The 57,671-nt window shown below is 41.2% G+C and carries 49 protein-coding genes and 1 pseudogene (2 of these 50 cut by a window edge); 39 read left to right on the top strand and 11 right to left on the bottom strand.

What is annotated here, in order from left to right:
• The 4 genes from rseP to tnpA form a co-directional block, all read left to right on the top strand.
• Positions 1–720, top strand: partial view of an RIP metalloprotease RseP gene (rseP, locus tag CHF41_RS01695; RefSeq protein WP_119875743.1) — the 3' portion only. Its footprint begins 540 nt before the window's first position; the window shows 720 of its 1,260 coding nt (coding positions 541–1,260); its start codon lies beyond the left edge, outside the window; its stop codon occupies positions 718–720.
• Between the two features lie 29 nt (positions 721–749).
• Positions 750–2,606 carry a proline--tRNA ligase gene (locus CHF41_RS01700; RefSeq protein ID WP_119875744.1) on the top strand — a complete coding sequence of 619 codons (1,857 nt, stop codon included), beginning with the start codon at positions 750–752 and terminating at the stop codon, positions 2,604–2,606.
• A gap of 815 nt (positions 2,607–3,421) precedes the next feature.
• Positions 3,422–5,722, top strand: a complete 2,301-nt coding sequence (locus CHF41_RS01705) for a SpaA isopeptide-forming pilin-related protein (protein ID WP_162911905.1) — start codon at positions 3,422–3,424, stop codon at positions 5,720–5,722.
• Between the two features lie 182 nt (positions 5,723–5,904).
• Complete coding sequence (gene tnpA, locus CHF41_RS01715) at positions 5,905–6,378, top strand: IS200/IS605 family transposase (protein ID WP_119875747.1); 474 nt, start codon at positions 5,905–5,907, stop codon at positions 6,376–6,378.
• Between the two features lie 176 nt (positions 6,379–6,554).
• Here the strand turns inward: tnpA and dhaM are convergent, their stop codons facing one another.
• Genes dhaM through dhaK form a run of 3 tightly spaced genes read right to left on the bottom strand, consistent with a single transcriptional unit; the run spans position 6,555 to position 8,504 of the window.
• Positions 6,555–6,929: a dihydroxyacetone kinase phosphoryl donor subunit DhaM gene (gene dhaM, locus CHF41_RS01720; RefSeq protein WP_119875748.1), complete on the bottom strand. Its 375-nt coding sequence runs from the start codon at positions 6,927–6,929 to the stop codon at positions 6,555–6,557.
• The gene (gene dhaL / locus CHF41_RS01725; protein WP_119875749.1) at positions 6,926–7,504 is read right to left on the bottom strand and encodes a dihydroxyacetone kinase subunit DhaL; all 579 of its coding nucleotides are present in this window, start codon (positions 7,502–7,504) and stop codon (positions 6,926–6,928) included. The genes dhaM and dhaL overlap by 4 nt, the downstream gene beginning before the upstream one ends.
• Positions 7,505–7,514: 10 nt before the next feature.
• Positions 7,515–8,504 (bottom strand): dihydroxyacetone kinase subunit DhaK, encoded by a 990-nt coding sequence (gene dhaK, locus CHF41_RS01730; protein WP_119875750.1) that lies wholly within the window; start codon positions 8,502–8,504, stop codon positions 7,515–7,517.
• A gap of 270 nt (positions 8,505–8,774) precedes the next feature.
• Here dhaK and dhaS point away from each other — a divergent pair, with 270 nt between their 5' ends.
• The 7 genes from dhaS to CHF41_RS01760 all read left to right on the top strand — a co-directional run bounded on the left by dhaS (position 8,775) and on the right by CHF41_RS01760 (position 20,446).
• Positions 8,775–9,329, top strand: a complete 555-nt coding sequence (dhaS, locus tag CHF41_RS01735) for a dihydroxyacetone kinase transcriptional activator DhaS (protein WP_119875751.1) — start codon at positions 8,775–8,777, stop codon at positions 9,327–9,329.
• Positions 9,330–10,319 carry a DhaKLM operon coactivator DhaQ gene (gene dhaQ, locus CHF41_RS01740; protein ID WP_119875752.1) on the top strand — a complete coding sequence of 330 codons (990 nt, stop codon included), beginning with the start codon at positions 9,330–9,332 and terminating at the stop codon, positions 10,317–10,319.
• Positions 10,320–10,655: 336 nt separating this feature from the next.
• Positions 10,656–15,050, top strand: a complete 4,395-nt coding sequence (locus CHF41_RS01745; RefSeq protein WP_119875753.1) for a PolC-type DNA polymerase III — start codon at positions 10,656–10,658, stop codon at positions 15,048–15,050.
• Positions 15,051–15,207: 157 nt separating this feature from the next.
• Positions 15,208–16,080 carry a helix-turn-helix domain-containing protein gene (locus CHF41_RS01750; protein ID WP_119875754.1) on the top strand — a complete coding sequence of 291 codons (873 nt, stop codon included), beginning with the start codon at positions 15,208–15,210 and terminating at the stop codon, positions 16,078–16,080.
• Positions 16,081–16,229: 149 nt separating this feature from the next.
• Positions 16,230–16,367 carry a hypothetical protein gene (locus tag CHF41_RS10035; RefSeq protein ID WP_162911906.1) on the top strand — a complete coding sequence of 46 codons (138 nt, stop codon included), beginning with the start codon at positions 16,230–16,232 and terminating at the stop codon, positions 16,365–16,367.
• A 346-nt stretch (positions 16,368–16,713) separates the two neighbouring features.
• Positions 16,714–19,242, top strand: a complete 2,529-nt coding sequence (locus tag CHF41_RS01755) for a class III lanthionine synthetase LanKC N-terminal domain-containing protein (RefSeq protein ID WP_119875755.1) — start codon at positions 16,714–16,716, stop codon at positions 19,240–19,242.
• A complete protein-coding gene (locus tag CHF41_RS01760) occupies positions 19,220–20,446 on the top strand; it encodes an MFS transporter (protein WP_119875756.1) in 1,227 nt (408 codons plus the stop codon). The genes CHF41_RS01755 and CHF41_RS01760 overlap by 23 nt, the downstream gene beginning before the upstream one ends.
• 681 nt (positions 20,447–21,127) lie before the next feature.
• Here CHF41_RS01760 and CHF41_RS01765 read toward each other — a convergent pair.
• Together CHF41_RS01765 and CHF41_RS01770 are read right to left on the bottom strand one after the other, a co-directional pair.
• Positions 21,128–22,642 carry an ABC transporter permease/substrate-binding protein gene (locus CHF41_RS01765; RefSeq protein WP_119875757.1) on the bottom strand — a complete coding sequence of 505 codons (1,515 nt, stop codon included), beginning with the start codon at positions 22,640–22,642 and terminating at the stop codon, positions 21,128–21,130.
• 9 nt (positions 22,643–22,651) lie between these two features.
• On the bottom strand, positions 22,652–23,368 hold the full coding sequence (locus CHF41_RS01770) for an ABC transporter ATP-binding protein (RefSeq protein ID WP_119875758.1): 717 nt from the start codon (positions 23,366–23,368) through the stop codon (positions 22,652–22,654).
• 251 nt (positions 23,369–23,619) lie between these two features.
• Between CHF41_RS01770 and CHF41_RS01775 the strand changes: the two genes are divergently transcribed.
• Together CHF41_RS01775 and CHF41_RS01780 are read left to right on the top strand one after the other, a co-directional pair.
• Positions 23,620–24,861: an aminopeptidase gene (locus CHF41_RS01775; protein ID WP_119875759.1), complete on the top strand. Its 1,242-nt coding sequence runs from the start codon at positions 23,620–23,622 to the stop codon at positions 24,859–24,861.
• A 28-nt stretch (positions 24,862–24,889) separates the two neighbouring features.
• A complete protein-coding gene (locus CHF41_RS01780; protein WP_119875760.1) occupies positions 24,890–25,120 on the top strand; it encodes a GlsB/YeaQ/YmgE family stress response membrane protein in 231 nt (76 codons plus the stop codon).
• A 49-nt stretch (positions 25,121–25,169) separates the two neighbouring features.
• Here CHF41_RS01780 and CHF41_RS01785 read toward each other — a convergent pair whose 3' ends face one another.
• Both CHF41_RS01785 and def read right to left on the bottom strand, forming a co-directional pair.
• The gene (locus CHF41_RS01785; RefSeq protein WP_119875761.1) at positions 25,170–25,634 is read right to left on the bottom strand and encodes an SP_0198 family lipoprotein; all 465 of its coding nucleotides are present in this window, start codon (positions 25,632–25,634) and stop codon (positions 25,170–25,172) included.
• Positions 25,635–25,763: 129 nt separating this feature from the next.
• Positions 25,764–26,378 carry a peptide deformylase gene (gene def, locus CHF41_RS01790; protein ID WP_119875762.1) on the bottom strand — a complete coding sequence of 205 codons (615 nt, stop codon included), beginning with the start codon at positions 26,376–26,378 and terminating at the stop codon, positions 25,764–25,766.
• A gap of 172 nt (positions 26,379–26,550) precedes the next feature.
• Here def and CHF41_RS01795 point away from each other — a divergent pair, with 172 nt between their 5' ends.
• The 11 genes from CHF41_RS01795 to CHF41_RS01840 all read left to right on the top strand — a co-directional run bounded on the left by CHF41_RS01795 (position 26,551) and on the right by CHF41_RS01840 (position 38,161).
• On the top strand, positions 26,551–27,711 hold the full coding sequence (locus CHF41_RS01795) for an MFS transporter (RefSeq protein WP_119875763.1): 1,161 nt from the start codon (positions 26,551–26,553) through the stop codon (positions 27,709–27,711).
• Positions 27,698–28,426, top strand: a complete 729-nt coding sequence (locus tag CHF41_RS01800) for a pseudouridine synthase (RefSeq protein WP_119875764.1) — start codon at positions 27,698–27,700, stop codon at positions 28,424–28,426. The genes CHF41_RS01795 and CHF41_RS01800 overlap by 14 nt, the downstream gene beginning before the upstream one ends.
• 197 nt (positions 28,427–28,623) lie before the next feature.
• Positions 28,624–29,898 carry a uracil-xanthine permease family protein gene (locus tag CHF41_RS01805; protein WP_119875765.1) on the top strand — a complete coding sequence of 425 codons (1,275 nt, stop codon included), beginning with the start codon at positions 28,624–28,626 and terminating at the stop codon, positions 29,896–29,898.
• 122 nt (positions 29,899–30,020) lie between these two features.
• The gene (rpsO, locus tag CHF41_RS01810; RefSeq protein WP_067086848.1) at positions 30,021–30,290 is read left to right on the top strand and encodes a 30S ribosomal protein S15; all 270 of its coding nucleotides are present in this window, start codon (positions 30,021–30,023) and stop codon (positions 30,288–30,290) included.
• Positions 30,291–30,798: 508 nt separating this feature from the next.
• Positions 30,799–33,009 carry a polyribonucleotide nucleotidyltransferase gene (gene pnp / locus CHF41_RS01815; RefSeq protein ID WP_119875766.1) on the top strand — a complete coding sequence of 737 codons (2,211 nt, stop codon included), beginning with the start codon at positions 30,799–30,801 and terminating at the stop codon, positions 33,007–33,009.
• Positions 33,010–33,066: 57 nt separating this feature from the next.
• The gene (cysE, locus tag CHF41_RS01820) at positions 33,067–33,651 is read left to right on the top strand and encodes a serine O-acetyltransferase (RefSeq protein WP_119875767.1); all 585 of its coding nucleotides are present in this window, start codon (positions 33,067–33,069) and stop codon (positions 33,649–33,651) included.
• 131 nt (positions 33,652–33,782) lie between these two features.
• Entirely contained in the window at positions 33,783–33,959 is a 177-nt protein-coding gene (locus tag CHF41_RS10040) for a hypothetical protein (protein ID WP_162911907.1), read from the top strand.
• Between the two features lie 111 nt (positions 33,960–34,070).
• Positions 34,071–35,414 carry a cysteine--tRNA ligase gene (gene cysS / locus CHF41_RS01825; protein ID WP_119875768.1) on the top strand — a complete coding sequence of 448 codons (1,344 nt, stop codon included), beginning with the start codon at positions 34,071–34,073 and terminating at the stop codon, positions 35,412–35,414.
• Positions 35,407–35,787 carry a Mini-ribonuclease 3 gene (locus tag CHF41_RS01830; protein ID WP_119875769.1) on the top strand — a complete coding sequence of 127 codons (381 nt, stop codon included), beginning with the start codon at positions 35,407–35,409 and terminating at the stop codon, positions 35,785–35,787. The genes cysS and CHF41_RS01830 overlap by 8 nt, the downstream gene beginning before the upstream one ends.
• A gap of 8 nt (positions 35,788–35,795) precedes the next feature.
• Positions 35,796–36,734 carry a helix-turn-helix domain-containing protein gene (locus tag CHF41_RS01835; RefSeq protein WP_119875770.1) on the top strand — a complete coding sequence of 313 codons (939 nt, stop codon included), beginning with the start codon at positions 35,796–35,798 and terminating at the stop codon, positions 36,732–36,734.
• 293 nt (positions 36,735–37,027) lie between these two features.
• Positions 37,028–38,161 carry an ABC transporter ATP-binding protein gene (locus CHF41_RS01840; protein WP_119875771.1) on the top strand — a complete coding sequence of 378 codons (1,134 nt, stop codon included), beginning with the start codon at positions 37,028–37,030 and terminating at the stop codon, positions 38,159–38,161.
• A 49-nt stretch (positions 38,162–38,210) separates the two neighbouring features.
• On the opposite strand, the gene CHF41_RS01845 is transcribed toward CHF41_RS01840, so the two are convergent.
• Positions 38,211–39,179, bottom strand: a complete 969-nt coding sequence (locus tag CHF41_RS01845; RefSeq protein ID WP_119875772.1) for an aromatic acid exporter family protein — start codon at positions 39,177–39,179, stop codon at positions 38,211–38,213.
• A 78-nt stretch (positions 39,180–39,257) separates the two neighbouring features.
• Here CHF41_RS01845 and CHF41_RS01850 point away from each other — a divergent pair, with 78 nt between their 5' ends.
• The 14 genes from CHF41_RS01850 to CHF41_RS01905 all read left to right on the top strand — a co-directional run bounded on the left by CHF41_RS01850 (position 39,258) and on the right by CHF41_RS01905 (position 54,065).
• Positions 39,258–39,977, top strand: a complete 720-nt coding sequence (locus CHF41_RS01850; RefSeq protein ID WP_119875773.1) for a DUF4767 domain-containing protein — start codon at positions 39,258–39,260, stop codon at positions 39,975–39,977.
• A 238-nt stretch (positions 39,978–40,215) separates the two neighbouring features.
• A complete protein-coding gene (locus tag CHF41_RS01855) occupies positions 40,216–41,064 on the top strand; it encodes a DUF4300 family protein (RefSeq protein WP_119875774.1) in 849 nt (282 codons plus the stop codon).
• A gap of 221 nt (positions 41,065–41,285) precedes the next feature.
• On the top strand, positions 41,286–42,023 hold the full coding sequence (gene rlmB, locus CHF41_RS01860; RefSeq protein WP_119875775.1) for a 23S rRNA (guanosine(2251)-2'-O)-methyltransferase RlmB: 738 nt from the start codon (positions 41,286–41,288) through the stop codon (positions 42,021–42,023).
• Between the two features lie 30 nt (positions 42,024–42,053).
• The gene (locus CHF41_RS01865; protein WP_119875776.1) at positions 42,054–42,917 is read left to right on the top strand and encodes a DegV family protein; all 864 of its coding nucleotides are present in this window, start codon (positions 42,054–42,056) and stop codon (positions 42,915–42,917) included.
• Positions 42,918–42,966: 49 nt separating this feature from the next.
• The gene (locus CHF41_RS01870; RefSeq protein ID WP_119875777.1) at positions 42,967–43,860 is read left to right on the top strand and encodes a DUF7916 family protein; all 894 of its coding nucleotides are present in this window, start codon (positions 42,967–42,969) and stop codon (positions 43,858–43,860) included.
• A gap of 269 nt (positions 43,861–44,129) precedes the next feature.
• A complete protein-coding gene (gene rplM / locus CHF41_RS01875) occupies positions 44,130–44,576 on the top strand; it encodes a 50S ribosomal protein L13 (RefSeq protein WP_067086679.1) in 447 nt (148 codons plus the stop codon).
• Between the two features lie 19 nt (positions 44,577–44,595).
• Positions 44,596–44,988 carry a 30S ribosomal protein S9 gene (gene rpsI, locus CHF41_RS01880; RefSeq protein ID WP_075099218.1) on the top strand — a complete coding sequence of 131 codons (393 nt, stop codon included), beginning with the start codon at positions 44,596–44,598 and terminating at the stop codon, positions 44,986–44,988.
• A 233-nt stretch (positions 44,989–45,221) separates the two neighbouring features.
• Positions 45,222–47,789, top strand: a complete 2,568-nt coding sequence (locus CHF41_RS01885) for a type I restriction-modification system subunit M (protein WP_119875778.1) — start codon at positions 45,222–45,224, stop codon at positions 47,787–47,789.
• 103 nt (positions 47,790–47,892) lie between these two features.
• Positions 47,893–48,039 (top strand): hypothetical protein, encoded by a 147-nt coding sequence (locus CHF41_RS10045; RefSeq protein ID WP_162911908.1) that lies wholly within the window; start codon positions 47,893–47,895, stop codon positions 48,037–48,039.
• Complete coding sequence (locus tag CHF41_RS10050) at positions 48,024–48,170, top strand: hypothetical protein (RefSeq protein WP_162911909.1); 147 nt, start codon at positions 48,024–48,026, stop codon at positions 48,168–48,170. The genes CHF41_RS10045 and CHF41_RS10050 overlap by 16 nt, the downstream gene beginning before the upstream one ends.
• Entirely contained in the window at positions 48,155–49,387 is a 1,233-nt protein-coding gene (locus CHF41_RS01890; protein ID WP_119875779.1) for a restriction endonuclease subunit S, read from the top strand. The genes CHF41_RS10050 and CHF41_RS01890 overlap by 16 nt, the downstream gene beginning before the upstream one ends.
• A gap of 54 nt (positions 49,388–49,441) precedes the next feature.
• Positions 49,442–52,558 carry a type I restriction endonuclease subunit R, EcoR124 family gene (locus tag CHF41_RS01895; RefSeq protein WP_119875780.1) on the top strand — a complete coding sequence of 1,039 codons (3,117 nt, stop codon included), beginning with the start codon at positions 49,442–49,444 and terminating at the stop codon, positions 52,556–52,558.
• Positions 52,559–52,580: 22 nt separating this feature from the next.
• The gene (locus tag CHF41_RS01900; RefSeq protein ID WP_240622963.1) at positions 52,581–53,126 is read left to right on the top strand and encodes a restriction endonuclease subunit S; all 546 of its coding nucleotides are present in this window, start codon (positions 52,581–52,583) and stop codon (positions 53,124–53,126) included.
• 15 nt (positions 53,127–53,141) lie between these two features.
• Positions 53,142–54,065, top strand: a complete 924-nt coding sequence (locus CHF41_RS01905) for a site-specific integrase (RefSeq protein ID WP_119875782.1) — start codon at positions 53,142–53,144, stop codon at positions 54,063–54,065.
• Here CHF41_RS01905 and CHF41_RS01910 read toward each other — a convergent pair.
• The 3 genes and pseudogenes from CHF41_RS01910 to CHF41_RS10140 all read right to left on the bottom strand — a co-directional run.
• A complete protein-coding gene (locus tag CHF41_RS01910; RefSeq protein ID WP_119875783.1) occupies positions 54,062–54,664 on the bottom strand; it encodes a hypothetical protein in 603 nt (200 codons plus the stop codon). The genes CHF41_RS01905 and CHF41_RS01910 overlap by 4 nt on opposite strands.
• Complete coding sequence (locus CHF41_RS10135) at positions 54,646–55,854, bottom strand: ATP-binding protein (RefSeq protein WP_167441284.1); 1,209 nt, start codon at positions 55,852–55,854, stop codon at positions 54,646–54,648. The genes CHF41_RS01910 and CHF41_RS10135 overlap by 19 nt, the downstream gene beginning before the upstream one ends.
• A 168-nt stretch (positions 55,855–56,022) precedes the next feature.
• Positions 56,023–56,661: pseudogene (locus CHF41_RS10140) on the bottom strand (restriction endonuclease subunit S); the annotation flags it as partial.
• A 129-nt stretch (positions 56,662–56,790) separates the two neighbouring features.
• Here CHF41_RS10140 and CHF41_RS01920 point away from each other — a divergent pair.
• Positions 56,791–57,671, top strand: partial view of a glycerate kinase family protein gene (locus CHF41_RS01920; protein WP_119875785.1) — the 5' portion only. 163 nt of this gene lie beyond the right edge of the window; only the first 881 of its 1,044 coding nucleotides appear in the window; it begins with the start codon at positions 56,791–56,793; its stop codon lies beyond the right edge, outside the window.

The following is a 57,671-nucleotide window of genomic DNA, read 5'->3' on the forward strand; positions in this document are numbered from 1 at the left end:
ATCCTAGGTTTTGTTGCTTTTGTCCTCTTTTTCTTCCTACAAGGAGGAGTGCCAGATGTGACGAGTAATCAGGTTACCGTGACAGAAGAGGGAGCCATTCAGCAGGCTGGTGTCGTGACAGGCGATCAAATTATTGCTATTAATGGTGAAAAGGTTCGTGATTATGAAGCAATCGCACGCGCCATTGCCAAAGCTAGTCAAGATGCCAAAACGGCTCCGACCTTAGCAGTTGAGGTCAATCATGAAGGACAGACAAAGACCCTTGATGTGACGACAAAAGAGATAGATGGCAGCTATTATCTAGGGGTATCCCCGATTTTGAAGACAGGATTTGTGGCGAACATTGTCGGTGGGTTCAAGGAAACGATTGCTACTAGTATGCTGATTGTTACGGCTTTGAAAAATATCATTGCTCAATTTGATTTGAACAAGCTAGGTGGACCTGTAGCTATTTATCAAGTTAGTTCCCAAGCAGCCGCTAATGGCTGGGGGTCGGTCTTGCGTTTGCTTGCCATGTTGTCCATTAACTTAGGAATCTTTAATCTGATTCCGATTCCTGCCCTTGACGGTGGAAAAATCGTGATGAACCTCATCGAAGCTATTCGTAGAAAACCGCTCAAACAAGAAACGGAATCTTATATTACTCTAGCAGGTGTAGCAATTATGGTGATTCTCATGATTGCGGTCACCTGGAATGATATTTTACGAGTATTTTTCTAAACGAATGACGTAAAGGAGAGAAAAATTTTATGAAACAATCGAAAATGATCATCCCAACCCTACGGGAAATGCCTTCTGATGCACAGGTGATTAGTCATGCGTTAATGGTACGTGCAGGCTATGTCCGTCAGGTTTCAGCAGGGATTTACAGTTATCTGCCGCTTGCGAATCGCGTGATTGAAAAAGCAAAAAACATCATGCGTCAGGAATTTGACAAGATTGGTGCTGTAGAATTTTTGGCGCCAGCCCTCTTGTCAGCAGACATCTGGCGTGAATCAGGTCGTTACGATACCTATGGTGATGACCTCTACAAATTGAAAAACCGTGAAGGGTCTGACTTTATTTTGGGACCAACCCATGAAGAAACCGTGACCTTGTTGGCGCGTGATGCGGTGCAATCTTACAAGCAATTACCGCTCAATATCTACCAAATCCAGCCCAAATACCGCGATGAGAAGCGTCCACGTAATGGCTTACTCCGCGGTCGGGAATTTATCATGAAAGACGGCTATAGTTTCCATGCTAACTATGACAGCTTGGATCAGACCTATGATGATTACAAGGCTGCCTATGAGGCAATTTTTACTCGCGCGGGGCTTGAATTTAAAGCCATTATCGGAGACGGTGGTGCCATGGGTGGTAAGGATAGTCAGGAATTTATGGCTATTACTCCAGACCGTACGGATCTTGACCGTTGGGTAGTACTGGATAAGTCTGTGGCTTCTTTTGATGAGATTCCTGAAGAAGTTCTAACAGCAATCAAGGAAGAATTAGCAGCTTGGTTGGTATCAGGTGAAGATACCATTGTCTACTCAAGCGAGTCAGGATATGCAGCCAATCTTGAAATGGCAACGAGTGAGCATAAGCCACGCAAACTTGTTGTAGCAGAAGAAGCCTTGGTTAAAGTGGCAACGCCTGATAGCAAGACCATTGATGAAGTCGCAGCCTTCTTGAATATTTCTGAAGAGCAAACGATTAAAACGATGCTCTTTATGGCAGATGGTGAGCCTGTCGTGGCCTTGCTTGTCGGAAATGATCAAGTCAATGATGTCAAATTGAAAAACCATTTGGGAGTCGATTTCTTTGAGATTGCAACACCAGAAGAGGCAGTTGGTGTCTTTGGGGCAAACGTTGGTTCCTTAGGACCAGTTGGACTTCCAGAAAATGTGAAAATCATTGCTGACCGAAAGGTGGAAGGTCTTAAAAATGCTGTGGTTGGTGCTAATGAAGACGGCTTCCACTATACTGGTGTAAATGCGGGTCGTGACTATCAGGTCACAGAATATGTTGACATTCGTGAGGTCAAGGAGGGGGAACCTTCACCAGACGGTAAAGGGATTTTGCAATTCGCGCGCGGAATCGAAATCGGACATATATTTAAACTGGGGACGCGCTATTCAGACAGCATGAATGCGACGATTTTAGATGAAAATGGTCGCGCTGTTCCAATCATCATGGGGTGTTACGGTATCGGTGTGAGCCGCCTCTTGTCAGCAGTCTTAGAGCAACATGCCCGTCTCTTTGTCAATAAGACACCTAAAGGCGAATATCGCTTTTCTTGGGGAATTAACTTCCCGAAAGAATTGGCACCATTTGATGTGCATTTGATTCCGGTCAATGTCAAGGACGAAGTAGCCATGAGCTTGACCCAATCCATTGAAGAGAGCTTGGTGGGTGCTGGTTATGAGGTCTTGACCGATGACCGCAATGAGCGTGTTGGTGTGAAATTCTCAGACAGTGACTTGATTGGTCTGCCAATCCGTGTAACAGTTGGTAAAAAAGCAGCAGAAGGCATTGTTGAAGTGAAAATTAAAGGAACTGGCGATACAGTCGAAGTTCATGTAGACCAATTGCTTGAAACTTTGAAAATCTTATCGAATAAATAAATGGAATCTCAATCTTTTGGTTGAGTCAAGAACGTAGATAAACCCTATTAGAGATAGAAAAATGTTTATTTTTAGGGTTGATTACCATATAACAGAAACTCTTAGAAATGCTGACATAGCGGTATTATTAAGAGTTTTTTTCTTGTTTGAGTTCCCATATTTTTATTATGCTCATTGAAATTCAAAAATAACCAACTTATCCACCATTTATAATCTTAAAACATATAAATTCGTTACATTGACAAGGTTAAGATAGTAATAGAGTATGAAGAAAAGGTTGCAAAAATTCGGGGGGGGGTATAATAAAGGTAGGTAATTACAGTTTACATCATACCCCCAAATGTGATATAATGGGGAACAGTGTCAAGAAAATATTAAAAAAGCTAGGCTTTCGATAATTGTATGGAGTCTAGTTTTTGTGACAGACGCTTGATGGGACTGAGATGACACAGAAGTATATGGAGAAAGGAGACTGTATTTTATATACAAAGAGATATAGTTGTAGAAATAGTCACACCACCTCTTTTTAGGTGTAGTAGTGAGCGGATGTAATTCAAGCTAGATACGGCTTGAACGCTTCGAATCATTAATTTATATGAGTTAATAATGACAGATAAGATATTTATTTCTATCTTGTGTAAAGCCATAAGAGTCTTTCAAAACCATCTCACGCAGGCAAATAGAGCGAGAGATAAGACTATCTGGCATTTACAGGAGATGGAATAAAGCTGGCACTTCGAATCTTTTTAAGGTAGAGGATGTCTATATAAAATCAATAATAAACAATAAGGATTGTGAACAATATGAAAAAACTTTTGAAAAAGTTCGTATACCTTGCTGCCACGCTAGGATTGCTAGTCAGTAATATCGGTGGTGTAGGTCAGGTATTCGCAGTTGATTCAGATGCGCCGACTAATGTTGTCGCTGATGATGCGTGTAAAATCGGTAGAAATGTCAATGCTCTTTTCACAGATGTGAAAATCGAACATAAAAAGTGGGATGGTGAAAAAGTTAACGGTACCCCAAAAGGTTACTCAGATCCGAGCGATAAAACCTGGGAAATTAATGACTATCAAACGATTCACACCTTCTTTGATGGTACTTTGAAGAATGAAGATGGTTCACTGAAAAAGGGTGACTTCTTCACAGTGCAGTTGCCACAAGAAACTCGCTTTGAAGATTTGCTTCAACAAAATCTGGCTCGTGCAAAAGATATCTATGCACAGGATAACAGTGGTGCGCTAGTTGCAACAGCCCACTTTGATCCAGCAACGAATTCTATTCGCTATGTCTTCACAGATTATGTAGAAAATCATAAAGATATTCAAATTCATACGCAGTATGTTGAAACGTTGCACCAAGATAAACTTCGTGGAAATCAAAACTATACCTTTAACGGAACCTATGCAGGTCATCCATCTTCGTATAGCTACTATTTGGATAACTGGTCGCTTGCCGACGTGACTCGCTTTAACAGTGTTAATCAATCAATTCCAGTAGCAGTTGTTACAAAATTGACTGAAATTAATCCTATCACGACTACTTTTACAACTGTAACAAGCGTACATGTTTCAGGAACTGGGAACGAACTGAAGTTCCTTTATGATAATGATTCAAGAATTACGCGCAGAGATGATAGTCACCTAACCATCTATGCGGTTCCAGAAGGTGAATTGCTTGATGGTAGTTTCCGTTCCTATAGCGATACTTGGACAGATGTGACAAATCAATTTACGACGAAAGTAACAGGTAGAAATAATAAGGATATTGAGTATACTACTGCAAACAACACTCATACCAAGTATGTTGTTGTGGCACGTGGAAATTATGTTCCTGATATTGGAGTTTGGCATCAAGTAACTGCGACTTACCAAGGTACAGCTCGAGGTATCGGAGTTTATATGACAAACGAAGATACTGTCGAGTGGGCAAAAGCGGTTGCAAAGGGTGATTTTACAGAGCCAAATCTTTGTGTTCCAAAGAAAGATTTGACAATCAAAAAGGTGGATAGCCTTAACAAGGATAAGGTCTTAGCAGGTGTCAAATTTGCAGTCCGCAATGAAGCGGGTACAGTTGATACTACAGTTACTACAGATGAAAAAGGTGAAGCAAAGCTTACAAACCTTGAGTTTGGAAACTATACCGTTACTGAGCTTGAAGCTCCAGCAGGATACGTGCTCGATAGCGAGCCAAAGGCAGTTGCACTTGATGATACCAAACCAGCAATTTTCACTTATCAGGTTGAAAACGTGGGAACAGGTAGTGTTAAAGTAACCAAAGTCGATAGAGATGATAAGTCTAAAATGTTACCGGGCGTTGTCTTTGCCTTGAAACAAGGTGAAACTGAAGTAGCACGAGCAACAACAGGTGAAAATGGAGTAGCTCAATTTGACAACGTTCCTTATGGAGACTACACACTGGTTGAGGTTGCGACGGTTGACGGCTATGTTTTGAGCGGTGAAACACGCCCTGTCAAAATCACAGAAGTGGGTCAAGTTGTGGACTTGAAAACATTTGAAAACCATCAAATTAAGGGTAGCGTAACCGTTACAAAAGTTGATGCAGATGATGAATTTAAAGTATTGCCAGGCGTTGTCTTTGTCTTGAAACAAGGTGATAAAATTGTCGCAGAGGCAAAAACTGACTCACGCGGGACAGCGACTTTCAAGGATGTTCTTCATGGAACATACACTCTTGCTGAAAAATCAACCATTAAGGGTTATGTTTTGAGCACAGAGACTCGTGAAGTAACGATTTCTGAAGATGGTCAGACTGTTGACCTTGGTAAGTTTGCGAATAAGAAAAAACAAACCCCACCACCGTCATCAACAGAACCAAGTTCTTCAACAGAGCCAAGCTCATCATCGACGGAGCCAAGTTCTTCAACAGAACCAAGCTCATCCTCAACAGAACCAAGTTCTTCAACTGAACCTTCAAGCAGTACATCAGTACCAATGTCATCTGGTCAAACCCCACCACCGGGTGGTAGTGTATCAGGACGACCAAAAGTCATCCTTCCACGTACAGGTGAAACAGCTTCTATCTGGATGGGTGTCCTAGGACTTGCTTTGCTTGCTCTTGCAGGATTTGTATATCGTGCAAAAAAAGTAAAATAAGCTGAATAGTTAAAAAGAAAGGGAGTTCCCTTTCTTTTTCTATTATGGCTTCAAGCCAGTTCTTCTCGCAGAGAAGAACAAGAAAACCACCAGCTAAGCTGGTGGCTAACAAGGCTTCTAGCTTTCATTTATTTTTCCTAGTATAATCTAATTGTTCAGGTTAGACAAAGGAGGAAAAATAAATGACTAAAAGTAGTTATAGTTTATCACACACCAAATGGATGTGCAAATATCATATTGTCTTCACACCGAAGTACCGAAGAAAAGCCATATACTACAACATTAGGCAGGATTTAATCAAGATTTTCCGTCATCTATGCCAATATAAAGGAGTTGAAATTATTGAAGGTCACATGATGTCAGATCATGTTCACATGTTAGTTCTCATTCCTCCAAAACTTGCGATTTCTGATTTTATGGGCTATCTGAAAAGTAAAAGTGCCTTAATGATATTTGATAAACATGCGAATTTAAAATATAAGTATGGAAATCGCAAGTTTTGGGCAAGAGGCTATTACGTCAGTACGGTAGGATTAAACGAGAAAACTGTTGCGAAGTATATCCGTGAGCAGGAAAAGACTGACATCGCTCTTGATAAGTTGAGTGTTAAAGAGTATGAAGATCCATTTTCAGATGGAGGTTTTAGAACAAGATAAAAGCCTGTTGTTACGGGCATTAGTCAAGTAATAGAAGCTAACCTGAACGAAGTTCAGCGAGCGTCTTTAGACGCCCGCTGGAGGGAAACGGCTTATAGCCGGTGTACAAGCCACCCGTTTTCACGGGTGGTTATGACTGTGATTTAACACTATACTAGAGTGAGGCTGTGACGTTATTATTTGGTAATCTGTAGTGTTGCTAGCTGCTCAAGAACGGCTTCGAGAGAGGCGCCTGCTTGAAGCAAGGCTGCTGCGGTGTAGCTACCTTCGACAACAGGGACAGATTGGATATGGATGTCTTTGTCAGAGAAATCAGTGACCATTTCCATGTTCATCCGAGCGCTTCCTAAATCAAAGAAGGCAAGGATGGTGTCTGCTGGATTATTTGCGACAGTTTCTTCTACTCGGGAAAATTCCGTTCCGATACTGCCGTCTTCTAGCCCACCACAATAGGTAAGTGGGACATCTTTTGCAACTTCGGAGATTAAATCAACAACTCCTTGTGCGAGATGCTGAGAGTGCGAGACAAGGACGATACCAATTTGTGTCATACCAGTCCAGCCTCCACCAATGCTTCAAAAAGAAGACCAGAAGAGTAGGAACCAGGATCGATATGTCCAATAGAACGCTCGCCAACGTAAGAAGCTCGTCCCTTTGTAGCCTGTAAGTCCTTGGTGCTGTCAACGGCTGCTCGGATAGATTCTAGACTGAGCTGCCCTGCTTTTAGATCAGCGATGACAGGGGTCCAGACATCGACCATCGTTTTTTCACCGACTTCTGCCTTTCCTCGTTTTTGAATCATGTCAAGTCCAGCTTGAAGGCTATCAGGGAGAGAAGCATTCGCTTGTGCACTCTTGGTTAGTCCCATGAAAGCTGAACCGTAAAGTGGTCCAGAAGCTCCACCGACCTTACTGAGCAGTTGCATGGACACCACTTTAAAGATTTGATCGGAACTAGCAAATTCCTTTCCCGCTAATTCTTCCATGACCGCTGCCATGCCTCGTGCCATATTACCACCGTGGTCACCGTCTCCAATCGGTGTATCTAACTCGCTCAACAAGTCTTTATTTTCTTGGATTTTTTGCGCAAATAATTGCATCCATTTGAATACTGCTTGTGTCTCCATTCTTTCTCCTTTACCAAGCTGGGGTTTCAACTGCTGCTTCTAAAGCCTCCAACCAGCTACTATCTTTTAATTGAATGAGGGTAAGGGATAGCCCTGCCATATCGATTGATGTCATATAGTTTCCAATTTTATGGTAGACTACTTCAATTTGCTGACTCTCTAAGAGTTGTGCGACATCGTTAGCAAAAACATACTGTTCCATAAGTGGTGTAGCCCCGAGACCGTTGATAAGAAGACCGTATTTCTCGCCTGCTTTGGCTTCAAAATCTTGGAGTAATTTAGCAACTAATTCTTCAGCCAATTCTTTAGACGGTTGGAGTTTTTCTTTCTTATAGCCCGGTTCACCGTGGATACCAACACCGTATTCAAATTCATCTTCTTCTAGGACAAAACCTGGTTTTCCAACTTCAGGAACAGTAGCTCCTGAAAGGGCTAATCCAATGGTTTTAATCTGAGGAACAAGTTTATCTGCCAACTCTTTGATTTCAGCTAGGGATTTTCCTGTTTCTGCAGCATAACCCAGAATCTTATGGACTAAAATCGTTCCAGCAACACCACGGCGACCTTGTGTATAGAGGCTATTTTCGACTGCAATATCATCATCAACGACGACGCTTGCGACTTCAATGCCTTCCATTTCAGCCAATTCCTGTGCCATTTCGAAGTTCATAATGTCACCAGAATAGTTTTTGATGACCATAAATACGCCTGCACCTTCGTCAGCTGCTTTGATTGCTTCCAAGATTTGATCTGGTGTTGGGGAAGTAAAGACAGCTCCACAGACAGCAGCTGATAGCATTCCGCGTCCAACAAATCCTGCGTGAGACGGCTCGTGACCAGAGCCTCCACCTGAGATGAGCCCAACTTTGCCACGTTTTTCAGCTTTTCGAACGATGACATCATAGCCGTCTAAGCGATCGACCAATTGCCCATGCATAAAAACAAGGCCTTGAAGCATTTCATCGACAACGTGCTCTGGCTGATTGATAATTTTTTTCATGAGTATTCCTCCTAATGAATATGAGTCATAAGAAGAGATTAGCCCTAGGAAGGTGGAAGTTCGAAAGAGCCAATCTATTTCTATGACAATAGTAATGATTACGCTTACAGTATACTGGATTTTAAGGTAAAAAGAAAGGGACAAAATAGGCTGTCTGTCCCTTTGGATTTTTGGGAAAATATGGTAAGGTAGAAATAGAATGACTGGGAGATTTTGATAGGGTCTCAAATCGTTTTTCGGTTGAATGGAAGGGTAAGAAAAGAGTAAGGCATGGGAACATCTCTGATTACAAAGAAGCGGATAGCAAAGGCCTTTAAACAGCAACTAGTCCAAAAGAGCTTTGACAAACTATCGGTTGTGGATATTATGCAGGAAGCCAACATGCGTCGCCAAACTTTTTATAATTATTTTTTGGATAAATATGAATTGCTGGATTGGATTTTTGAGACGGAGTTGCAGGAGCAGGTCACAGATAATCTCAACTATATCAGTGGTTTGACCTTGCTCGATGAATTGCTTTACTATATTGAACGAAATCAGTCTTTTTATGTACAGCTGTTTGAAATCAAGGGCCAAAATGCTTTTGTTGCCTACCTAGACGGCTATTGTCAGATTTTAGTAGAGAAGATTCTTCGAGAGGTACAAAGTCAGGAGCATGTGGACTTAGAGGAGAACTATGTGCAATTCTTAGTCTCGTATCATGCGGGAGCGCTTCTCTCCTTGATTGAGCAGGGGATTCGTCAGCGTCCCTGTAAACTTTGTGAGCAATACCCTTATTTGGTGCAAGTGGTCACAAGATCCGTTAGAGAAGGAAAGGGGAAGTAAATGGTTGCCATTATTAATCAAGCTCATCACGTTATTTCTCAATATATAGATGGTTTCTTGCTGACTCATCCCGAACTTGAGCGGCTAGACCAAGAGCCTATTATCGCCTTGAAGAAGCAAGACAAGGCCTATGTCCCCTTAATTTCGGGCGGTGGTGCTGGTCATGAACCCATGCATCTAGGCTTTGTAGGGCAGGGAATGCTGACAGCGGCAGTTTATGGCGAAGTCTTTATTCCACCGACTGCTGATCAAATCTTACGTACGATTCGGCATGTACATAAAGGAAGCGGCGTTTTTGTTATCGTTAAAAATTTTGAAGCAGATCTACTGGTTTTTCAGGAGGCTATCCATCAAGCGCGTCAAGAAGGCATTCCAGTTAAGTATATTGTGTCCCACGATGATATTTCTGTCGATACCAAAAAGAATTTTCAAAAGCGACATAGAGGGCTAGCAGGAACCATTTTACTGCACAAAATTGTAGGGGCGGCCGCCCAGTCAGGTCTATCCTTGGATGACTTAGAACAACTGGCTTTAGCCTTGTCAACAGAGATTGCGACGATTGGTTTTGCAAGGAAATCAGCACGTTTTCCTCAAGCAGCACAGCCTTTATTTGAGCTAGAAGAAGGGCAGATTTCGTATGGTATCGGTATTCATGGTGAAGAAGGCTATCGGACGGTTCCCTTTGAATCATCAGAGCAATTGGCTAATGAAATTGTCAATAAGTTAAAACTGCGTTTCCGCTGGCAGGAGGGGGAAGAGTTTATCCTCTTGGTGAATAATTTAGGGACGATTTCTGAGTTAGAACAAGGTGTCTTTCTGAATGATATTTGCCAATTATTGGATTTGGAAGGTTTGCGGCTTCCCTTTATCAAGACAGGACGGTTTGCGACTAGCTTAGACATGGCAGGGCTGTCCGTTACCCTTTGCCGTGTCAAGGACCCAGTCTGGCTTGAGTATTTACAGGAAAAAACCACGGCACCAGCTTGGTAGACTGGATAGAAGAAGGTAGGATTCGGTCCTAAAATGACACAAGAGCAATGTTAAAAATTATTTTTTCTAAATAGTATTGTGTATTATATAAGTCTCTTTTTAAGAGGCTTTTTGTGCGCTGATTCGCATAACAGCTCTTTACAAGAGTCTTCGAAGGGCAGTTGTGTTTTTCCTGTGTCCCCAGTCTGACATTTTTTGTTGAAATATTTTTCTCTCTGTTTCAAGTCTTGGATTTTTTATCGAAAATTTCTTCCTTGCGTTGCTCTGGTAGTGGCTGTGGAAGAATGGGGGAACTTGTGGTAAAATAGAGAGAATAGAAAGACAAGGGATATGAGAATGACAGATACCTTTCAATTACTATTAAATCAAATTGGTCTACCGCTTGAGCTGAAAGAGTCAAGCGCCTTTTCAAATGCCAAGATTGAGCAGGTCTTGGTACATAAAAAAAGTAAGGTCTGGGATTTTACCTTTCGGTTTGAAGCGCCCTTGCCCTTGCCCCATTATCAATTGTTTAAGGCCAAGCTTCTCAACGAGTTTCAAAAAACGGGCAATCAGGCACGTTTTTCTTTCGTAACAAGCCAAGAGACGTTTGAACCAGCCTTAGTTGAGGCCTACTATACAGAAGCCTTTACAGAAGAGTTGTGCCAGAGTGCAGGTTTTCGCTCTGTTTTTCAATCCTTGCCAGTCGCATTTCGTGACGGGGTCTTGTGGATAAAAGGGCCAGCTTCTATTGATACACCGCATTTCAGAAAGAATCATTTGCCAAACTTGGTCGAGCAATTTGCCCGCTTTGGCTTTGCTAATCTTGCAGTCGATATCGAGGTTTGCGAGGAGATGACCAAGGCTCAGGTTGAGGAATTCCACGCGCAAAATGAAGAAATCCTCCAAAAAGCCAGCCAGGAAACTTTGGAAGCAATGGAGCAATTAGCCCAGATGGCACCGCCTCCAGAAGCCAGTCCGCAGCCAAGTTTCCAAGAATTTAAAAAGCAAGCTCCGCGCAAGGTTAGCCTTGAAAAATCTGAGATTACACCGATGATTGAGATTGATACGGAGGAAAATCGCATTGTCTTTGAGGGCTTGGTCTTTGATGTGGAACAACGGACGACACGGACAGGGCGGGTCATTATCAATTTTAAGATGACCGACTATACCTCTTCTTTTTCCATGCAAAAATGGGCGAAAAATGAAGAAGAAGCGCAGAAATTTGACATGGTGAAAAAAGGGAATTGGCTCCGTGTGCGCGGCAATATCGAAACCAATAATTTCACGCGTGACCTGACGATGAATGTTCAGGAGATTCAAGAAGTTAAGCGCGATATCCGTAAGGACCTAATGCCTGATGACCAAAAGCGCGTGGAATTTCATGCCCATACCAATATGTCGACCATGGATGCCCTACCAGCAGTTGAAGACTTGATTGCTAGAGCTGCTAAGTGGGGACATAAGGCCATTGCCATTACGGACCACGGAAATGTTCAATCTTTCCCCCATGGTTATCACGCTGCCCGCAAGGCGGGAATCAAGGCCCTCTTTGGTATGGAAGCCAATATCGTAGAAGACAGTGTACCGATTGTCTACAATGAAGCAGAACTTGACTTGTCTGATGTGACCTACGTGGTCTTTGACGTGGAGACGACAGGACTTTCTGCGGTTTATAATAGCCTGATTCAGATTGCGGCGTCTAAGATGCACAAGGGTAATGTGATTGCTGAATTTGATGAATTTATCAATCCAGGTCACCCATTGAGCCAGTTTACGACGGACTTGACAGGAATTACCGATGAGCATGTCAGAAATGCCAAACCACTTAAGCAGGTCTTGCAGGAATTTCAAGCCTTCTGCGAGGGTTCAGTCCTTGTGGCCCACAATGCGACCTTTGACGTCGGCTTTATGGATGTCAATTATGAGCGAGCAGGCATGCCGACCATTACTCAACCTGTCATCGATACCCTAGAATTTGCTCGCAACCTCTATCCAGAATACAAGCGACATGGTCTTGGGCCTCTGACCAAGCGGTTTGGCGTAGCGCTTGAGCATCACCACATGGCCAATTATGATGCGGAAGCAACAGGACGACTCCTTTTTATCTTCTTAAAAGATGCCCTTGAAAAACACAACATCAGCTGTTTAAGCCAATTAAATACCGAGTTAATCGCAGAAGATTCCTACAAAAAAGCAAGGGTCAAACACGCGACTGTCTATGTCACCAATCAGGTGGGCTTGAAAAATATCTTCAAGCTAGTGTCCCTCTCCAACACCAAGTATTTTGAAGGAGTACCACGGATTCCGCGGACGGTCTTAAATGAATACCGTGAGGGCTTAATATTAGGGACAGCCTGCCAAGAGGGCGAAGTCTTTGATGAATTGCTTTCAAAAGGAATTGACGAGGCAGTCAAGGTAGCAAGCTACTATGATTTTATAGAAGTCATGCCGCCCGCCCTCTATGCACCCATGATTGCCAAGGAGCAGTTCAAGGATATGGCAGAGATTGAGGCCATGATCAAGAACTTGATTGAAGTGGGGCGCAGGGCGAATCTGCCTATTCTTGCGACAGGAAATGTCCACTACATTGATCCCGAAGAAGAGATTTACCGTGAGATTATCGTACGTTCCTTGGGACAAGGGGCGATGATTAATCGAACCATTGGTCACGGAGAAAATGCTCAGCCAGCTCCTCTACCTAAAGCTCATTTCCGCACGACTAATGAAATGCTGGATGAATTTGCTTTTTTAGGTGAAGAATTGGCGCGCGAAATCGTCATTACCAATCCAAATACCATGCTTGATCGTTTTGACGAGGTTGAAGTGGTCAAAAAAGACCTCTATACTCCTTATCTGGAAAATGCCGAAGAGCGGGTGGCAGAATTAACCTACAAAAAAGCCTTTGAAATCTACGGCAATCCTTTGCCAGACATTATTGATTTGCGGATTGAAAAAGAGCTGACTTCGATTTTGGGGAATGGCTTTGCCGTGATTTATCTGGCTTCGCAGATGTTGGTAACGCGCTCCAATGACCGTGGTTACCTCGTTGGTTCCCGAGGGTCTGTTGGTTCGAGCTTTGTTGCTACTATGATTGGGATTACCGAGGTCAATCCTATGCCACCGCATTATGTCTGTCCAAATTGCCAGCATAGTGAGTTCATTACAGACGGGTCCTACGGTTCTGGCTTTGACATGCCAGACAAGGATTGTCCAGAATGTGGTTACAAATATGCCAAAGACGGGCAGGATATTCCCTTTGAAACTTTCTTAGGATTTGACGGAGATAAGGTACCCGATATCGACTTGAACTTCTCAGGAGATGACCAGCCAGATGCCCACTTGGACGTTCGGAAAATCTTCGGTGACCAATACGCCTTTCGGGCTGGAACAGTTGGTACGGTTGCGGCAAAAACGGCTTACGGCTATGTCCGTGGTTATGAGCGGGACTATAGTAAATTCTACCGTGATGTAGAAGTGGAGCGCTTGGCAGCTGGTGCAGCTGGGGTCAAGCGGACAACCGGTCAGCACCCGGGAGGAATCGTTGTTATTCCAAACTATATGGATGTCTATGATTTTACCCCTGTCCAATATCCAGCAGATGACTTGACTGCTAGTTGGCAGACAACCCACTTCAACTTCCACGATATTGATGAAAACGTCTTGAAGCTTGATGTACTGGGACATGATGACCCAACTATGATTCGAAAACTCCAAGACTTGTCAGGCATTGACCCACAGACCATTCCAGCAGATGACAAAGGAGTGATGGCCCTCTTTTCTGGAACGGAAGTGTTAGGGGTGACACCTGAGCAGATTGGCACACCGACAGGTATGCTAGGAATTCCTGAATTTGGAACCAACTTTGTCCGTGGCATGGTTGAAGAAACGCATCCGACAACCTTTTCAGAACTCTTGCAATTATCTGGTCTATCACATGGAACAGACGTATGGCTAGGAAATGCCCAAGATTTGATTAAGGCAGGCATTGCGGACTTGTCTACGGTTATCGGCTGTCGGGACGACATCATGGTCTACCTCATGCACGCAGGACTTCCTCCAAAAATGGCCTTTAACATTATGGAACGAGTGCGTAAGGGAGCCTGGCTCAAAATTTCCGAGGAGGAGCGCAATGGCTATATCCAAGCCATGAAAGACAATAATGTCCCAGATTGGTACATTGAATCCTGTGGAAAAATTAAGTACATGTTCCCCAAAGCCCATGCGGCAGCCTACGTTATGATGGCGCTTCGTGTAGCCTACTTTAAAGTGCATCATCCGATTTATTATTACTGTGCTTATTTTTCGATTCGTGCCAAGGCCTTTGATCTTGCTACCATGTCTGGTGGCTTAGACCGAGTCAAGGCAAAAATGGAAGAAATCACCATCAAGAAGAAAAACAATGAAGCAAGTAACGTAGAGCAGGACCTCTTTACCACGCTTGAAATTGTCAATGAAATGCTGGAACGCGGCTTTAAATTTGGCAAGCTAGACTTGTACCGATCTGATGCGACTGAATTCCAAATCGAAGGCGATACCTTGATACCGCCCTTTGTCGCTATGGATGGACTGGGCGAAAACGTTGCTCGCCAAGTCGTCAAGGCGCGTGAAGAAGGCGAATTTCTGTCGAAGACCGAGTTGCGCAAACGCGGCGGCCTCTCCGCAACCCTTGTCGACAAGCTCGATGAAATGGGGATTTTAGGCAATATGCCAGAGGACAACCAGTTGAGCCTGTTTGATGAGTTGTTTTAAGGACTGAAAAAACCATTTTGGAAAGCCCAAAATGGTTTTTTAGAGTTCAAAATGACCAGGCAGCAAAATGCTAAAACGTATATTCTTAATGCAGTATTTGAATTTATTTTGAAATCATGGTAGAATGTGTTATGAATGATTGATGGGAGGAAGGAAAATGAGAACTCTGTTAGCTACGAGGATAAAGTACAGAAGAAAAGAATTGAAGTTATCCCAAAAAGAATTGGCCGAAGGGATTTGTAAGCAAGGCCAAATCAGTAGATTGGAAAACGGGGAGTATACCCCGGGTTCAGAAGTCTTATATGAGTTATCTAAAAAACTAAATGTTAGTATGGACTACTTTTTTGATGAGCAAGTTTCAAATAAAAGTACAGAGCTTCTTGAGTTTAAAAAAATAGCCAAGACTTTCATCTCTCAAAGAAACTATGAATCCTTGAAGTACGTCTATGAATTAGAGAAAGAGACAGGCCATCGCTTGTCACTATCAGGGAAGCTATATTTGGAGTGGATCGGTTCTTTGGTTGATTTCTATTTCTATGACTGGAAAGAAGAAGCGATAGCAAGGCTTGAGAAGGCATTGCAATCGCTTCATAAAGTAGATATAAACTATCTTCAACTCGCCAATACTCTTTTTAATTTCTATTATGACACGGATAACCTAGCTAGATTTGATGGAATAAAGGAAGAGCTGATGACTTACGTACAGCAACTTACCTTGCAGACGATTGAGGAATTGGAACTTTCCATCAAATTCAACTATAACCTAAGCCGTTATTTATGGTTACAAAAAGATATAGAATCAGCCATTAAACAAACAACAGCTACCATTAAGTTTTGTCAAGACCATCAAAGCACCTATTTGTTGGCAGATTTATTTGTACTGCTAGGGAATATGGGTCAGGATTTCTCAGATAAAACGGTAGTTAAAAGTTACTTTGAAACAGCACAATTTATCTATAGGAATTTAGACGAGAACAAGGAGATGGCCCTCAAGGTAGAGCACTACCTTGCAGACAATTTTAAAGAATAAGCACATAACGATGTCCTAAGGCATCGTTTTTTTTGATTTATCCAATAAAATATATTTTATCTTAAAATATACAAAAAGATTATAAAAATAATTGACAAACATGTTTTTAAATGCTAAAATAAATCTATTAGAAAGTAAAGGAGATTCTTATGAAGAAGTTTTTAAAGAAACTCATCGTTATGTCTTTGTTGGGAGGATTGATTTTAGCTATTGGTAATGGTGGAATTAATAAATCTAGACCAATGAATGAAATTGATCCAGGACCTGCAAATGGGATTGTTGAATAAGAAAGAGATTATTGAGGTTTATAGAGTTTATCCTCACCGGGAAAAAATCTAAATCTTAGTTAGAAGGAGGAAAATAAAATGAACACTTTAATGGAACTTGAAAAATTGCCTGTTCAAATGGATCAAGATGTCGTTGAGCGTCTCTGTGATTTCACTTGTACGCATACTGTAAGCTAATTTTTATAGTATTGAGGCTGGGGCCAATTCTCAGCTTCTTTATTTATAATTTTTTAGCTTTGTGGAATTTAATCTTTTCTCGGATTGATAATTAGACTTTCAAGTTTTAAAAACAGCATACTAAACTTATGTCTGAATGAGATTCTAGTAATGTGAAAAGGAGGAGAAGATGGATGAGCTGAATATGAAAATTAAGAATTACCAGGAAAAATATCAAGAAGAAGGAGCTTGGATTTATTTTAGTACAGAGGAGAGTATTCCACAACAGGGCTGGAAGATTCATATTAGCTCGCAAATAAAAGACTCTGTAAGTATATTTAGTATTTGTCAAAATGTACTTCGTGATAAAAAATGCAACTTCAAAATTGCAAAGGATACAGAAACTCTCAAAAGAATCAATTCTCCAAGAGAGACGTCAGCGACTGCAAATAAGTTTATAACTGTTTATACTCAAAGTTCTATGCAAGCAAGAGAAATTATTTTAGAACTTACTAGTCTTTTGAAAAAATTTAAATCTCCGAAAATATTATCAGATTTTCAGTGTGGAAACCATTCTCCGGTTCATTATCGATTTGGGGCTTTTACAGAAATAAAATCTTATAATCCACACACGAATAAAGTTATGTATATGCTAAAGAATGATGCAGGACAATTTGTAGAAGATGTAAGAGCCAATTATTTTTCCGTTCCATATTGGGAGAAAGACTTATTTAATGATGATGAGAAAAAGTTTTATTTTAATATAAATGATGATATTCCTGAACAAAGTGCAATTAATAGGTATACTTTCGAGAAAATATTAAAAAAATCTAATAGAGGAAATGTACATTTAGCAGTCCATAAACAATCAAAAGAAAAAGTAATAGTAAAGCAGGCTCGTCCATTTGTAAGCGATGATTTGACAGGAAGAAGATATGCTGTGGACGATTTAGAAAATGAATATAGCATGTTGAAACGTTTTTCTAATAAGGATTATACAGTAGCTTTTTTAGATAAGTTTGAGGTATTTGAGGATACTTTTTTAATCCAAAGCTACATTGACGGGTTAACTTATTATGAATTAGTACATGAGAATATATCTTTGGAGTTGAAAATAAAGATTATTGACAATATAGTGGACATTGTAAATGATTTGCATTATAGCGGATACAAATTAGTGGATATGTCTCCGTCAAATTTTATATATAGGCTGGATGGTAGGGTTTTTCTAATAGATTTAGAGAATGTAACTCATATGACAAATAATGAAAGACGAGTCAAAACTCCTTTTATGGTTAATCCAGATGAAGATTTAACAAAGAGTTCTATTGAACAGGATTATTTTGCATTAGCAATGGTTTCTTTTTCGTTATTAACGGGACAAGTATTGACATTTTCAAAATATGATAGTGTCTATGGGTTTAGTAGCATTGACAAGATAAACGAAACGGTAAGAGTTTTAGAAAAATTTTCTGGAATAAATAGAATGCATGCGCAATGGTTAGTGTTTTTGCTTAATTCAAGTACTCAAAAAAATAGTATTCATGTTGGCAAGATTCCTAAGATTTCAGTTTATAATGAGGGTCATCATTACAAGGATACTTTTAATGTCAGTATAATGGACTTTGAAAAAGAAGCACATAAAGTTATAGAATACTTACTCATGCAGAATATCCATAAGAAAGGAAGAATTGCAAAATCTAGTGAATTTGGAGAATTTGTAAATCCGATTTCTTTTCAACATGGGATGTCAGGATATATAAAATTTATAGCTACGATTAATCAATTCTCTAATTTAAGTCATTTAAAGAAATGGATACAACACATAGAATCTAATAAAACACACAATGACTACTTATATAAAAATTCATTATTATTTGGAGAGTCAGGATATTTATGGAGTGTTATAGATTTATACATAGAAACTCAGGATAAATATTATGAATTAATTAGTAGAGACATTGCACATAGAATCGTAATAAATTTTGACTCATCAACTGAGGTTGATTTTGCTCTTGGTTTATCTGGTATCATTCATGCTCTAATAAAATATTCAATCTTTTTTAGAGATTTAGAGATAGAAAATTTTATAAAAAATAATATTTCTATATTGAGCGAGTTTATCCAAAAATCAGAAAATGATGGGAAAGTGGATAATCTTAGACATAGTTTTGCTCACGGTCTTTCAGGAATTGCCTATACTTTGTATTGTTATTCTATAGTTTTTGAGGACGATAGTTATTCAGTAGGAGTAGAAACCATCAACAATCAAGTAGTTGAGATACTAGAAAAATTTTATTCTGATTATAGAAAAAGGTATAATAACTTGGAACTTTCTTGGTGTGAGGGGATATCAGGGTTAATTCTGTATCTTTGTCTTATTGATCCTAAGAAATATAATTCAACTATACATAGGGCTCAAGATAGGGTTATGTATGATTGTTTTGCTATGGGGACTTCATATTGTCACGGGTTAAGTAGCTTGATTCAGACATTTAAGTATGTAAATAGAGATATTTCAGATTTAAAGATACTATTAATTTCAAAGTCATTTCGAAAGCATAATTTATTGGCTTTTCAGAGTGAAAATAGACATGAGGATTATTTTGATTTTGGAGTGGGAACTTTGGGAATATATTGGGTGCTATTAGGTTATTCGTTTCCGTTTGAAATGAAGAAAGAGGAGATAAAGAAATATGAATGTTTTTATAAAAAATAGAGATTACAGGGCTATGCTGATTAATCAATGGATTTCATCATTTGGTGATATCATCTTCTATCTGGCTTTGATTCATTATGTTGCACACTATTCCTTTGCTCCCTTAGCTATTCTTTTGATTACTATTTCAGAAACGATACCTCAAATTTTACAGATTATCACAGGAGCTCTTGCGGATTTTCAAAATAATAGAATCAAAAAATATGTCGCTATTGCTGGAGTGAAATGTATGCTATACGCGCTATTAACCCTGATAATAGGAGCAAGTAAATTTGGAATAGTAACAGTTGTGATTATCTGTAGTATAAACGTAGTATCAGATACCTTGAGCTACTTTGCTGGAGCCATGATCACTCCCATATATGTGAGAGTAATAAAAGAAGATATGACATCGGCCATGGGGTTTAGACAGGCAACGGTCAGTACCGTCAATGTGCTTGGTAATACGATAGGTGGCCTGTTAATGGGTATTTTATCAATTGAGGCTTTTGTTGCTCTTAATGCCCTAACATTTTTGATGGCTTTCATAGGAATTTTGGTCATTAAGACGCACCTTGTAGAAGTCGAAGAAAAGGTAGATATTGCCCAAGAAAGTGTCACTTTGAAGACATTGCTGAAACATATCACTCAATCTTTATGGGCTTTAAAAGGATATCCAGTTGTCCTTGAATTATTGTTGGTTTCGATTTTGGGTCAAGTGATTCTTAGCTCACTCTTGCCTATGTCAACCTTGATGTTACTAAAAGCTCCATTCTATTCCTTAGAGACCGCACAGGCGATTGCTGTTTTATCGATTGCTCTGTTTATGGGGGCTATTTTGGGAAATCTGTTCAGTGGTTCTTATTTGAAACATGTATCTACAAAACTTATAGTGAGTATGAGTCAGATTACACGCTTGCTCATCATAATTGGATTTTTCTATGAAAATTTCTTGATAGTATTACTGTCTTCGTTTTTTTGTGCTGTTACTGTGGGACTTGTCAGTCCTCGTATCAGTAAGTATATGTTTACCTTGATACCAGAGGATAAGATAGGGGCTGTGCAATCAGGATTAGCAGCAGTTAGTATCGTTATTCCAGGCATAATCACAATGGGAATTGTTGGCCTAGCTAGTGTTAGAGGATTTAAGTTGGCTTGTCTACCCTTGCTATTGACGGTGTTTATTGTATTTTATATTTTAAGACAAACTCGCAATTTGGATTAGGACTATAGGGAAAGATTAAAACTCTATCATGTCTATCGTGAGTAACTCCCACTGAGGAGATGATGAAGTCCTTTAGTGCACCCTCCTAAAAAATTAGGGGGTCCTGTCGAAGACATCGTATTTCAAGGGAGGCACGTCTATTTTCCGAGATTTTAGCTCGCATTCAAATAACATGATATAAGAGCGTTAAAAAATCGACAGAAAATTAGGGGGACTGACGAAGAAATCGTATTTCAAGGGAGGCTCGTCTATTTTCCGAGATTTTAGCTCGCATTCAAATAACATGATATAAGAGCGTAAAAAATCGACAGAAAATTAGGGATCCTACCGAAGAAATTGTATTTCAAGGGAGGCACGTCTATTTTCCGAGATTTTAGCTCGCATTCAAATAACATGATATAAGAGCGTAAAAAATCGACAGAAAATTAGGGATCCTACCGAAGAAATTGTATTTCAAGGGAGGCTCGTCTATTTTCCGAGATTTTAGCTCGCATTCAAATAATCATCACTGTACGTGCACGGCCTCTCCGCAACCCTTGTCGACAAGCTCGATGAAATGGGAATTTTAGGCAATATGCCTGAGGACAACCAGTTGAGCCTGTTTGATGAGTTGTTTTAAGGACTGAAAAAACCATTTTGGAAAGCCCAAAATAGTTTTTACGATGGTTGCAAAAGATTAGACTAGTTTCCAATCAACTTGTGTTCTTTCAGGTAAGTCTTTGCGACTTGGCTTGGAGATTTCCCTTCGACATTGACTTGATAGTTCATATCTTGCATGTCTTTTTCGGTGATTTTACCCGCCAGTTGATTGAGAATACCCTCTAGCTGAGGATATTTTTTCAGCGTTTCTTCGCGCAGGAGAGGGGCACCTTGATAAGGTGGAAAAAGCTGCTTGTCATCCTTGAGTGTTTTAAGGTGATATTCTTGCAATTCACTATCGGTCGAATAAGCATCGATGATGTGGACGTTCCCGTTATCAATCGCCTTGTAGCGGAGAGCAGGTTCCAAGGTCTTAACCTCTAGACTCAGCTTGTAGCGGTCTTTTAGGCCTTTTCCTCCGTCTTCACGATCGTTAAATTCCAAGCTAAAACCAGCCGTTGCGCTTGCCTGAATCTTGGTTAGATCAGAAATTGTTTCTAAGCCATGTTCTTTGGCATAGTCTTCTTTTACAGCAAGGGCATAGGTATTTTGATAGAGCATGGGCTTGAGATAGATGAGTCGATCTTGGGCGAAAATTCCCTTACGGGCAGCTTGATACACTTCTTCTGGGTCGGTAGAGGTGCTTGGTGGTTGCTTTAATAGGGTGGAGGTCACCGTTCCTGTAAATTCAGGGTAAATATCGATTTGGCCAGCTTTCAAGGCTTCATAGACAAAGGTTGTTTTCCCAAAATTGGGTTTTAATTCCACTGCAATGTCTGTCTGATCTTCAATCAATTCCTTGTACATATTGAGCAAAATCTCAGGTTCAGAGCCTAATTTTCCGGCTATAACAATCTTATCCTGCATCATCATGGACATAGGAAAAAGTGAAATGGAGCTGATACAAAAGAGGGCGACAAAGGAGACAAACATGGTCTTGAGACTGCGTTTTTCTACCAGTCCAATCAAATAATGAAAGAGTAAAGCCAAAATAGCAGAGCTAATTGCCCCAATCAGAATGAGAGAGCTGTTGTTGCGGTCAATTCCTAGAAGAATGAAAGAACCGAGCCCACCTGCTCCGATGAGAGCAGCAAGTGTTGCTGTTCCAATCACGAGTACCGTTGCTGTCCGAATCCCTGAAAGAATGACAGGTGCGGCTAGGGCAATCTCGAATTTCTTTAATTTCTCCCAGCGGTTCATCCCGAAAGCAGTGGCTGCTTCTTGGAGAGACGGATCAATTTCCTGCAAGCCAGTGACCGTATTTTGCAGAATCGGGAAAATAGCGTAGACAATCAAGGTCAAAATAGCAGGAATTTTCCCGATCCCAAAAATCGGAATCAAAAGCCCCAAGATAGCTAGAGAAGGAATGGTCTGGAGCATACCTGTAAATTGCAGCAGGAGATTAGCCAAGCGCTCACGTTTGGAGACGAGAATGGCAAGGGGAATGGCGATTAAAATCGCACAGGCTAGCGCCACAAAAGAAATCTGCAAGTGTTCACCAAGAGCCAAGACCCAGTCTTCTTTGCGGTCTAAAAAGGTTTGAATCAAGTCGTTCATAAGGCCCTCCTATACATGAAAGAAATCAGCGACAAACTGGGTCGCAGGAGCTTCTTGGATATGTTCAGGGGTATCTAGTTGCAAGATTTCTCCCTGATCCATAATCGCAATACGGTCGCCCAACTTCATGGCTTCTGCCATATCGTGGGTCACAAAAATCATGGTCATTTGAAATTCCTTTTGAATGTCTTTAACCAAGTCCTGTAATTGCTCCCGTGAAATTGGATCAAGTGCGCTGAAAGGCTCATCTAGCAACAAGACCTTGGGGCGAGCGATAATGGCACGCAAAATCCCAATACGTTGCTGCTCCCCGCCAGAGAGCTCACTGGGCATGCGGTGGAAATACTCCTCGGCAGGAAGTCCGACTAATTCCAGTAATTCCTTGGTTCGGGTTTCGATTTCCTTCTTGCTCCATTTTTTCATCTCAGGAATCAGAGCAATATTTTCTGCCACAGTAAGATTTGGGAAGAGGGCGATTTGTTGCAACACATAGCCAGTTGAAAGGCGTAGTTCCCGCAGATCATAGTCTTTGAGGCGCTTGCTGTCCAGGTAAATATCTCCCTCATCTGGCTCAATCAAGCGGTTGAGCATCTTGAGCGTCGTTGTTTTTCCGCTACCGCTTGCGCCTACTAGGACAAAAAATTCACCGTCGCAAATGGTAAAAGCTTGGTCTTTCAGCACGTATTTTCCATTAAATTGTTTGCTGACGTGTTTAAATTCAATCATCGGATCTCTCACTTTCTAAAAAAATAAGAAAAAAGGATTTAAAGGATTTACTCCTTAACTGTTCAAACTCGAAAAGTCGTTTTTTGGAGACTATAATAGTAAAGTGATGTCTATTCAGTATAGCGCATCTATTAAATCTATTCAAAAATATTGTTCAAAAAGTAGAAAAAACATAGATGATAGCAGAAAATATCTTCCTATGGAAAAATATGATACAATAAGGAGGAATTGAATGAAAAAAGGAGTCAATCATGGTATTACCAAATTTTAAAGAAAACCTAGCAAAATATGCGAAGTTACTCGTTTCAACAGGAATCAATGTGCAACCAGGTCATACAGTTTCCTTGACCATTAGTGTCGATCAAGCGGAATTGGCTCGCTTGATTGTCAAAGAAGCCTATGCCAAAGGGGCTGTAGAAGTGCTTGTCAACTGGCAAGATGATGTCATTTTGCGTGAGCGCTACTTGAATGTACCGATTGAGCGTCTAGAGACCATTTCTGAGCAACGGATTGCTGAGATGAATTATATTCTAGACCATAAAGCTAGTCGCTTGGTGGTGTTATCTGAAGACCCAGGTGCTTTGGACGGTATTGACCCAGAAAAGCTCTCTCGTGCGACACGCGCAACAAGCATTGCCTTAAATCCAATGCGTCAAGCGACTCAAGCCAACAAAATCAGCTGGACTTTGGGGGCAGCTGCAGGACTAGAGTGGGCGAAGAAAGTCTTTCCAGATGCTGTAAGTGATGAAGAAGCCGTTGACCTTCTTTGGGACCAGATTTTCAAAACTTGCCGTGTCTATGCTGATGATCCGGTAGCTGCATGGAAAGAGCATGAAGAGCGCCTTGTAGCTAAAGCTGCTATTTTGAACAAAGAACAGTTTGTTAAACTCCACTATACTGCACCAGGTACAGACTTGACACTCGGTATGCCGAAGAACCACTTGTGGGAAGCAGCTGGCTCTATCAATGCTCAAGGGGAACACTTTATCGCCAATATGCCAACAGAAGAAGTCTTTACAGCGCCTGATTACCGAGTAGCAGATGGTTATGTGACCTCAACCAAGCCACTCAGCTACAATGGAAATATCATCGAAGGTATCAAAGTGACTTTCAAAGACGGTGAGATTGTTGATGTTACCGCTGAAAAAGGTGATGAAGTCATGAAGAAATTGGTCTTTGATAATGCTGGCGCCCGCGCTCTCGGTGAGGTTGCCCTCGTACCAGACCAAAGCCCGATTTCTCAATCAGGTGTGATTTTCTTCAATACCCTCTTTGATGAAAATGCTTCAAACCACTTGGCAATTGGTCAAGCCTATGCCTTCAGTATTGAAGGTGGTGTTGACATGACCAATGAGGAATTAGAAGCAGAAGGTCTTAACCGTTCAGATGTCCATGTGGACTTCATGATTGGTTCAAACAAAATGAACATTGACGGAATCCGTGAAGACGGAACAGCTGTGCCAATCTTCCGCAACGGTGAGTGGGCGATTTAACTGCAACAATAGAAAGTAGGTTGTAGACATGATTGGAAGTTTACTGGTTGGCTTGCTTGTAGCAATCATTGCTGCAGCTATTACCAACCGTGGTGAAAAAATGGGCTGTATTGGCAAGATTCTTTTAGGACTTGCTGGTGCCTGGGTCGGCCAGCTCCTCTTTGGAGACTGGGGACCCCATATTGCAGACACAGCTATCGTTCCTTCCGTATTAGGAGCTGTTATCCTTCTAGCCATTTTTTGGGAACGAGGGAGTTAAGAAAACCCCCAGACTAGTATGCCTAGCCTGGGGGTTCTGTTGTTTCAGTTTACTGTTTGGTCAAGACAACTGTATCGTTAAAGTCATCTTCGCTGATATCTTCAATAGTCAATGTGTTGCCGTCTAAGAAATAACGCTCGGTATCGTCACCGATGATGATACGCTGATTGCTTGGGTCAATCGTGACATTTTTGATTTCTTGCTCACCATCTGGTTCAACCTGAGTCCAAGTACCAGATGTTCCAGTGATGACAAGGGTTACTTCGTCTTCTTCGTCGCGTCCTTTATAGGTTCCGTCCAAGTCACCAGTTTGTGTGGCAGCTGCTGGAGTAGTTGCCGAAGAAGCAGAGGTTGCTTGGCTTGATACTATAGATGAGGTCTGAGAAGTTGCGTTCACGGTACTAGCAGGGCTAGAGCTTGCAGGTGCAGTTTGATTTTGTGTGTTTCCGCAGGCCACAAGGAAGAGTAAAAAGGCAGCTACAGTAGTGAATGATATAATTTTTGTAAATTTCATGGTTATTTCCTTTCAAAGAGAGATTAGCTTCTATTATACTCAAGTTTTAAATGGCTTGGCAAGATTTTTGCTTATGAAAAAACAAGGTCGAAAAAATAAGTTTTGGACCTTGTTGTTTTAACTGCTTGTTTACTCAATCACGAGCATTCCTTCTTTAATGGCAAATGGATGTTCTGGATTGATACGGTCGTAGAACATGATGCCGTTGATATGGTCAATTTCATGTTGGACGACAATGGCGTTAAAGCCTTTGAGTTTGATGCGGTGTTTTTCCCCATTTTTATCGAAATATTCCACTGTTACGCGGGCATGACGTACGACGTAGCCAGGGACTTCTCGGTCAACGGATAGGCAGCCTTCTCCGCCTTCCATAGCGGCCTCTTGAATGGAATGAGAGACGATTTTCGGATTGTACATGACTTCTTTTAGTGCGTATGCCTCAGCCGGTGGATTGCCCTCTTCGTCTTCGGGATTTGGCACAAGAACCGCAATGATGCGTTTTGACACATCGATTTGTGGCGCTGCAAGACCAACTCCACCACGGAGCTTCATTTTTTCTGCCATAACAGGGTCCTGGGAATGCTTGAGGAATTGGAGCATTTTTTCGCCTAAGATAATCTCCTCATCAGACAGTGGAAGTTGGACCTCTTCTGCAATCTTGCGCAAGGTTGGATGTCCTTCACGGATAATATCGTCCATATCGATTAAGTGGCTAGCTTTTGTTAAACGTTCAATTACAGACATAATCTTCTCCTTCTAGTTTCTAAAGACTAGTATAGCACGAAATCAAATAGAAGAAAAGGTGGGTGCAAGGGGAGGAAGAATCTGCTATACTAGTCAATAGAAGGAAAATCTAGTAGTTGTACTGAAAATATCCGTTGGAATAGTGGAAAAAAACAGAAAATAAGGAGATATTGTGAAAACGTTTCTGGGAAAATGGAGTGTTTTAGCCCTCTCATCCATGTTGGTTTCAGCTTTTTCAGTTTCACCAGCCCTGCCCTTGATGTTGGAGCATTTTAAGAACTATCCGAAAGAGCAGGTCGAAGTTCTGATTTCCACGCCATCCTTTTTTGTTTTGGTGGTTCTGCTGCTGAATCGCCCGCTCAACCGTCTATTCAATGAAGGTCAGATGATTGTGACTGGACTTTTGATGATGAGTCTAGGAGGGATGTTGCCTCTCGTAGCGCAGGAGTATTGGATTGTCGTTCTATCTCGGATGTGCTTTGGTCTCGGTGTCGGCATGATCAATGCCAAGGCGATTTCTATGATTAGCGAGCGGTATGAAGGTGTAGAACGCATTCAGATGTTGGGCTTTCGAGGTTCGTCAGAAGTGGTCGGATCAGCCTTTTTTACCATGCTAGTGGGGCAATTGATTAAAAGCAAGTGGAGCTACGCATTTGCCATTTATGGCTTTGGTCTCATCGTTTTGCTGTTCTATCTCTTTTTTGTTCCCAAAAAGAAAGCACCAGTAGTGAATGAGTCGGCTTCCTATGCTCCATTAAGCCCTTTCTTACGTTTACAGGCACTGGAGCTGGCCCTTTTTGCAGGTTGGAATGTCTGTATTAGTTCCTGCATTAGTCTGCGAATACCCCTGATTGTGACAGAGAGTGGTCTTGGAACGCCCTCGTCTGCTAGTTTGGTCCTCAGCCTTTATCAGCTGGTTGGGATTGTCTCGGGTCTTGCTTTTGCTCCGCTTTTGAAAAAATGTGGCTCGCGCTTGCTCGCTCTATCCTATCTCGCCCTAGCTTTATCAACTCTAGGGATTGCCCTTTCATCGCAGCTTGTGTTTCTTGCTTTTACTGCGCTAGGTGCAGGGTTTGTCAATAGTGTCCTGATGACTGCAGTCTTTCATGAATTGGCAGAAGAAATGCCTGCGCCCCTTCTTAACAATGCAACGGCAATCGTGCTAGTAGGCTGCAATCTAGGCGGTGCCTTGTCTCCCTATGTCCTAAAAGGAATTGGACTTCTAGGAGAACATTATCCGTTTATTTTTAGCGTTTTTGCAGTTAGCTGTATCAGCTTTGCCTTGCTTGCTTTTATGACAATCAATAGGAGGAAATCAGATGCGTCTGGATAAATTTTTAGTAGAATGTGGTATTGGCTCTCGAACAGAGGTCAAGAAAATCCTCAAATCAGGCAGGGTGACGGTCAATCAAGCGGTGGAAAAATCTGCCAAGGTCCAGATTGATGAACAGAAAGACCAGATTGCCTATCAGGGCGACGTTTTGACCTATGAGAAATTTGTCTACTATCTCTTAAATAAGCCAAAAGGTGTGATTTCTGCAACAGAAGATGATAAACACCGGACAGTCTTGGATTTGCTAGATGATACCGCTAGACATAAAGAAGTCTTCCCTGTTGGACGACTCGACATTGACACGCATGGACTCTTACTGTTGACCAATAATGGAGCATTGGCCCATGAAATGTTATCACCTAAAAAGCATGTGGACAAGGTCTATCAGGCTGAAGTGGCAGGTGTCATGACAGTAGAAGATATTGAACGCTTTGCGCGTGGAATCGAGCTAAAAGACGTTACCTGCCAGCCCGCTGATTTGGAAATTTTAGAGGTAAGGGAAGAGACGCAAGCCACGTGCGTGCAGATCCGTATTGCAGAAGGCAAATTCCACCAAGTTAAACGCATGGTGGCAGCCTGTGGCAAACAAGTGACGGATTTAAAGCGTCTTAGCATGGGGCCGTTACGCTTGGATGAGAGACTCCTCTTAGGAGAATGGCGCAGACTAACCGTAGCCGAGTTGGAAAGCCTCGCTATATTTGGAGTAGAGTTATAATGGACTGATGATGTTTCATCAAATAAAAGAACTAGCCAAATCAATCATTTTGTGGTAGACTAATACAAGCATAGGTTTTTAAACTCATCCCGTGAGGTGAGAAAGACAAATACGGATTACCACTTTGATAGTGTATAACAAAGGCCTATGACTATAGAAACGTTACATGGGCTTTTTTGTGTGCCCAAAGGAGGATTATGAAAGAATCAGTTCGTTTATTGCTGGATGTGGATGAAAAGCCGTCATTTGGCCAAGGTATTTTGCTCAGTTTTCAGCACGTGTTTGCCATGTTTGGTGCAACGATTCTAGTGCCCTTGATTTTGGGCATGCCGGTCTCTGTTGCTCTCTTTGCCTCAGGTGTGGGAACCTTGATTTACCAAGTTGCAACCCAGTTTAAGGTGCCGGTCTATCTCGGTTCATCCTTTGCCTATATTTCAGCGATGGCACTTGCCATTAAAGAGTTAAACGGGGATGTGTCTGCTGCTCAGACAGGGGTACTCTTTGTTGGTTTAATCTATGTCTTGATTGCAGCCTTGGTGAAAGTTATTGGGACCAAGTGGATTGATAGCCTCTTGCCACCGATTGTGATCGGTCCAATGATTATCGTTATCGGGCTTGGCTTGGCCAATTCAGCCGTGACAAATGCAGGCTTTGTCGCAGACGGAGACTGGCGCAAGGTTCTTGCAGCGATTGCGACCTTCTTAATTGCAGCCTTTGTCAATACAAAAGGAAAAGGCTTTATGAAGATTGTGCCATTTCTGATTGCGATTATCGGAGGGTACGTAGTGGCCTTGGCGCTTGGCTTGGTTGACTTTACACCTGTTCTTGAAGCTCCTTGGCTTGAATTGCCACGCTTCTATTTGCCATTTAAGACGGGTGTCTTTGAGCAATATAAACTCTACTTTGGACCAGAAATGCTTGCGATTTTACCGATTGCAGTGGTGACGGTAGCAGAGCACATCGGTGACCACACCGTCTTGAGCCAAATTTGTGGTCGTCAATTCTTGAAAAATCCAGGTTTGAATCGGACCTTGATTGGAGACGGGGTAGCGACTGCGGTATCTGCCTTTATCGGAGGTCCTGCCAATACGACCTACGGAGAAAATACAGGAGTTATCGGCATGACGCGTATCGCTTCTGTATCGGTGATTCGTAATGCCGCACTTATTGCGATTGCTTTTAGTTTCCTTGGGAAATTCACTGCCCTAATATCGACCATTCCAAGTGCAGTTCTAGGTGGGATGTCTATCCTACTCTACGGTGTTATTGCAAGTAACGGCTTGAAAGTCTTGATTGAAAGCCGAGTCGATTTTGGACAAGTTCGCAACCTCATCATCGCAAGTTCAATGCTCGTTTTGGGACTTGGTGGTGCTGTCTTAAATATCGGAGCAATCACCCTTTCAGGAACGGCGCTGAGTGCGATTGTGGGAATCATCCTCAACTTGATTTTGCCACGTGAAGCGCAGAAATAGTTGACAAAGACAGAAAAGATTGATAGAATAATGAGGTCCTAAGGACAAGAATTAGCCTTTCTTGGTCACGGGTTGCCAACCTGTTACTCGGATGTGGCTCAAATACAAAGGAGAAAATACTCATGGCAATCTCAAAAGAGAAAAAAAATGAAATCATGGCGCAATACGCTCGCCATGAAGGTGATACTGGTTCAGTTGAAGTACAAGTAGCTGTGCTTACTTGGGAAATCAACCACTTGAACGACCACATCAAACAACACAAAAAAGACCACGCAACTTACCGTGGATTGATGAAAAAAATCGGTCGCCGTCGTAACTTGTTGGCTTACTTGCGTAAGACAGACGTTAACCGTTACCGCGAATTGATTCATTCATTAGGTCTTCGTCGTTAATTTGATGAAAGAAAGCTCTCCCAGTCAGGGAGGGCTTTTTCTGCATTTAGTCCAATAGAATGGTAATATTTGAGCCTAAAATGAGGAAAAGGCTCTTAATAAATGTCATACCGAACTTTTCACGACTTTTAGAATCTGTATTTATAAGCGAAGTAATTCTAATCGGGCGCTTATTTTACGATAATCTAGGCGTTTTTTGAAGGAATACTGACTGTATTTCGAAAAAAAGCAACGATGAATAGCGAAAAATAGGCCCTGAATAGAGTTGCTGAGCTGTGAATACAGGTTCTTATCTGTATTCCGTAGAAATTCGCTTTTCCTTCGTTTGTTTTTCGGCTAAAATATGATAAAATAAACAAGATACGTGGTTTTGTGCAAAGTTGAGTTTGGGAGTGTCCCAGGTTGAGCTTTGTAGAAAACACGTCATCCTCTTTGAACAAAAAAAGACTGGGCTGTGTGTCTACTTTTGAGGTTCTGGAGAATATTTTATTAAACTTAGGAGATACAAATGGTAAAACAAACATTTGAAATGACGTTTGCAGGCCGTCCGCTCGTTGTTGAGGTCGGTCAGGTCGCAAAACAAGCAAACGGAAGCGTCGTTGTCCGCTACGGCGAAAGTACAGTCCTCACTGCGGCTGTCATGTCGAAAAAAATGGCAACAGGAGACTTTTTCCCTCTTCAAGTCAACTATGAGGAGAAGATGTATGCAGCTGGGAAATTCCCAGGAGGCTTTAACAAGCGTGAAGGTCGTCCGTCAACAGATGCAACCTTGACCGCTCGTTTGATTGACCGTCCGATTCGTCCGATGTTCGCTGAAGGCTTCCGCAACGAAGTGCAGGTCATTAACACTGTCTTGTCTTATGATGAAAATGCAAGCGCCCCAATGGCAGCGATGTTTGGTAGCTCTCTTGCCTTGTCTATCTCAGATATTCCCTTTAACGGCCCAATCGCAGGTGTTCAAGTCGGCTATGTGGACGGGGAATTGATCATCAATCCAACCAAGGAAGAGACTGAAGTTTCCTTGTTAGAGTTAACCGTGGCTGGAACGAAAGATGCCATTAACATGGTTGAGTCTGGTGCGAAAGAACTTTCAGAAGATGTCATGCTTGAAGCCCTTCTAAAGGGTCACGAAGCGGTGAAAGAATTGATAGCCTTCCAAGAGGAAATCGTAGCACAAGTCGGCAAGGAGAAAGCAGAAGTTGAATTGCTCCATGTGGATCAAGACTTGCAAGCTGAAATCATTGCAGCCTATAACAGCGACTTGCAAAAAGCGGTTCAAGTAGAAGAAAAATTAGCCCGTGAAGCAGCAACCAATGCGGTGAAAGAGCAAGTGACCACTGCCTATGCAGAAAAGTATGCAGACCATGAAGAATTTGACCGCATTATGCGCGATGTGGCGGAGATTCTAGAACAAATGGAACACGCAGAAGTGCGCCGCTTGATTACAGAAGACAAGGTTCGTCCTGACGGTCGCCGTGTGGATGAAATTCGTCCGCTTGAAGCTGCGGTTGACTTCTTGCCGCGTGTGCATGGTTCAGGTCTCTTCACTCGTGGACAAACCCAAGCCTTGTCTGTCTTGACCTTGGCACCAATGGGAGAAACACAAATTGTGGATGGCTTGGACCCTGAGTATAAAAAACGTTTCTTACACCATTACAATTTCCCTCAATATTCTGTAGGGGAAACTGGACGTTACGGTGCGCCAGGTCGTCGTGAAATTGGTCACGGTGCTCTTGGGGAACGCGCTCTTGAGCAAGTATTGCCAAGTCTTGAAGAATTCCCATACGCCATTCGTCTGGTAGCAGAAGTGCTTGAATCGAACGGTTCGTCTTCACAAGCCTCTATCTGTGCAGGAACACTTGCCCTTATGGCTGGTGGTGTGCCAATTAAGGCTCCTGTCGCAGGGATTGCCATGGGCTTGATTTCAGATGGGACCAACTATACTGTCTTGACGGATATCCAAGGTCTTGAAGACCACTTTGGAGATATGGACTTTAAAGTAGCTGGTACACGTGACGGAATTACTGCTCTTCAAATGGATATCAAGATAGAGGGAATTACAGCAGAAATCCTGCAAGAAGCCCTTGCTCAGGCCAAGAAAGCTCGCTTTGAAATCTTGGATGTCATTGAAGAAGCTATTCCAGCTGTGCGTCCAGATTTAGCACCAACTGCGCCGAAGATTGATACCATTAAGATTGATGTGGATAAAATCAAGATTGTCATCGGTAAAGGTGGCGAAACGATTGATAAGATTATCGCAGAGACAGGTGTCAAGATTGATATTGACGAAGAAGGGAACGTAGCGATTTACTCAAGTGACCGCGATGCTATTAACCGTGCCAAAGAAATCATCGCAGGCTTGGTGCGTGAAGCTAAAGTTGATGAAGTCTACCGTGCTAAGGTTGTCCGCATTGAAAAATTCGGTGCCTTTGTGAACCTCTTTGACAAGACAGATGCCCTTGTCCATGTATCTGAAATGGCTTGGACTCGTGTGAACAAAGTCGAAGATTTGGTGCAAATCGGCGATGAAGTGGATGTCAAAGTCATCAAGATTGATGAAAAAGGCCGCGTGGATGCGTCCATGAAAGTTCTCCTTCCTCGACCAGAGAAGATTGAGCAAGCAGAACCAAGAGAAAAAACAGACCGCCCACGTCGTCCAAGAGAAAAGAAAGAAAATAGCAATTTTGGGGAATTCAAGTTCCACAAGGTTGAAAAATAGAAAGTAGAGTAAGACAAGTTCTTTAGAACTTGTCTTATCCACAATAAAGGAGAAAAAATGGGTTGGTGGAAAGACACCATTGAGATTGTAAAAGAAAAAGATCCAGCAGCACGTACGACTTTAGAAGTGCTCTTAACCTATCCAGGGGTCAAAGCCCTTGCTGCCCATCGGGTATCGCATTTTCTATGGCGGCACAATTTAAAGTTGCTGGCACGGATGCACAGCCAATTTTGGCGTTTTTGGACGCAGATAGAGATTCACCCAGGTGCACAAATTGCAAGCGGGGTCTTTATTGATCATGGGGCAGGATTGGTCATTGGGGAAACAGCTGAGATTGAATCAGGTGTTATGCTCTACCACGGAGTGACCCTTGGAGGGACTGGAAAAGATTGTGGAAAGCGGCATCCGACTGTGCGCAGAGGTGCCCTTATCTCAGCCCATTCTCAAGTGATTGGCCCCATTGAAATTGGTGAAAATGCCAAGGTCGGAGCAGCAGCGGTGGTTCTGTCAGATGTACCAGCAGATGTGACGGTCGTTGGCATGCCGGCAAAAATTGTTCGGATTCATGGCAAAAAAGATGAAGAAGCAATCCGTCCCTTACAGGAAGCACGAGAAGCAAGTTATTATTCTGCCAAGTTGTAAGAATGAAGAACAGAGCACGCCATGCTCTTAGAAGAATTTGAATCGGTCAAAGCTGTTATTGAGCCAGAAATGGTGCACCACGAAGAATGAAACCTCAATATTCTAATCTTTTTTGATAGCCAAGGAGTTACATGATGAAGAATAAAGATTTTTTCAAGCGTTATTGGCATTATTTCGTTACGATGATTGGTGCTATCATCTTGATGATTGTTCGTCTCTTACAGGACCAGATAGATTCTGCTCTTATTTGGGGAGCTCTTGCGCTCCTTTGGCTCGTTCGGCTTTACAGAGCTTATAAGAGACGCTAAAGTTCTCGTGTTACCCTCTTATTTATAGAGATGGTTCGCAGAGATGCGGACAGACGATTTCCGATAGAAAGGAAGGAGCGAGGAAGAAATTCAGCGCTCAAGAATAAAACGATGATTAGGATTTATGATACCATGACACGAAGTCTCCGAGAGTTCGTGCCTTTAGAGGCAGGCAAGGTCAAGATGTATGTCTGTGGACCAACTGTATATAACTATATTCATGTTGGGAATGCCCGTTCGACCGTTGCTTTTGATACCATTCGGCGTTATTTTGAGTACCGTGGTTTTGAGGTGACCTATATTTCGAATTTTACCGATGTCGATGATAAGATTATTAATCGTGCCAAGGAAGAAGGAATTACGCCGCAAGAAATCGCTGAAAAATACATTGCAGCCTTTACCGCAGATGTGGAAAAATTAGGGGTTAAACCTGCTACTAAACACCCTCGCGTTATGCACTTTATGGAGGAAATTGTAGTCTTTATCGAGGAATTGATTGCAAAAGACTATGCCTATGAGGCAGGAGGGGATGTCTATTTCCGTGTTGAAAAGTCAAAAAACTATGCAGCCTTAGCCAATAAAACGCTGGAAGATTTAGTGTTAGGAGCTAGTGGTCGGACAGATGAAGAAACAGCCCGTAAGGAAAATCCAGTAGACTTTGCCCTCTGGAAATCGGCTAAAGCAGGTGAGATTTCATGGGATAGCCCTTGGGGAGCAGGCCGTCCGGGTTGGCATATTGAATGTTCTGTTATGGCGACAGAAATTTTGGGAGACACGATTGATATTCATGGTGGTGGTGCAGATTTGGAATTCCCTCACCATACCAATGAAATCGCCCAGTCAGAAGCCAAAACAGGGCAGACCTTTGCCAATTATTGGATGCACAATGGCTTTGTCAATATTGATAATGTCAAAATGTCTAAATCTTTGGGTAACTTTATTACTGTTCACGATGCACTTGAAACGGTTGACGGACAGGTCTTGCGCTTCTTTTTTGCTACTCAACATTACAGAAAACCCATTAATTTTACCGAAAAAGGGGTGCTAGACGCAGAAGTCAATCTCAAGTATTTGAAAAATACTTATGAGCAATCTTTTACTGACAATGTGGATATGGAACGCTTAGCGACATTTGAAAGTAAATTTTGCCAGGCGATGGATGAAGACTTTAACACGGCAAATGGAATTACCGTCGTCTTTGAAATGGCCAAGTGGATCAATTCTGGAAATTATAATGCGGACATAAAAACGGCATTTGAGAAAATGGTAGCAGTCTTTGGGATTGTTTTTGAGGAAGAGGTGTTAGATAGTGCGATTGAAGCCTTGATTGAACAACGTCAAGCAGCACGGGCAGCCAAAGACTTTGCAAAGGCAGATGAGATTCGTGATCAACTAGCTGCACAGGGAATCAAGCTTCTTGATACCAAGGACGGAGTGAGGTGGACGCGTGATTGATGTAACACTCATCAATGGGATTGCTCTTGCGTTTGAGGGGGATGCCGTCTATTCCATGTATATTCGTAGGCACTTGATTTTTAAAGGCTTGACCAAGCCTAATCACTTGCACAGAGAAGCCAACCGATATGTTTCTGCTAAAGCGCAAGCTGCGCTCATCTCTAAAATGCTGGACGAGGAATTTCTCAGCGAAAAGGAAGTTGACATCTACAAACGTGGTCGCAATACTAACAGCCACACTAAAGCAAAAAATGCGGATGTCGTGACTTATCGCATGTCTACTGGTTTTGAAGCGGTGCTTGGTTACCTCCACATGACGAATCAAATGGAACGACTTGAGGAAGTAATTAACTGGTGTATCGAAAATGGATAGGAGGTCCTATGCAGACTGAACCGCTTTTTTCAAACAAGAGTAAAGTAAGGAGAGAGGGAAATTCCCACTTGTTAGACAGCCAAGAGGCGCTAGCCTTTTTTCCAGCTGCTACCATAGTGGATACGCCAACTCACGAGGCTAATCAGCTCGCCTTTTCCTTATCAAATGGTCAGTGGTTGCAGGTAGAAAAAAAGAGCCTGACAGAGCGAGAACGCTATTTGCTGTCTCTTTCGACTGGCGATGAAGCAGTCTACTCTCGACATCCCTGGTACCGCTTTTTAGTCAAGGGAGTAGGGACAATGCCTCAGCAGATGAGTTCCATGCAATGGATTCATGTGCATCATTCCCTATCTGCGCTTGAGGAAAAAGAGGAGTTACAGGCTTGGCTTGAGGTTATGCGTTCCTTGTTATCCAATCGAGTAGTGGATTTTCAAGTGACAGCCCATGAGACTGTTTTTGTACTGGATCAAAGCACCTTCATTCCAATCCAGGAAGTGTTAGCTGATACCCTGTCTGCCATGGAATTTGACTTCGGCTTGAAGCTGACTATGTTGGTCGGGCAAATGTGGTCACAGGTAGCAGACGAGGACTGGACAAGGATTTTTCAAGCAGAACACCAGCTCTTTGTCGCTTGGCAAGAGCGGTTCCAATCCTCACGCGTCCTAACTTTTGGACAGGCCTTTCTGTGGGGGCAAGGACAGGAATTTTCGCTTGCTTCCTTGCGGCATCAACTATCTCACATGATTAGCCAACAAGACCAGTTGGCAGACAGTATTCTTGCCTTGTGGGAAGAAGCAGCTGTAGTCACAAAAGCGGCGCAGCGCCTCTATGTGCACCGCAATACGCTCCAATACCGCCTTGAAAAATGGCTTGATGTCAGTGGTCTGCAACTCCGCAATTTGACGGATTTAGCAGTTTGTTACCAAATCGTATTGGAAGAAAGGTAGTCTAGTGACGGAATACGAAAAGGCTTTTGTGCAACTTGTACAAAAGCTATTTTTCTTTTTGTTCACATTGACAGGGAAAAATAAAGCGTTTTCATATATACTAAAAGAGTAAGAACATGTATTCACAGTTCAGCAACTCTCTTCGGGGCTTATTTTTCGCTACTCATCGTTGCTTTTTTTCGAAATACAGTCAGTATTCCTTCAAAAAAACGCCTTGATTATCGTAAAATAAGCTCCCGATTAGAATTACTTCGCTTATGAATACAGGTTCTAAAAGAAAGCGAGGTTTGAACATGGTTCAATTAAATCTAAAAAATATCTACAAAAAATATCCAAACAGCGAACACTATTCTGTTGAGGATTTCAACCTAGACATTAAGGACAAGGAATTTATCGTATTTGTAGGTCCTTCAGGATGTGGAAAATCAACAACTCTTCGTATGATTGCTGGTCTTGAAGATATTACAGAAGGTGAAGCATACATTGATGATGTCTTGATGAATGATGTGGCACCAAAAGACCGTGACATTGCCATGGTTTTCCAAAACTATGCTCTTTACCCACATATGACTGTATTTGACAACATGGCCTTCGGTTTGAAATTACGTAAATACAGCAAAGATGAAATCAAAAAACGGGTAGAAGAAGCAGCTGCTATCCTTGGTTTGACTGAATTCTTGCAACGGAAACCAGCAGACCTTTCAGGTGGACAACGCCAACGTGTTGCCATGGGGCGTGCGATTGTCCGTGACGCAAAAGTGTTCTTGATGGATGAGCCATTGTCAAACTTGGACGCAAAACTTCGTGTATCTATGCGTACAGAAATTGCGAAAATCCACCGTCGTATCGGTGCGACAACTATTTACGTAACCCATGACCAGACAGAAGCGATGACACTTGCTGATCGTATCGTTATCATGAGCGCGACTAAAAATGAAGCAGGAACTGGTACAATCGGACGTATCGAACAAATCGGTACACCAGAAGAATTGTACAACTCTCCTGTTAACAAATTTGTCGCAAGCTTTATCGGAAGCCCAGCGATGAACTTCTTCAATGTGACCTTGAAAGATGGTGTTCTAACAGATGGAGACAATTTGTCAGTCCGCTTGCCAGAAGGTCGCAGAAAACATTTGGAAGAAAAAGGCTACGAAGGAAAAACGTTCACACTTGGTATCCGTCCAGAAGACATCAAGGCTTCACAATTGGAATTGGAAGCTTATCCAGATAGCATTGTAACATCAGAAGTAGTGGTATCTGAATTGCTCGGTGCGGAGTCTATGCTTTATAGCCGTGTCGGCTCAACTGAGTTTGTATCTCGTGTGGATGCGCGTGATTTCCACAAACCAGGTGAAAAAGTGCGCTTAGCCTTCAACCTCAATAAAGCACACTTCTTCGACAACACTACAAATAAAGCAATCGTCTAACATTTGGATATATATCAAAACTCCCTACCATTAGTGGGGAGTTTATGTCTTATTTGCTTGCGTTTTCTTCTGGATACTGCTCGTAAAAGTCCACTTTGAGCTGGATAAAGGCTTCTATATCATGGAGGAGCTGGAAAAGAGTGGCCCGTGCTTCAAATTCTTCCCGTGTTTGAGGAAGTGGACGCTCACGGAAGGTCTGATGAAAGAGTTCGATATCTTCTAGCAGTTCGTGACCAGGATTTTGTCTACTTAATTGGGAGGCTGTTCGCTCAAAAAGACTGGCTAGAATGACGGCCTCTCGACTTTCAAGGGAGAATGTATTGATGTTATTGGCCATGGTCCGTAGAATTTTATTCTGTGCCAACCGCATTTCAAAATAATGGACTTGATAGTTAGTTTGGTAAAAAACTTGATTGTGGCGATCGAGGTAGACAATATTTAATACCTCTTGAAGAGTTTGATCGAGTTGGATGATAAGTTGTGCTTCATTTCGGCCATCACCGGTTAATAGAAACTCTTGGAAACGAAGGAGAATGGCTTTGAGTTCTTGTTCAACTTGAACATGGTAAGCTTGAATTTTTTTATCTTGCGAAGGCATATAGAGATTGGCAAGAAGAGCAATGCCTGCACCGATGAGAAAGATGGCAAGTTCGTTTCCGAGCAGAGCTAGTGATGTGGTTTGTTCTAAGAAAAGGTGGGTCACAAGAACTGTACAAGGGGCAATGCCTGCCGTCAGATTCGCCTTATACGCAAGTGGGACGTAGAGGCAGAGGTACAGCCCCAAGGTCAGCAAGTGAAAGCCAAAAAGCGAGAAAAGAAGAGCGGCAATCGCAAGAGCTAGAACGGTGGACCAAAGCCTAGCCCAGGCAGTTTTTAGAGAGGCACGCCTTGTATCTAAAACGCTTAAAATAGCGATGATTCCTGCTGATGTAGCATAAGATAGGTGCAAAAAATCGGCTAAGGCAATGGCCACACAAGTCGCCAGTACCAGCTTAATCGTCCGATGAAGTAAAGGCATAGGGTTCTCCTAGTTCTTTTTTGAGTATATAGAAAGAATATGATATTATTGTAGCATAAAATAAGGAGAAAGTATCTGATGAAAAGGATAAAGAAAAATAAGTTGATCGTTGTCAGTATTGGGCTATTTTTGTGTGCAGTAGTGCTTTGCGCATGCGCAGAGGGACAGCAAGAAACAACGTCGAATAGTCCATCAAGTAGCATTAAAAATCGAAAGAAAGAAAAATCGTCTACAGAATTGCAGGAAGAAAAGTCTTCTAGTAGCGAAAAAGAGAAAAGTTCTTCCTCGATGGCTGTATCTTCTTCGACAAGCCCAAATCCTCAAACACAGCCAAGTGCGACAGAAAAAGGTTATTGGAATGCCCAAAAGGCTCAGCGATTACAGGACTATATTTTGGGTTATTGGGGACCAGCTCTAGGGCAGGAATACCGTTCTTATGACCCAATGCACGATGTTGATTTTTATGGGATGCTGATTCCAAGTTATATTTTGAATCCGAGTCTGGATCGAAGTCAGTTCCCAAGTATGGTACCTGATTTTGCTGGGCAAACTCCTTACTTGATTTGGTCAGAAAACGGCCTGGTAGAAGGGAGTCAAATAGCTTTGGTAGCTGTTTATTCCGATATTGAACCGACGAAACGTCTTGCTTCTCATCTGTATCTGTTTACCATCCATCAAGGAATACCAAAGGTTTGGATTACCGAACAGAATCAAGGAAATCCTGAGCGAGTTCTTTATTTCCGAGAAACAGCCAATGAAGAATTAAAGGCTTTCTTTAGCGAATTAGTAGGGGAATAATATGATTCGCATGCTGGGAATTGTTCCCCAATCTGAGTGATATAGGTGATGTTCATTTGGTGAGCTGAAAAGGTTGTAAAACGGGCTATAGTTGGCTCGTTTTTATCATTTTAAACTCTTTAGATACTGGTTAGATATTTTTTCAAAAAAACAGACGAAAATCAGATGAAGCTTAGGGAACCATGAGATGGATCTGATATGATGAACATACCAATATTACAAAAGGAGTCATCCCGACATGAAACGAAAACTAATTGCCCTAGTCAGCTTATGTGCTCTTGTCTTGGTTGGCTGCCATGCAGCCCCAAAGAAGGAGATGAAAAAAGAAACCACATCTAGTTACCGCTACCATAATCTCGTCAGCACCCAAAATACAGAAGAACTCCAAAAAGATTTACAAGAACAAGGTGTTTCAAAAGAAAATTGGCAAGCTCTATCTGCCTTTATAGACAGTTATCATCAGGATAACAAATCGTATGAAAAGGAGGCTAAGGACTGGACAAGTATGGAGCTTGGACAAGATGCAAATCAGTTTACTACGATGTTGGATGAAGCAGAGTACAAAGAAAAGGTCAGCCATTTTCCAAAAGATCTGAACTGCCGTCAAACAGCCTTTTTGCTTCTACGCTCTCTCTTGCGCTATGATACAGACAAGGTGAAACATCTTGCAGAACATCCAGAGTTTCAGACCTTGAAGCAATACCATCCTGAATTGACAGATGCAGACAGTCAGCTATATAGTCTGTTGTTTCTTGACAATCCAGCCTACAAGTCTGCAACTGATTTGACCAAGGCTTGGAAAGACGCAGGTGTTACCTTCTCTAATAAACTACGTCTATTGTCAGCAGTGCAAAATGTAGAAGGTTCTGTGATTAGTATGCATGTTGGCTTAGTGTATGAAAAAGATGGGAAAGTCTATTTCCTTGAAAAGATGGATCCCTCCCTTCCTTATAGACTCAGCGAATTTCAATCGTGGAAAGATTTCCACGAGCATATGCTGACAGGTCGTTTCCAATTCTTTAGAGATAAAATTGCGTTATTAGTTAATGATCAAGACTTGTCTGAGCTAGCAAACATGAAGAAATGAGTCATCTTGTTTAAAGCCAAAAATCCACAAAAGCTATGATAGGATTATCCTGCCTTTGTGGATTTTTTGATGTGTAGTGAGCACTCAATGAATGGTAAAAAGAAGCGGGTTTGCTTGTTCGCACATTATCCAGACAAATGATGGGAAAAAGAATAGAGATTTGCGGGAAATCTACTATTCATTGACTAGCAAATGCCAGTTGAAACTGTTATAATAAAGCTATGAAACAAGTAGAAGAAAATGATATTGTATATGGCGTACATGCAGTAGTAGAAAGTTTGGAAGCTAATCTTGGCAATAAACTCTATCTGCAGGATGATTTGCGTGGAAAAAATGTTGAAAAAATCAAGGCTCTAGCAGCTGAAAAAAAAGTTTCGATTTCTTGGACCTCTAAGAAGAGTTTGACAGATATGACTTCAGGGGCTGTTCATCAAGGATTTGTTTTGCGAGTGTCCGCATTTGCCTACGCAGAGTTAGGAGATATTTTATCCAAAGCAGAGCAGGAAGCTAATCCCCTAATTCTGATTTTGGATGGTCTGACAGATCCGCATAATTTTGGGTCTATCTTACGAACGGCAGATGCAACACAGGTGGCTGGAATTATCATTCCTAAACATCGTGCGGTTGGTGTGACCCCGGTAGTTGCAAAAACCTCGACAGGTGCGGTCGCCCATGTTCCAATTGCCCGTGTGACCAATCTAAGCCAGACCTTGGACACATTAAAAGAAGCTGGGTTCTGGATTTTTGGAACAGATATGGATGGGACTCCTAGTCACAAATGGAATACACAAGGAAAGCTCGCTCTCATTATTGGCAATGAAGGCAAGGGGATTTCTGCCAATATTAAAAAGCAGGTCGATGAGATGATTACTATTCCAATGAAAGGGCATGTCCAAAGTTTAAATGCCAGCGTGGCAGCAGCTGTCTTGATGTATGAAGTATTTCGCAACAAACTATAAGGCTGTAAGAGAAAGCAGAAAAGGAGATTTATGGTCGCATTTAAAATTATGACGGATTCGACGGCAGATGTGCCGCTAGAGTGGATAGAACAATATGGGCTCACCATTATGGGATTGACAGTTGAGCTAGACGGTGTCGTTTATGAAACAGTTGGTGAGAATCGCTTAACCAGTGATGTGTTATTGGAAAAAATGCTAGCAGGTGGCCAACCGACAACTAGTCAGGTCAATGTGGGACAGTTTGAAGCGGTTTTTGCAGAAGCAGCTAAGGCAGGCGAAGCAGTATTGTACCTCGCATTTTCAGCTGCTTTATCAGGAACTTACCAAAGTGCGGTCATGGCGCGTGACATGGTTCTGGAAGCGTATCCAACAGCTGTCATTGAAATCATCAATACCAAGGCAGCAACCATTGGAGAAGGCTACTTGGTCCTCAAAGCAGCACAAGCACGGGAAGCAGGTAGCTCACTTGTTGAGACAGTAGCGCTGATTGAAGACTTAGCACCACGCTTACGGACCTATCTGTTGGTAGATGATTTGCAGCATTTGGTACGTGGTGGTAGACTCTCTAAAGCAGCGGCTCTGATTGGCGGTTTAGTTAATATTAAACCCTTACTTTCGATTGATGCAGAAGGTAGCTTGGTTCCCATTGCCAAACTAAGAGGCAAGAAGAAGGGGATTAAGGAAATGCTCTCTCTGACCTTGCAACAGTTAGATGATCCTTGTGTCATGGTAGCTTATACTGGCGATGTCGAAACAGCCGAGCAATTGAAAGCTACCTTACTAGCAGAATCACAGGTAGAGCAGGTTATCTTAGAGCCATTAGGACCGATTATTGCCAGCCATACAGGAACTGGTGCAATTGCGATGTTATCTATTAGCAAAGACAAGCGGTAATCCGCTTTTCTTTGGAATAAAAAAGAAAACGCTTACCAAGGAGAAAGAAATGAAACGACTATTATCTGCCTATGCAAGCGACGTCATGGCCATGACTAAGTCGGATTTAAAACAAAGTATCAAGGCCAGCGAAGGTCGCATTTTACTAGGGGAAACAGTGGTGACAGCAGCCCCATTAATTGCGGGTGTGTCAAATGCAGAAATGATGTCTGCTTTTGGTTGCGATTTGCTCGTACTCAATGAGTTTGATGTTTTCACGTGTTTTATTCAGGATTTTTACGCCTGTGATAATCCTATTGCAGAGCTGAAGCGGCTAACAGGTCGCCCTATCGGGATCAATTTAGAGCCAGTTGATGATACAAAAGAGGTCTTGGATGAACAAGTCCACCTTTCTTTAGGACGCAAGGTCAGTCCTGCTAGTTTACAAAGGGCTAACGAACTTGGGATTGACTTCATTATGCTGACAGGAAATCCGTCAACAGGTGTGTCTTTAGCAGCCATTGAGTCTGCTATTCGTCTTGCAGTAGAGCATTTTGATGGACTAATCTTTGCAGGAAAGATGCACGGAGCAGGATTAGGTGAAGCGGTGGTCAATGAAGCGGCTTTGTTGGATTTTGTTGCAGTAGGAGCAGATGGCGTCTTGATTCCAGCGGTGGGAACAGTTCCAGGTGTACGAGAAGATATAGTAGCACCAATCATTGAGCGCATTAAACAAGCTGGGGCTTTGGTGATGTCGACGATCGGAACCAGTCAAGAAAGTGCAGATAGTCAGACAGTACGGGAGTTTGGTCTTAGCAATAAGCGTGTGGGTACAGACATTCATCATATTGGAGATGGTGGCTATGGTCGTATGCCAGACCCCGAAAACATCATGGCATTGAGCCTAGCTGTCAGAGGAAAACGCCACACCTATTTCCGAATGGGGCAGTCTATTCTTCGTTAATAATAGCTGTTATTTTGAAATAGCTGTTGAAGAAAAAGATGAGCTAATGTGGCTTATTGGAAGATAGTGGCTCCGTTTTGAACGGCCAATTCCTTGCAGAAAAAAATCAAGAAAAAGAGAGTAGTTAGGCTTGACTTTCTCTCTTTTCTTTTGATATAATGGTAGACGGTATTGTTTACCCCATTTGAAAGGCCCCGGAACCCTTCAAATAACTTGCGGACCGGAACATCCGCCCTGTAAACAAAAACGACATTCATATAGGAGAAATCATGAACAAAACAACATACATGGCTAAGCCAGGTGAAGTTGAACGCAAATGGTATGTAGTAGACGCTACTGATGTGCCTCTTGGACGCCTTTCAGCAGTTGTAGCAAGCGTTCTTCGTGGAAAAAACAAACCAACATTTACACCACATACTGATACAGGTGACTTCGTAATCGTTATCAATGCTGAAAAAGTGAAATTGACTGGTAAAAAAGCAACTGATAAAGTTTACTACACTCACTCAATGTATCCAGGTGGATTGAAATCAATCACTGCTGGCGAACTTCGTTCAAAAAATGCAGTTCGTTTGATTGAAAAATCAGTTAAAGGAATGCTTCCACACAACACTCTTGGTCGCGCTCAAGGGATGAAATTGAAAGTATTCGTTGGTTCTGAGCACAACCACGCTGCACAACAACCAGAAGTTCTTGATATTTCAGGACTTATCTAAGGAAAGGAACAAATAAAGTATGTCACAAGCACAATATGCAGGTACTGGACGTCGTAAAAACGCTGTTGCACGCGTTCGCCTTGTTCCAGGAACTGGTAAAATCACTGTTAACAAAAAAGATGTAGAAGAGTACATCCCACATGCTGACCTTCGTTTGGTTATCAACCAACCATTTGCTGTTACATCAACAGTAGGAAGTTACGATGTTTTCGTAAATGTTGTAGGTGGTGGTTATGCAGGTCAAGCAGGAGCTATCCGCCACGGTATCGCTCGTGCCCTTCTTCAAGTAGACCCAGACTTCCGCGACTCTCTTAAACGCGCTGGCCTTCTTACACGTGACGCTCGTATGGTAGAACGTAAGAAACCAGGTCTTAAGAAAGCACGTAAAGCAAGTCAGTTCTCAAAACGTTAAGAAACGGCTTTATATCAGCTTTTATCAACACTTCATGGTTCACACCATGGGGTGTTTTTTGGTGTATTTTTTTAAAAATTCACACCATTTTTCACACCAAATTCACACCATTTATTCTTTCGGATTTTCATTTAGCGCATTCTTTTTTGAGTTGGCTATGATATAATGAATAGTGAAAATGTTTGATGACGATTCTGTAAGGAAACGGTCTAATGAAATGAGGTTAAGTTGCTATGATTACATCGGAAGAGATAAAGTCGCGTTTATGGAATGGAGCAAATGAATTACGTGGCTCTATGGATGCAAGTCGCTATAAAGATTACATGCTGGGGCTGATGTTCTATAAATTTTTAAGTGATCAAACACTTAAAACCTTTGCGATGACAGCTGGTTTGACAAGTGAGGATAATTGGTATGATGCTTATGTGGAAGCACATGCTACTTATGGTGAGGACTTGGAGAGTATGATTCAGGATGTAGTAGGTTATTATGTCCGCCCAACTCATCTATACCAAACTTGGATAAAGGATATGAACTCCGGTCATTTTGAGGTGCAAAAGGTTGCGGATAGTCTTAGTCAATTTGAGCGTAGTATAGCAGTGACCAAGGGTTCAGATGATTTTAAGGGACTTTTTGCTAATTCGACATTGGATTTGGCAGACACAGCCCTAGGAAGTAACTTAAATGAGCGTAGTAAAAATATTCAGGCGCTAATCCGTTTATTTGAAGATTTAGATATGGTTGCCTTGCAAGATGGAGATGTGCTAGGAGATGCCTATGAGTACTTGATTGGTCAGTTTGCCATGGAATCTGGTAAAAAAGCTGGAGAATTCTACACCCCACATCAAGTTAGTGAAGTGATGGCACAGATTATTGCAACAGATGGTGGGATCTCGTCCATCTATGACCCCACAGTTGGTTCAGGCTCGCTTTTGTTGACTGTTAGGAAGCACTTATCTGACGAGCAACAAAAGAAGTTAAATTATTATGGTCAAGAAAAAAACACAGCTACTTATAACTTGACACGAATGAACCTGTTATTGCACGGTGTTCGTCCAGAGAAAATGACCATAAAAAATGGCGATACCCTATCACACGACTGGCCAGAAGATCCTGAAAGACCAAACGAAGGGGTACAATTTGATGCGGTGGTTATGAATCCACCTTACTCTGTTAAAAATTGGAATCGTTCAGGTTTAAAATCAAGCGATCCTCGGTTTGAGGTCGCAGGTGTACTCCCTCCTGATTCAAAGGGTGATTATGCTTTTTTATTACACGGTTTGTATCACTTATCAACAACAGGGACTATGGCGATCGTCTTACCGCATGGTGTATTATTCCGTGGAGCGGCAGAAGGCGAAATCCGTAAACGTCTGCTTGCGAAAAATCAAATCGATGCAGTTATCGGGCTTCCAAGTAATCTCTTTACCAATACAGGAATCCCAGTATGTATCATTATTTTGAAGAAAAATAGAGGGTTGGATGAACCGGTTCTCTTTATTGATGCATCTAAAAACTTTATCAAATCTGGTAAGCAAAATGCCCTTCAAGAAAAAGATATTGCCAAAATTGTTGATGTCTACCAAAATCGTTTAGAAGAGAAAGGGTACAGTCATTTAGCGACACGTCAAGAGTTGATTCAAAATGACTATAATATGAATATTCCACGTTATGTAGCGGCTATTGATGAAGAAATCCCCCATGATGTAGATGCTCACCTATATGGTGGTATTCCTGAAACAAACATCCAATCATTAAACGTATTAAATCAACTCGTTCCTGACATGCTGAAACAAGCTTTTATAGAGAAATTTCCAGGCTACGTGAAGTTGAAAACATCCACAGAAGAATTTACGAAAGATATTTTTGCACATCCAGCAGTTATAGCAATATCTGAAGAGGTGAAAAAGGTCATATTAGATTATGTTGCAGTCTATTGGAAAGGGCTACATCAGCTAAATCCAGATACCAATACACGGATGTTGAAAGAAAGGATGTTGACAGATATAAAGACACGTCTTGCTGATTTTGAGCTGATTGATAGTTATGAAGGCTATCAAATCATTGCAGAAATCTGGGCAGAAACGCTGACACATGATGCGGAACTCATCGAACAATTGGGCTATTATAAGGCAGGTCGCACACGTGAACCTAATATGGTCACGAGGGGGAAAAATAAAGAGAAGTTTCAAGATGGCTGGAATGGGGTTATTATTCCAAATAGTCTGATTGCTAGTGAACTGTTCGAAAGTGAGCAGTCAGAAATTGAAGGCTTAAAATCGAGAGTAGTAGAAATCGAAAGTGAATTGAGTGAGTTGGTTGAGGCAGCCAAGGTAGAAGATAGCGAAGAATACAATGCTCTCTTTGATACCATTAAGAAAAATGATGAGGGAGAGCCACAAGATAGCTTTGATAATAAACTGTTAAACCAATCCCTGAAGCAAGTAGAACAATCCTCTGCTGAGTATACTCTTTTGAAAAAAGTTGTGGAGAACACCAAGGAAAAAACGACCATCAGCAAGTCCATTAAGGTAAAAGAGCAAGAGTTGAAAGAACTCGTATCGGACCGTATTGAGAAATTAACGGATGAAGAAATCGACCGCCTTCTGTATAAAAAATGGTTTGGCAATGTTGTCAAGAAGGCTGTGGAACTGGTTGAAACACCTCTTAAAGCTGAAATTGCCATTATTGATGAATTGGACAAGCGCTACGGTGAAACCTTAGATGACATGGACGCTGAAATTGCTAAGCTAGAAAAAGAACTGGAAGCCTTAATGAATGAATTGGTGGTGCTGTCATGACAAAAATAGATAAGAACATTCCCAAACGTCGCTTTAAAGAGTTCAAAAATGCTTGCGATTTTCTAGATACAAGAAAAAAATCGTCGGAAGTTGGAGGTGTTTTATGCCAAAACAATTAGTACCTAAACGCCGTTTTCCAGAATTTACGGACGCTTGGGAGAGAAAATCTCCAGTGGAGATTTTCTGCGATTTTCTAGATACAAGAAAAAAATCGTCGGAAGTTGGAGGTGTTTTATGCCAAAACAATTAGTACCTAAACGTCGTTTTCCAGAATTTACGGACGCTTGGGAGAGAAAATCTCCAGTGGAGATTTTCTGCGATTTTCTAGATACAAGAAAAAAATCGCCGGAAGTTGGAGGTGTTTTATGCCAAAACAATTAGTACCTAAACGTCGTTTTCCAGGATTTACGGACGCTTGGGAACAGCGGAGGTTTTCGGAGGTAGCTATAACTAGTAGAGGATTGACCTACAAACCATCTGATATATGTAAAGATGGTGTTCGCGTTTTACGTTCCTCTAATATAGATGAAGATAGATTTGTTTTAAAAGATGATGATGTTTTTGTGAAAAATAATGTAGTGAATATTGGTTATGCAAAAGAGCATGATATTCTTATCACTTCTGCAAATGGTTCATCAAGACTTGTAGGGAAACATGCAATTATAAAAGAAATCGCTGATGAACCAATTGTTCATGGTGGATTTATGTTAATTGCTTCAACTAAATATCCATATTTTATCAATGCTTCTATGAGTTCCTCTTGGTATAAGAAATTTATTGATTTATTTGTATCAGGTGGTAATGGAGCTATTGGGAATCTTAATAAAAATGATTTGGACAATCAAAATATTTTTATTCCGACTGAAGCTGAACAACAAAAAATCGGTGAGTATTTCTCTAACTTCGACCGCCTCATCACCCTTCATCAGCGTAAGCTTGACAAGTTAAAAAATGTCAAAAAGGCTTATTTGTCGGAATTATTCCCTGCTGAAGGAGAGCGTGAGCCAAAACGCCGTTTTCCAGGATTTACGGACGCTTGGGAACAGCGGAAGCTGGGAAATATTCTTCAAGAGAGTAATATTCGTACATCGAATTTTATAAACAACCCATTATATAGTTTAACTATCGAAAATGGTGTCACTCCAAAGACAGAACGTTATGAAAGAAGTTCACTTGTAACAAAAACAGAAGACTTATTTAAAGTAGTTAAACCAAATGAGTTTGTTACCAACCCTATGAATCTTAGATTTGGAGCACTTGGATATAATAAAAATGCCTTTAATGTAGCTGTTTCTGGATATTATGATGTGTTTTCGATTGACGACAATAAATGTAGTGGATTTTGGAACGCATACTTTAAAACTCCTAAAACTATGAAAATTTTTGATGATGTCGCTACCGGTTCTCTTGTCGAAAAACGTAGAGTAAAATATTCTACTCTCCAACAGTTAGACCTCTATATGCCGAATGCTTTAGATGAAAAAATTCAAATCGGAAGATGCATGAATCAAATCGACCGCCTCATCACCCTTCATCAGCGTAAGTTGGATAAGCTAAAAGATTTGAAAAAGGCCTACTTAAATGAACTATTCGTTTGATTTCAGCGTGTGTCCTGTAGGCATAACAGGATATAGAAAGGATGCAGAAAGTATATGAGAGATAAAAATGCCTCTGAGAAGGCCTTTCAGGAAAGTTTTGTAGCAGAATTAACAAAGTACAAGTGGCAAGCACCGGATAAACTGAATGGAAATTTACAGAAAGTAACTGTCCAAGATTTGGTGAACAACTGGAGACAGGAATTGAACCGAATAAACGCCGATATTTTGGAAGGTGTTGCCCTTACTGATGCAGAATTTTCACAAGTTATGTCAAAAGTGAAACAAATTGCCAATAGCTATGAGGCGGCCAAAATCTTATCTATGGAAGGTTCAATTGGTAAGCTTGACGGTATTTATCGTGATTCTCATCCAGATATAACACGCCAGCAGATTACGTTGACACTATTAAAAAAAGCCCAAGTGAGTGGTGGGGATTCGAGTTATCAGGTGGCACGTGAAGTCTGGTCAGAAAGCGGAAATCGTTTTGACTTGGTTCTGTTAATCAATGGTCTGCCACTAATCAATATCGAACAAAAGCGCAGTGATGTGTCACTTGAGGAAGCCATAGGGCAATTTATGCGTTATTACCGCGATGGCGACTATACCAATAACTTTATGGCTTTTTCACAAATGATGATTGCAACTTCCGAGATTGAAACACGGTATTTCGCTACACCAAAATCAATCAATGATTTTAATCCGTCTTTTGTTTTTCATTGGTCTGTTACGCAAAAAGATCAAGATGGCAATCCGATGGGGCAACGTGTAGTAACAGACTATCGTGACGTAATTGAGCACCTACTCATGGTTCCAATGGCCCATCAAATGGTTGGTGACTATCTTATTATTGATGAAGACCCAGTGAATGAAGAAAATCGTCGTCATATGCTGATGCGCCCCTATCAAGTCCATGCTTTACAGGCTGTGGAAAAGGCTGCCTTTGGATGGGATAATCCAGACAAAATCCCACATGGGGGATTTGTTTGGCATACGACTGGTTCTGGAAAAACAATCACGAGTTTTAAAACAGCTCAGTTTTTATCGACACGAACAGAGTTTGATAAGGTCGTATTTTTACTGGATCGTAGAGATTTGGATGAACAGACCTCTAAAGCCTTCAAGGCTTATGCTACCTATGAATCGGTGAATGTGGATGATACGAAGAGTACCTATCAGTTACGAAGACAGCTTACCGCGGCCAAGAGCGGTATTGTTGTGACAACGACCTTCAAATTGAGTTTTTTGGTTAAAGATTTAATCGCTGCACAAGATACTAGCCTAGCAGATAAAAAAATCCTTTTTATCATTGATGAAGCCCATCGGACAACGATGGGAGATATGATGGGAATGATTAAAGAGTATTTCTTTAAAAACGGCTTATTCTTTGGATTTACGGGTACCCCTCTCTTTGATGAAAATAAGGTCAAAGGAAAAATCAACGAGCGTAGCGAGGTCATCAATACAACTGAAAAATTATTTGGTCCTCTCCTTCATCAGTACACGATTGATGAAGCGATTGCGGATGGCAATGTATTAGGATTCCATGTCGATTACATCAATACAGGAGAATTTAGAAGTTACGAAGATTTGCGTGAGCAACTGATTGATACAGTAAGTCAGAAAAAGCCAGAGCTTGGTAAAAAAGCCCTTCAACGACAAGTCCAACAATGGTCGGAATTAGAAGTTGAAAAAAATGCGGTTAAAGAAGGCCTCTTAGTCTACCAAGATAAAACACATATTCCACGAGTGGTGGAGGAGATTCTTTCAAGCTGGCAGGAGCAATCACAAAGTGGAGAGTTTAATGCTATGCTGACAGTTGCTTACAAAGAACGTGTCATTGCCTACTATCATGAATTTAAAAAGCAGATTGCTGAAACATACCAAGTTGGTGAGCATAGCCCTAATATTGCCATGACCTTTAGCTTTGGCAATGAAAATGATCCAGAAAATGTCACGAGAGATGTTATTGAAGAACTGTTTTCTGATTATGAAAAGATGACGGGCGTCTTATTTGTAGCTGGAGACAAGGAGAGAGGCGAACAAGCTTATTTTGAAGACGTAACAGATCGCTTCAAACGAGGAGGTAGTGGTAGAAATCCTAAAAACTTGGACATCATTATCGTAGCTGACCAATTATTGACTGGTTATGATGCCAAACGCTTGAATACCCTGTATGTGGATAGACGACTGGAATTACAAGGGTTAATACAAGCCTATTCACGAACCAATCGTGTATTTGGCTCTGCCAAAGAATTTGGAACGATTATCAACTTCCAATACCCACGCATCACAGAAGAAACCGTTAATGCAGCTCTGAAATTATACGGTAGTGGCGGTCAAAGTAGTCGTGTTCTTGTTGAAAAATACGAAGATGCTGTAAGGCTGTTAAACCAATGTGTTGATGGATTGATTGTAGCACTACCAAATCCAACGGACTGGATTCAACTTCAGGTTGATGAGGAAGAAAAAGAAAGCTTCAAGCAAGCTTTTAAAGAAACTGCTAAGCAATTAAATCGTGTGGAACAGTACTATGAGTTCTCTTGGGATGACGATTTATTTGGCATAACAGAGCATACCTGGTTGCAATATATTGGTGCGTATAAGAATTTATTCCCGCGTGAAATAGGACCAGTTTCTGATGAGATTAGTCCATTAGCAGGACGCACAAAATTGCAAGGTTCCCAAATTATTAACGCCCAAAGTCTGTTGACATTGATTGGTGAGAAAACGCAAAATAAAGATGGCTATATGGTCATCAATGATGGGAATTTAGTTTTAATTTTAGAACAAATTCAAGAGTTGAGTAATATGGGTGAAGATGAGCTAGCCGAGGCTTTAAAAACGTTTATCAATGAAGAACTCGTTACCGGTCATCTTTCAGCAACACTTGACTTTGATGAATCCTTTAAGAAATGGCAAGATGAGCGACAGTTTAAAGTCATTCAGCAGTTTGCTACGGAATGGGGAATTGATAGTCGCTTACTTCAAAAATCATTGAAAGAATTTCAACTGAACAAAGCAGATGAGATTCCTTATAAATCCGAGATCATGACGACACTCAATCCAGCTAGTGCTACAAACCAGTTTTCAGGCAAAAAATTACTACTTAATATGGAGTTGAATAAAATCCTACCCCAGTGGATGCTGGAAACCAAACAAAAGTATAAATAATCAAAGGAGATCAAGAGAATTCTTGGTCTTTTTTGCTTATGCTTGGGAACAGCGGAGGTTTTCGGAGGTAGCTATAACTAGTAGAGGATTGACCTACAAACCATCTGATATATGTAAAGATGGTGTTCGCGTTTTACGTTCCTCTAATATAGATGAAGATAGATTTGTTTTAAAAGATGATGATGTTTTTGTGAAAAATAATGTAGTGAATATTGGTTATGCAAAAGAGCATGATATTCTTATCACTTCTGCAAATGGTTCATCAAGACTTGTAGGGAAACATGCAATTATAAAAGAAATCGCTGATGAACCAATTGTTCATGGTGGATTTATGTTAATTGCTTCAACTAAATATCCATATTTTATCAATGCTTCTATGAGTTCCTCTTGGTATAAGAAATTTATTGATTTATTTGTATCAGGTGGTAATGGAGCTATTGGGAATCTTAATAAAAATGATTTGGACAATCAAAATATTTTTATTCCGACTGAAGCTGAACAACAAAAAATCGGTGAGTATTTCTCTAACTTCGACCGCCTCATCACCCTTCATCAGCGTAAGCCATAACAAGAAGGGGTATATATGAATAAAATTACAAGAGAAACCTTATTACATGACTATTTTCAACAATGGACAAAATTATTTAAAGAAGGAGCAGTTCGTCCTGTTACCCTTGAAAAATATCAAAACAATTACCAGCACTTAAAAGCTATTGTACCGAATCTGAAATTATGTGAACTCGATCGAACGGTTTACCAGCAAATATTAAATCAATATGCACAAACGCATGAGAGGCAAACGGTTATTGATTTCCACCATCAGATTAAAGGAGCAGTACTAGATGCGGTAGATGAAGGGTTAGTTGATAGAGATCCGACAAGAAAAGTTATTTTTAAAGGTAAGGCACCTAGAATAAAGAAGGTTAAGTATTTGAACCAATTTGATTTACATAGTGTCTTAGCTGACTTGAATTTAGAACTGCAGATCAATTGGGATTGGTTAATATTACTGATTGCCAAAACAGGATTGCGATTTTCGGAAGCTCTTGGACTAACTCCGTCTGATTTCAATTTCGTACAACAAAACATATCTGTTACGAAAACATGGGATTACAAGGGTAAAGGTGGATTTTTACCAACTAAAAACAAGTCTTCAATACGAAAAGTCCAGATTGATTGGCAATTAAGTATGCAATTCCAGCAATTAATAAAAGACATACCAGAAGATATGCCTATTTTTGTAAACGGTCCAATTTGTAATTCAACACCAAATAAATGGTTGGAGAAGCATTGCAAGAACGTAGGGGTACCAGTGATATCAATACATGGGTTGCGACATACTCATGCGTCTCTTTTAATGTATGCAGGAGTATCTATTGCAAGTGTATCTAGGCGACTGGGGCATTCTTCTATTACTACAACGCAAAAGGTTTATATGCATGTCATCACTGAGCTTGAAAATCAGGATAACGACTTGGTTATGCGCTACCTGTCAGGCTTGAGTTAAGACAAAGAAGGCTTACGCTGATGAAGGGTGATGAGGCGGTCGATTTGATTCATGCATCTTCCGATTTGAATTTTTTCATCTAAAGCATTCGGCATATAGAGGTCTAACTGTTGGAGAGTAGAATATTTTACTCTACGTTTTTCGACAAGAGAACCGGTAGCGACATCATCAAAAATTTTCATAGTTTTAGGAGTTTTAAAGTATGCGTTCCAAAATCCACTACATTTATTGTCGTCAATCGAAAACACATCATAATATCCAGAAACAGCTACATTAAAGGCATTTTTATTATATCCAAGTGCTCCAAATCTAAGATTCATAGGGTTGGTAACAAACTCATTTGGTTTAACTACTTTAAATAAGTCTTCTGTTTTTGTTACAAGTGAACTTCTTTCATAACGTTCTGTCTTTGGAGTGACACCATTTTCGATAGTTAAACTATATAATGGGTTGTTTATAAAATTCGATGTACGAATATTACTCTCTTGAAGAATATTTCCCAGCTTCCGCTGTTCCCAAGCGCTAGTCTTACAACTAAAAATTCTATTTAGATTGCATGGTTTTCTTGAATTTCTAATTCTTATCTTTCTAGTAACCAATCTATAATATTTTTTTTCTGAATACCATTATAGTTTGCAGATGGCTGAATGGTATCCATTGTTAGAAGAAATTTCGGAAATTGATCTTTAATGGCCTCTAGCGGTCGAAGTTCTCGGTCCAATGTTTCTGGAGCAAGCGTTGTTTCGCTTACTTGATAATAAGCATAATGACCAAAATCGGTTACAACCACAAAGTCAACTTCATATTTGTCGATATTGCCAACATAAACTTGAGAGTATCTACGTCTCAACTCCAGATAAACAATATTTTCCAATATATGGCCGATATCTTCTTTGTGATCTGGCAACAAGAGACGTCTAAATCCTAAATCAACAGGATAATACTTTTCCAACCGCTGTAGCAAGGCTCTGCCTTTCACATCAAAGCGTGGAACGGCATAAAAAAGTAAGCTATTGGTCAATGTTGTTAAATAATTTTCCAAAGTAGCATGGGATAAGGAAACGCCTTGGCTAATGAGGGTATTACGGATTTTATTAGTCGATACTAGGCTTCCTACACTACTGAGAAGAGTCCGTACAATGCGCTCGATTATAGTAGGATTTGGATTCCCTAATCGTGTGACAATATCATTTAAGAGTATAGAATGATATATTCCTCTTAGATAGTCGATTTTTTCAGCGTAAGACGATGTTTGAAGCAAATAAGGAAACGCGCTAAATAGATAATCATTAAACCATTCTATTCTGCTCTTGTGCTCGGGGATATTTTGACCGGATAGATATTCCTCAAATGATAACGGAAGAATCTCTATTTCAACATACCGACCTGTCAAATTTGTTGCTAACTGACTGCTCATAAAATATGCATTTGATCCAGTCAAATAGAGATCTACATTTTGAGAAATAAACAAACTATCTGCTACTAGTTCAAATTGCTCAACATGCTGAATTTCGTCTAAAAAGATATAATATTTTTTATCCTCTACCAATAATTCTGTTATGTAAGTATGCAATGCCCTAAAGTTACGTAAGTCGTAAAAACTCAGGTCCTCAAAATTGATGGATATAATTTGATTTTCGTTCACTCCTTCTTTTAACAGTTCCTCTTTAAAAAGTTGGAAAAGAACGGACTTACCTGCACGTCGGACACCAGTTACTACCTTGATAATTTGACGGTCTCGATGTCTTCTAAGAAACTCCAAATAAAATGGTCTTTGAATATAGTTCATAATAGTTACCTCAGATATAGTATAACCCAAATACAAATTATTTTCAAATATTTGGAAATAACGAACTATTTTTGGGTCTTTTTCTAATTTTTTAAAAATAATATTGAAAATTTTTGATGTCCCATACAAAAAGTAGCCAAATAAGTAGAAAAACTTACGCTGATGAAGGGTGATGAGGCGGTCGAGATGAGTAAAATACTTCGCAATTTGTTTCTGTTCAGATAGGGATGGCATCAAAATATCCATATTCGCCATCTGCTTTCCAGAGACCTCGACAAAAGTAGAACCGGCTCCAACTGCCTCACCATATTTTTTCAGTTCTGGTGTTCTGGAGAAAATAAAGTAAGAATCAAGTTTATTTTCATGAGGAATAATAGACTGAAATCCCTGATTAGTACACGCTGTTTTTCGCAGTATTGCTGTGTTTCCGATACCTGCTCTTGAAGTAAAAAGAACAGTTCCAACTGGTAACATTTTGGCAGAGCTTTTTTCAAAACCGAACTTTGTAACTTTTCTTTCACTGCCTTCGAGATAAATCTGTTTACCAATCTCAGCAGGAGTATACCAATCTATATCGCCATCCCAATAATCTGAAACGTTAATGCTTGGAGTTCCTCCTCCACAAATATCAGCAACGTCCCCCAGCTTCCGCTGTTCCCAAGCATAAGCATTTTCGAACTCTTTAAAGTGATGTTTGAGTACTAATTGTTGTGTCTTAAAGCACCTCCAACTTCCGCTGATTTTTTCCTGTATGTAGAAAATCGCAGAAAACCTCCACTGGAGATTTTCTCTCCCAATCATAAGCATTTTCGAACTCTTTCTTCATTGGGTGCTTTTGTTAATTATTCTCTTTGTTATTTCCGATGTTTACATACCTACACTTCACAAACTCTGCTATAATAATGGTAAATTGTAGCTATCTAGTGAGGTAATCAGATGAAAATAGTGAGTGCAATCGATTCGTTTAAGGGGGCAGCGACTTCTGCGGAGTTAAACCAGGCGGTCAAGGAAATGGTGGAGGAAGTTCTTCCAGAAACGGAGGTGGCGACTTTTGCAATCGGAGACGGCGGCGAGGGGACCTTGGAGGCTTTGGCCGAGGCACTTGATGGGGAGTTGATTTCTGTTTCGACTGTGGATTTGTTGGAGCGTCCGATTGAGGCTTCCTATTTCTTGTCGGGTCAGACGGCATTTATTGAGGCGGCATCGGTGATTGGCATTGATAAGATACATCCGACACCAGCAACCGTAGAGGTGGCGACCAGTTTTGGCTTGGGTGCTGTGATTCGAAATGCTTTGAGTCGTTCTTGTGAAGAAATCGTCCTCACATTAGGCGGAACAGGAACATCGGATGGTGGCAGAGGTTTACTGGATAGTCTGACGGAAGAAGACAAAGAGCAGTTGCGTCGAGTCAACCTTATTGGTCTAACAGATGTGAGAAATGTCTATGCTGGATCAGAAGGTTATGCGCGTATTTTTGGTCCGCAAAAAGGAGCAAATCAAACACAAGTAGAAGCGATGAATAAGGCAGCTTTTACTTTTGTGCAGACGATAAAAGAAGAGTTAGAAATTGATCTGCAAGCTATTCCAGGGACGGGGGCAGCTGGCGGTTTAGGTGGTGCACTTGTAGTCTTGGGGGGAGAGCTGAAGGCAGGCTTTCCATTTGTGGCGCAAGCAATTGGACTAGCTCAAGCCATACAAGGGGCAGATTTGGTCATTACGGGCGAGGGACGCTTGGACAGTCAAAGTCTCAATGGTAAAGTACCTGTAGGTGTAGCTGATGTAGCCCGTTCTGCTGGTGTTCCGACAATCGCCATTTG

The organism is Streptococcus respiraculi (assembly GCF_003595525.1).
GTDB classification, from domain to species: Bacteria; Bacillota; Bacilli; order Lactobacillales; family Streptococcaceae; genus Streptococcus; species Streptococcus respiraculi.

Coding starts and splice junctions, on each gene's coding strand:
- CHF41_RS01700 (WP_119875744.1), top strand. CDS start 750: ATGAAACAATCGAAAATGATCATCCCAACCCTACGGGAAATGCCTTCT.
- tnpA (WP_119875747.1), top strand. CDS start 5,905: ATGACTAAAAGTAGTTATAGTTTATCACACACCAAATGGATGTGCAAA.
- dhaM (WP_119875748.1), bottom strand. CDS start 6,929: ATGACACAAATTGGTATCGTCCTTGTCTCGCACTCTCAGCATCTCGCA.
- dhaL (WP_119875749.1), bottom strand. CDS start 7,504: ATGGAGACACAAGCAGTATTCAAATGGATGCAATTATTTGCGCAAAAA.
- dhaK (WP_119875750.1), bottom strand. CDS start 8,504: ATGAAAAAAATTATCAATCAGCCAGAGCACGTTGTCGATGAAATGCTT.
- dhaS (WP_119875751.1), top strand. CDS start 8,775: ATGGGAACATCTCTGATTACAAAGAAGCGGATAGCAAAGGCCTTTAAA.
- dhaQ (WP_119875752.1), top strand. CDS start 9,330: ATGGTTGCCATTATTAATCAAGCTCATCACGTTATTTCTCAATATATA.
- CHF41_RS01745 (WP_119875753.1), top strand. CDS start 10,656: ATGACAGATACCTTTCAATTACTATTAAATCAAATTGGTCTACCGCTT.
- CHF41_RS01750 (WP_119875754.1), top strand. CDS start 15,208: ATGAGAACTCTGTTAGCTACGAGGATAAAGTACAGAAGAAAAGAATTG.
- CHF41_RS10035 (WP_162911906.1), top strand. CDS start 16,230: ATGAAGAAGTTTTTAAAGAAACTCATCGTTATGTCTTTGTTGGGAGGA.
- CHF41_RS01755 (WP_119875755.1), top strand. CDS start 16,714: ATGGATGAGCTGAATATGAAAATTAAGAATTACCAGGAAAAATATCAA.
- CHF41_RS01760 (WP_119875756.1), top strand. CDS start 19,220: ATGAATGTTTTTATAAAAAATAGAGATTACAGGGCTATGCTGATTAAT.
- CHF41_RS01765 (WP_119875757.1), bottom strand. CDS start 22,642: ATGAACGACTTGATTCAAACCTTTTTAGACCGCAAAGAAGACTGGGTC.
- CHF41_RS01770 (WP_119875758.1), bottom strand. CDS start 23,368: ATGATTGAATTTAAACACGTCAGCAAACAATTTAATGGAAAATACGTG.
- CHF41_RS01775 (WP_119875759.1), top strand. CDS start 23,620: ATGGTATTACCAAATTTTAAAGAAAACCTAGCAAAATATGCGAAGTTA.
- CHF41_RS01780 (WP_119875760.1), top strand. CDS start 24,890: ATGATTGGAAGTTTACTGGTTGGCTTGCTTGTAGCAATCATTGCTGCA.
- CHF41_RS01785 (WP_119875761.1), bottom strand. CDS start 25,634: ATGAAATTTACAAAAATTATATCATTCACTACTGTAGCTGCCTTTTTA.
- def (WP_119875762.1), bottom strand. CDS start 26,378: ATGTCTGTAATTGAACGTTTAACAAAAGCTAGCCACTTAATCGATATG.
- CHF41_RS01800 (WP_119875764.1), top strand. CDS start 27,698: ATGCGTCTGGATAAATTTTTAGTAGAATGTGGTATTGGCTCTCGAACA.
- CHF41_RS01805 (WP_119875765.1), top strand. CDS start 28,624: ATGAAAGAATCAGTTCGTTTATTGCTGGATGTGGATGAAAAGCCGTCA.
- rpsO (WP_067086848.1), top strand. CDS start 30,021: ATGGCAATCTCAAAAGAGAAAAAAAATGAAATCATGGCGCAATACGCT.
- pnp (WP_119875766.1), top strand. CDS start 30,799: ATGGTAAAACAAACATTTGAAATGACGTTTGCAGGCCGTCCGCTCGTT.
- cysE (WP_119875767.1), top strand. CDS start 33,067: ATGGGTTGGTGGAAAGACACCATTGAGATTGTAAAAGAAAAAGATCCA.
- CHF41_RS10040 (WP_162911907.1), top strand. CDS start 33,783: ATGATGAAGAATAAAGATTTTTTCAAGCGTTATTGGCATTATTTCGTT.
- cysS (WP_119875768.1), top strand. CDS start 34,071: ATGATTAGGATTTATGATACCATGACACGAAGTCTCCGAGAGTTCGTG.
- CHF41_RS01835 (WP_119875770.1), top strand. CDS start 35,796: ATGCAGACTGAACCGCTTTTTTCAAACAAGAGTAAAGTAAGGAGAGAG.
- CHF41_RS01840 (WP_119875771.1), top strand. CDS start 37,028: ATGGTTCAATTAAATCTAAAAAATATCTACAAAAAATATCCAAACAGC.
- CHF41_RS01845 (WP_119875772.1), bottom strand. CDS start 39,179: ATGCCTTTACTTCATCGGACGATTAAGCTGGTACTGGCGACTTGTGTG.
- CHF41_RS01850 (WP_119875773.1), top strand. CDS start 39,258: ATGAAAAGGATAAAGAAAAATAAGTTGATCGTTGTCAGTATTGGGCTA.
- CHF41_RS01855 (WP_119875774.1), top strand. CDS start 40,216: ATGAAACGAAAACTAATTGCCCTAGTCAGCTTATGTGCTCTTGTCTTG.
- rlmB (WP_119875775.1), top strand. CDS start 41,286: ATGAAACAAGTAGAAGAAAATGATATTGTATATGGCGTACATGCAGTA.
- CHF41_RS01865 (WP_119875776.1), top strand. CDS start 42,054: ATGGTCGCATTTAAAATTATGACGGATTCGACGGCAGATGTGCCGCTA.
- CHF41_RS01870 (WP_119875777.1), top strand. CDS start 42,967: ATGAAACGACTATTATCTGCCTATGCAAGCGACGTCATGGCCATGACT.
- rplM (WP_067086679.1), top strand. CDS start 44,130: ATGAACAAAACAACATACATGGCTAAGCCAGGTGAAGTTGAACGCAAA.
- rpsI (WP_075099218.1), top strand. CDS start 44,596: ATGTCACAAGCACAATATGCAGGTACTGGACGTCGTAAAAACGCTGTT.
- CHF41_RS01885 (WP_119875778.1), top strand. CDS start 45,222: ATGATTACATCGGAAGAGATAAAGTCGCGTTTATGGAATGGAGCAAAT.
- CHF41_RS10045 (WP_162911908.1), top strand. CDS start 47,893: ATGCCAAAACAATTAGTACCTAAACGCCGTTTTCCAGAATTTACGGAC.
- CHF41_RS10050 (WP_162911909.1), top strand. CDS start 48,024: ATGCCAAAACAATTAGTACCTAAACGTCGTTTTCCAGAATTTACGGAC.
- CHF41_RS01890 (WP_119875779.1), top strand. CDS start 48,155: ATGCCAAAACAATTAGTACCTAAACGTCGTTTTCCAGGATTTACGGAC.
- CHF41_RS01895 (WP_119875780.1), top strand. CDS start 49,442: ATGAGAGATAAAAATGCCTCTGAGAAGGCCTTTCAGGAAAGTTTTGTA.
- CHF41_RS01905 (WP_119875782.1), top strand. CDS start 53,142: ATGAATAAAATTACAAGAGAAACCTTATTACATGACTATTTTCAACAA.
- CHF41_RS10135 (WP_167441284.1), bottom strand. CDS start 55,854: ATGAACTATATTCAAAGACCATTTTATTTGGAGTTTCTTAGAAGACAT.